At 71.2% G+C, this 41,480-nt stretch carries 41 protein-coding genes and 2 pseudogenes; 17 read left to right on the forward strand and 26 right to left on the reverse strand.

All coding sequences use genetic code 11. The features are described from left to right. Nucleotides 1–274, reverse strand: a pseudogene (locus tag BGO91_RS09185) (COX15/CtaA family protein); the annotation flags it as partial. Nucleotides 275–598: 324 nt separating this feature from the next. On the opposite strand from BGO91_RS09185, the gene sufB reads away from it, so the two are divergent. The 6 genes from sufB to BGO91_RS09215 all read left to right on the forward strand — a co-directional run bounded on the left by sufB (nucleotide 599) and on the right by BGO91_RS09215 (nucleotide 6,345). Further along, nucleotides 599–2,017, forward strand: coding sequence for a Fe-S cluster assembly protein SufB (gene sufB, locus BGO91_RS09190; RefSeq protein WP_290472467.1), 1,419 nt, complete (start codon nucleotides 599–601; stop codon nucleotides 2,015–2,017). A 1-nt stretch (nucleotide 2,018) separates the two neighbouring features. After that, nucleotides 2,019–3,200 carry a Fe-S cluster assembly protein SufD gene (gene sufD, locus BGO91_RS09195; RefSeq protein WP_290472468.1) on the forward strand — a complete coding sequence of 394 codons (1,182 nt, stop codon included), beginning with the start codon at nucleotides 2,019–2,021 and terminating at the stop codon, nucleotides 3,198–3,200. After that, a complete protein-coding gene (locus BGO91_RS09200; protein ID WP_021764440.1) occupies nucleotides 3,200–3,526 on the forward strand; it encodes a non-heme iron oxygenase ferredoxin subunit in 327 nt (108 codons plus the stop codon). Before sufD ends, BGO91_RS09200 begins: the two co-directional genes overlap by 1 nt. 5 nt (nucleotides 3,527–3,531) lie before the next feature. After that, nucleotides 3,532–4,326: a Fe-S cluster assembly ATPase SufC gene (gene sufC, locus BGO91_RS09205; protein ID WP_021764439.1), complete on the forward strand. Its 795-nt coding sequence runs from the start codon at nucleotides 3,532–3,534 to the stop codon at nucleotides 4,324–4,326. Nucleotides 4,327–4,335: 9 nt separating this feature from the next. Continuing rightward, nucleotides 4,336–4,665 carry a metal-sulfur cluster assembly factor gene (locus BGO91_RS09210; RefSeq protein WP_021764438.1) on the forward strand — a complete coding sequence of 110 codons (330 nt, stop codon included), beginning with the start codon at nucleotides 4,336–4,338 and terminating at the stop codon, nucleotides 4,663–4,665. Nucleotides 4,666–4,746: 81 nt separating this feature from the next. Beyond that, nucleotides 4,747–6,345, forward strand: a complete 1,599-nt coding sequence (locus tag BGO91_RS09215) for an ABC-F family ATP-binding cassette domain-containing protein (protein ID WP_290472469.1) — start codon at nucleotides 4,747–4,749, stop codon at nucleotides 6,343–6,345. Between the two features lie 87 nt (nucleotides 6,346–6,432). On the opposite strand, the gene BGO91_RS09220 is transcribed toward BGO91_RS09215, so the two are convergent. From BGO91_RS09220 to BGO91_RS09230, 3 genes are read right to left on the reverse strand one after another with little or no spacing between them, the layout of a single operon-like run. After that, on the reverse strand, nucleotides 6,433–7,299 hold the full coding sequence (locus tag BGO91_RS09220) for an SURF1 family protein (RefSeq protein ID WP_290472470.1): 867 nt from the start codon (nucleotides 7,297–7,299) through the stop codon (nucleotides 6,433–6,435). Further along, a complete protein-coding gene (locus tag BGO91_RS09225; protein ID WP_290472471.1) occupies nucleotides 7,296–7,538 on the reverse strand; it encodes a hypothetical protein in 243 nt (80 codons plus the stop codon). Before BGO91_RS09225 ends, BGO91_RS09220 begins: the two co-directional genes overlap by 4 nt. After that, nucleotides 7,535–7,840, reverse strand: a complete 306-nt coding sequence (locus BGO91_RS09230; RefSeq protein ID WP_290472472.1) for a DUF3099 domain-containing protein — start codon at nucleotides 7,838–7,840, stop codon at nucleotides 7,535–7,537. The genes BGO91_RS09225 and BGO91_RS09230 overlap by 4 nt, the downstream gene beginning before the upstream one ends. Before the next feature lie 64 nt (nucleotides 7,841–7,904). Here BGO91_RS09230 and fabG point away from each other — a divergent pair, with 64 nt between their 5' ends. Beyond that, a complete protein-coding gene (fabG, locus tag BGO91_RS09235; protein WP_290472473.1) occupies nucleotides 7,905–8,615 on the forward strand; it encodes a 3-oxoacyl-ACP reductase FabG in 711 nt (236 codons plus the stop codon). A 117-nt stretch (nucleotides 8,616–8,732) separates the two neighbouring features. On the opposite strand, the gene serB is transcribed toward fabG, so the two are convergent. Both serB and glgC read right to left on the reverse strand, forming a co-directional pair. Continuing rightward, nucleotides 8,733–9,425, reverse strand: a complete 693-nt coding sequence (gene serB, locus BGO91_RS09240) for a phosphoserine phosphatase SerB (protein WP_290472474.1) — start codon at nucleotides 9,423–9,425, stop codon at nucleotides 8,733–8,735. Continuing rightward, nucleotides 9,422–10,666 carry a glucose-1-phosphate adenylyltransferase gene (glgC, locus tag BGO91_RS09245; RefSeq protein WP_290472475.1) on the reverse strand — a complete coding sequence of 415 codons (1,245 nt, stop codon included), beginning with the start codon at nucleotides 10,664–10,666 and terminating at the stop codon, nucleotides 9,422–9,424. The genes serB and glgC overlap by 4 nt, the downstream gene beginning before the upstream one ends. Nucleotides 10,667–10,712: 46 nt before the next feature. Between glgC and glgA the strand changes: the two genes are divergently transcribed. The 3 genes from glgA (at nucleotide 10,713) to BGO91_RS09260 (ending at nucleotide 13,095) form a co-directional block, all read left to right on the forward strand. After that, entirely contained in the window at nucleotides 10,713–11,894 is a 1,182-nt protein-coding gene (glgA, locus tag BGO91_RS09250) for a glycogen synthase (RefSeq protein ID WP_290472476.1), read from the forward strand. Between the two features lie 24 nt (nucleotides 11,895–11,918). Continuing rightward, the gene (locus BGO91_RS09255; RefSeq protein ID WP_179702075.1) at nucleotides 11,919–12,719 is read left to right on the forward strand and encodes an ABC transporter ATP-binding protein; all 801 of its coding nucleotides are present in this window, start codon (nucleotides 11,919–11,921) and stop codon (nucleotides 12,717–12,719) included. Between the two features lie 124 nt (nucleotides 12,720–12,843). Then, complete coding sequence (locus BGO91_RS09260; RefSeq protein WP_021764427.1) at nucleotides 12,844–13,095, forward strand: type B 50S ribosomal protein L31; 252 nt, start codon at nucleotides 12,844–12,846, stop codon at nucleotides 13,093–13,095. An 84-nt stretch (nucleotides 13,096–13,179) separates the two neighbouring features. On the opposite strand, the gene BGO91_RS09265 is transcribed toward BGO91_RS09260, so the two are convergent. From BGO91_RS09265 to treS, 3 genes are all read right to left on the reverse strand, one after another. Further along, a complete protein-coding gene (locus tag BGO91_RS09265; RefSeq protein ID WP_290472477.1) occupies nucleotides 13,180–13,494 on the reverse strand; it encodes a DUF4190 domain-containing protein in 315 nt (104 codons plus the stop codon). Nucleotides 13,495–13,550: 56 nt separating this feature from the next. Next, on the reverse strand, nucleotides 13,551–14,234 hold the full coding sequence (locus BGO91_RS09270; protein ID WP_290472478.1) for a 3'-5' exonuclease: 684 nt from the start codon (nucleotides 14,232–14,234) through the stop codon (nucleotides 13,551–13,553). Between the two features lie 69 nt (nucleotides 14,235–14,303). After that, on the reverse strand, nucleotides 14,304–16,013 hold the full coding sequence (treS, locus tag BGO91_RS09275) for a maltose alpha-D-glucosyltransferase (protein ID WP_290472479.1): 1,710 nt from the start codon (nucleotides 16,011–16,013) through the stop codon (nucleotides 14,304–14,306). A 135-nt stretch (nucleotides 16,014–16,148) separates the two neighbouring features. Between treS and BGO91_RS09280 the strand changes: the two genes are divergently transcribed. After that, a complete protein-coding gene (locus tag BGO91_RS09280) occupies nucleotides 16,149–17,078 on the forward strand; it encodes an alpha/beta hydrolase (protein WP_290472480.1) in 930 nt (309 codons plus the stop codon). Next, nucleotides 17,075–18,175 (forward strand): glycosyltransferase family 1 protein, encoded by a 1,101-nt coding sequence (locus BGO91_RS09285; RefSeq protein WP_290472481.1) that lies wholly within the window; start codon nucleotides 17,075–17,077, stop codon nucleotides 18,173–18,175. Before BGO91_RS09280 ends, BGO91_RS09285 begins: the two co-directional genes overlap by 4 nt. Here the strand turns inward: BGO91_RS09285 and BGO91_RS09290 are convergent. Next, complete coding sequence (locus BGO91_RS09290) at nucleotides 18,156–18,755, reverse strand: histidine phosphatase family protein (protein WP_290472482.1); 600 nt, start codon at nucleotides 18,753–18,755, stop codon at nucleotides 18,156–18,158. The two genes, BGO91_RS09285 and BGO91_RS09290, sit on opposite strands and share 20 nt — an antisense overlap. Before the next feature lie 46 nt (nucleotides 18,756–18,801). Then, the gene (locus BGO91_RS09295) at nucleotides 18,802–19,647 is read right to left on the reverse strand and encodes a Sir2 family NAD-dependent protein deacetylase (RefSeq protein ID WP_290472523.1); all 846 of its coding nucleotides are present in this window, start codon (nucleotides 19,645–19,647) and stop codon (nucleotides 18,802–18,804) included. An 80-nt stretch (nucleotides 19,648–19,727) separates the two neighbouring features. Between BGO91_RS09295 and BGO91_RS09300 the strand changes: the two genes are divergently transcribed. Continuing rightward, nucleotides 19,728–20,552 carry an RNA methyltransferase gene (locus tag BGO91_RS09300; RefSeq protein WP_290472483.1) on the forward strand — a complete coding sequence of 275 codons (825 nt, stop codon included), beginning with the start codon at nucleotides 19,728–19,730 and terminating at the stop codon, nucleotides 20,550–20,552. Between the two features lie 19 nt (nucleotides 20,553–20,571). Continuing rightward, the gene (locus BGO91_RS09305) at nucleotides 20,572–21,828 is read left to right on the forward strand and encodes a D-alanyl-D-alanine carboxypeptidase family protein (protein WP_290472484.1); all 1,257 of its coding nucleotides are present in this window, start codon (nucleotides 20,572–20,574) and stop codon (nucleotides 21,826–21,828) included. Nucleotides 21,829–21,837: 9 nt separating this feature from the next. Here BGO91_RS09305 and BGO91_RS09310 read toward each other — a convergent pair whose 3' ends face one another. From BGO91_RS09310 to BGO91_RS09330, 5 genes are all read right to left on the reverse strand, one after another. Then, the gene (locus tag BGO91_RS09310; protein WP_290472485.1) at nucleotides 21,838–22,359 is read right to left on the reverse strand and encodes a hypothetical protein; all 522 of its coding nucleotides are present in this window, start codon (nucleotides 22,357–22,359) and stop codon (nucleotides 21,838–21,840) included. 24 nt (nucleotides 22,360–22,383) lie between these two features. After that, nucleotides 22,384–22,671, reverse strand: coding sequence for a DUF1206 domain-containing protein (locus BGO91_RS09315; protein WP_290472486.1), 288 nt, complete (start codon nucleotides 22,669–22,671; stop codon nucleotides 22,384–22,386). Further along, the gene (locus BGO91_RS09320) at nucleotides 22,668–23,204 is read right to left on the reverse strand and encodes a hypothetical protein (protein ID WP_290472487.1); all 537 of its coding nucleotides are present in this window, start codon (nucleotides 23,202–23,204) and stop codon (nucleotides 22,668–22,670) included. Before BGO91_RS09320 ends, BGO91_RS09315 begins: the two co-directional genes overlap by 4 nt. Before the next feature lie 131 nt (nucleotides 23,205–23,335). Further along, entirely contained in the window at nucleotides 23,336–25,840 is a 2,505-nt protein-coding gene (locus tag BGO91_RS09325; protein WP_290472488.1) for a tetratricopeptide repeat protein, read from the reverse strand. A gap of 10 nt (nucleotides 25,841–25,850) precedes the next feature. Further along, nucleotides 25,851–26,642, reverse strand: coding sequence for an SGNH/GDSL hydrolase family protein (locus BGO91_RS09330; RefSeq protein WP_290472489.1), 792 nt, complete (start codon nucleotides 26,640–26,642; stop codon nucleotides 25,851–25,853). 139 nt (nucleotides 26,643–26,781) lie between these two features. Between BGO91_RS09330 and BGO91_RS09335 the strand changes: the two genes are divergently transcribed. Continuing rightward, the gene (locus BGO91_RS09335) at nucleotides 26,782–28,563 is read left to right on the forward strand and encodes a DEAD/DEAH box helicase (protein ID WP_290472524.1); all 1,782 of its coding nucleotides are present in this window, start codon (nucleotides 26,782–26,784) and stop codon (nucleotides 28,561–28,563) included. 45 nt (nucleotides 28,564–28,608) lie between these two features. Here the strand turns inward: BGO91_RS09335 and gdhA are convergent, their stop codons facing one another. After that, a complete protein-coding gene (gene gdhA / locus BGO91_RS09340; protein WP_290472490.1) occupies nucleotides 28,609–29,958 on the reverse strand; it encodes an NADP-specific glutamate dehydrogenase in 1,350 nt (449 codons plus the stop codon). Between the two features lie 87 nt (nucleotides 29,959–30,045). On the opposite strand from gdhA, the gene BGO91_RS09345 reads away from it, so the two are divergent. Further along, the gene (locus BGO91_RS09345; protein WP_290472491.1) at nucleotides 30,046–30,771 is read left to right on the forward strand and encodes a VIT family protein; all 726 of its coding nucleotides are present in this window, start codon (nucleotides 30,046–30,048) and stop codon (nucleotides 30,769–30,771) included. A gap of 15 nt (nucleotides 30,772–30,786) precedes the next feature. On the opposite strand, the gene BGO91_RS09350 is transcribed toward BGO91_RS09345, so the two are convergent. From BGO91_RS09350 to BGO91_RS09375, 6 genes are all read right to left on the reverse strand, one after another. Further along, complete coding sequence (locus BGO91_RS09350) at nucleotides 30,787–34,176, reverse strand: error-prone DNA polymerase (protein WP_290472492.1); 3,390 nt, start codon at nucleotides 34,174–34,176, stop codon at nucleotides 30,787–30,789. Next, nucleotides 34,176–35,729, reverse strand: a complete 1,554-nt coding sequence (locus BGO91_RS09355) for a DNA polymerase Y family protein (RefSeq protein ID WP_290472493.1) — start codon at nucleotides 35,727–35,729, stop codon at nucleotides 34,176–34,178. The genes BGO91_RS09350 and BGO91_RS09355 overlap by 1 nt, the downstream gene beginning before the upstream one ends. After that, nucleotides 35,730–36,425: a hypothetical protein gene (locus BGO91_RS09360; protein ID WP_290472494.1), complete on the reverse strand. Its 696-nt coding sequence runs from the start codon at nucleotides 36,423–36,425 to the stop codon at nucleotides 35,730–35,732. Nucleotides 36,426–36,501: 76 nt separating this feature from the next. Further along, on the reverse strand, nucleotides 36,502–37,338 hold the full coding sequence (locus BGO91_RS09365) for a DUF3097 domain-containing protein (protein ID WP_290472525.1): 837 nt from the start codon (nucleotides 37,336–37,338) through the stop codon (nucleotides 36,502–36,504). A 71-nt stretch (nucleotides 37,339–37,409) separates the two neighbouring features. Then, nucleotides 37,410–37,700 (reverse strand): DUF6504 family protein, encoded by a 291-nt coding sequence (locus BGO91_RS09370; protein ID WP_290472495.1) that lies wholly within the window; start codon nucleotides 37,698–37,700, stop codon nucleotides 37,410–37,412. 157 nt (nucleotides 37,701–37,857) lie between these two features. Next, nucleotides 37,858–38,196, reverse strand: coding sequence for a hypothetical protein (locus tag BGO91_RS09375; protein WP_290472496.1), 339 nt, complete (start codon nucleotides 38,194–38,196; stop codon nucleotides 37,858–37,860). Between the two features lie 343 nt (nucleotides 38,197–38,539). Here BGO91_RS09375 and BGO91_RS09380 point away from each other — a divergent pair, with 343 nt between their 5' ends. Further along, the gene (locus tag BGO91_RS09380; RefSeq protein ID WP_290472497.1) at nucleotides 38,540–39,043 is read left to right on the forward strand and encodes a DUF1707 domain-containing protein; all 504 of its coding nucleotides are present in this window, start codon (nucleotides 38,540–38,542) and stop codon (nucleotides 39,041–39,043) included. 25 nt (nucleotides 39,044–39,068) lie between these two features. Here the strand turns inward: BGO91_RS09380 and BGO91_RS09385 are convergent, their stop codons facing one another. The 3 genes and pseudogenes from BGO91_RS09385 to BGO91_RS09395 all read right to left on the reverse strand — a co-directional run. After that, the gene (locus tag BGO91_RS09385) at nucleotides 39,069–40,172 is read right to left on the reverse strand and encodes a VIT1/CCC1 transporter family protein (RefSeq protein WP_290472498.1); all 1,104 of its coding nucleotides are present in this window, start codon (nucleotides 40,170–40,172) and stop codon (nucleotides 39,069–39,071) included. A 10-nt stretch (nucleotides 40,173–40,182) separates the two neighbouring features. Then, entirely contained in the window at nucleotides 40,183–41,145 is a 963-nt protein-coding gene (locus BGO91_RS09390; RefSeq protein ID WP_290472499.1) for a YafY family protein, read from the reverse strand. Between the two features lie 40 nt (nucleotides 41,146–41,185). Continuing rightward, nucleotides 41,186–41,480: pseudogene (locus BGO91_RS09395) on the reverse strand (cation transporter); the annotation flags it as partial.

Here is a 41,480-nt window from a genome sequence, read left to right on the forward strand (position 1 = left end):
GGATCATCAGGAATGCGACGATCGCGATCAGCCCGAGCACCACGCCGAGGAGGCGGTTGCCGAACTCGATGAAGCCGTGGATGCCCATCTCGGGCGTGTTCACCAGTGAGGCATCGGTGCACTTGGGCCAGGTCGGGCAGCCGAGGCCGCTGGAGGTCAGGCGGACCAGGCCGCCGGTGCCCACCAGGACGATCTGCCCGACGAGGTAGACCCAGCCGATCACCTTCAGCCGGGTGTCGACGCGGTCGGGCAGCCAGGCGATGATGCGCTTCATGTCTTCCTTGGGGCTTTCTCAGTGTGAATCGGATACTCGGCCAACGCGCAGGGCGCGTCTCTACTTTTACCGGCCCGCACCTGTAGAATCGATGGGTTCGAGAACGCGCGCTCCCTGTGCGCGTGACCGCACTGCGCCCCTGCCGAGAACGGCAGTCCGACGCAGGGCGGCCGGGGCACAGTCGCCCGTCGTCCTCGATCATTTTAGGTACGCACACCAGCCACCCGCACCATCAGGACGCCCGAACGGCAGGCGCATGCCGTCCGTCCGGGAGGAATGAGCCGGACTGATATCCGGTTACGAGTGGTAGGAAACGAGGTAGATATGTCAGACATCCTGATCGACCGGCCAGAACTCGCCAGCCTGGGGCAGTACGAGTTCGGCTGGGCCGACTCCGACGCGGCGGGCTCGTCCGCGCGTCGCGGCATCTCCCCACAGGTGGTGAAAGACATCTCGGACCTGAAGGGCGAGCCGGAGTGGATGCTCCAGCGCCGCCTGAAGGCGCTCCAGCTCTTCGAGCGCAAGCCGATGCCCACCTGGGGCGCCGACCTGTCGGAGATCGACTTCGACAACATCAAGTACTTCGTCCGCTCGACGGAGAAGCAGGCCCAGAGCTGGGAGGACCTGCCGGAGGACATCCGCAACACGTACGAGAAGCTCGGCATCCCGGAGGCGGAGCGTCAGCGCCTCGTGGCCGGCGTCGCCGCGCAGTACGAGTCCGAGGTGGTGTACCACCAGATCCGCGAGGACCTCGAGCAGCAGGGCGTCATCTTCCTCGACACCGACACCGCGCTCAAGGAGCACCCCGAGATCTTCGAGGAGTACTTCGGCACCGTCATCCCGTCGGGCGACAACAAGTTCGCCGCGCTGAACACCGCCGTGTGGTCGGGCGGCTCCTTCGTGTACGTGCCCAAGGGCGTCCACGTCGAGATCCCGCTCCAGGCCTACTTCCGCATCAACACGGAGAACATGGGCCAGTTCGAGCGCACGCTGATCATCGCCGACGAGGGCAGCTACGTCCACTACATCGAGGGCTGCACCGCCCCGATCTACAAGTCGGACTCGCTCCACTCGGCGGTCGTGGAGATCATCGTCAAGAAGAACGCCCGCGTTCGCTACACGACGATCCAGAACTGGTCGAACAACGTCTACAACCTCGTCACCAAGCGGGCCACCGCGGCCGAGGGCGCGACGATGGAGTGGATCGACGGCAACATCGGCTCCAAGGTGACGATGAAGTACCCGTCGATCTACCTCATGGGCGAGCACGCCAAGGGCGAGACGCTCTCCGTGGCCTTCGCGGGCCCGGGCCAGCACCAGGACGCCGGCGCCAAGATGATCCACATGGCGCCGTACACGCAGTCGTCGATCGTCTCCAAGTCGATCGCGCGAGGCGGCGGCCGCGCCGGCTACCGCGGCGAGGTCCGCGTCGACGCCAACGCGCACCACGCGGCGAACACCGTGCGCTGCGACGCTCTGCTGGTCGACAGCATCTCCCGCTCCGACACCTACCCGGCGATCGACATCCGGGTGGACGACGTGCAGCTCGGCCACGAGGCCACCGTCTCGCGCGTCAGCGAGGAGCAGCTCTTCTACCTGATGTCCCGGGGCATGCCGGAGGACGAGGCGATGGCCATGATCGTCCGCGGCTTCATCGAGCCGATCGCTCGTGAGCTCCCGATGGAATACGCACTCGAACTCAACAAGCTCATCGAGATGGGCATGGAAGGCTCTGTCGGCTGATATGACGTCCAGCACCCCCACGATCGACCAGACGGCGGTCGCGCCCTCCCACATGCGCGCCCCCGTGCCCGTCCAGACCCGTTCCGAGCGCTTCACCTCGACCGACGTCACCGCCTTCCCGGCGGTGACCGGCCGCGAGGTCATGTGGAAGTACACCCCGGTGGCCCGCCTGAGCGAGCTGCTCACGGGTGAGCTCGACGGCTCCGCGTACGCCTACGACACCGTCGAGGCGCCCGGCGTGACCACGTCGTGGATCGCCCGCGACGACGCCCGCATCGGCACCGCCGGCCTCCCCGAGGACCGCGTCTCCGCGAACGCGTGGAGCAGCTTCGAGCAGGCGCTCCTCATCGGCTTCGCCGGAACCGACGGCACCGAGGCGACGATCACCCGTTCCACGCTCGGCAGCGGCCCCCGCGGCGCGCACACCGTGGTCGAGATCGCCCCCGGCGCCCGCGGCACGCTCATCCTGCAGAACCGCGGATCGGCCCACCTCGCCGAGAACGTCGAGTTCCTCGTCGGCGCGAACGCCGACGTGACCGTCGTCTCGGTGCAGGAGTGGGACGACGACGCCATCCACATCGCCGCGCACTTCGCCCGACTCGAGGAGGGCGCGCGCCTCAAGCACGTCGCCGTCACCCTCGGCGGCTCCGTCGTGCGGCTCAACCCGTCGGCGCACCTCGCCGGCGCGCGGTCCGACGCCGAACTGCTCGGCGCCTACTTCGCCGACGCGCACCAGCACCTCGAGCAGCAGGTCTACGTGCACCACGACGGCGCGGAGACCCGCAGCCGCGTCACCTACAAGGGTGCGCTGCAGGGCGAGGGCGCGCGCACGGTGTGGATCGGCGACGTGCTGATCGGCCCGAAGGCCGTCGGCACCGACACCTACGAGCAGAACCGCAACCTCGTCCTCACGGACGGCGCCCGCGCCGACTCCGTCCCGAACCTCGAGATCGAGACCGGCGACATCGTCGGTGCCGGCCACGCCAGCGCCACCGGCCGGTTCGACGACGAGCAGCTCTTCTACCTCCAGTCCCGCGGGATCACCGAGGAGGAGGCGCGCCGACTGGTCGTGCGCGGCTTCCTGTTCGAGATCGTCCAGCAGATCGGCTCGCCCGCCCTGCAGGAGCACCTCCAGACGGCGATCGAGGCGGAGCTGACGGCGTCCGTCGTGGCGGCCGGCTGATGGCCGCGTCGCGCGTGCTCGCCGTGGCGGAGCTGGTGGAGAACCAGGCCTCCCGCGTCGTCGTCGACGGCGTGCCCATCGCGGTGGTCAAGGACTCCGCGGGCGACGTCCATGCGATCGGCGACACCTGCACCCACGGCGAGATCTCGCTGTCCGAGGGCTTCGTCGAGGGGGAGACCCTCGAGTGCTGGGCGCACGGCTCCCAGTTCTCGCTCCTCACCGGCAAGCCCCTCAACCTCCCGGCGTACGAGCCCGTCCCCGTCTACGCGGTCGAGCTGATCGACGGCGACGTCTTCATCGACCCGAACGTTACGAAAGAGATTTGAACACCATGTCTGTCCTCGAGATCCGCGACCTGCACGTCACCGTCGAAACGGACCAGGGAACCAAGCCCATCCTCAACGGCGTCGACCTGACCATCCGCGAGGGCGAGATCCACGCGATCATGGGCCCCAACGGTTCGGGCAAGTCCACCCTGGCCTACACGATCGCCGGCCACCCCAAGTACACCGTCACCGGCGGGAGCATCACGCTCGACGGTGAGGACGTGCTGGCGATGACCGTCGACGAGCGCGCCCGCGCCGGCCTCTTCCTCGCCATGCAGTACCCCGTGGAGATCCCCGGCGTCACCAACACCAACTTCCTCCGCACCGCCAAGACCGCCATCGACGGCCAGGCGCCCGCGATCCGCACCTGGGTCAAGGACGTCCGCGAGAGCATGGCCGCGCTGCGCATGGACTCGTCGTTCGCCGAGCGCAACGTCAACGAGGGCTTCTCGGGCGGTGAGAAGAAGCGCAACGAGATCCTCCAGCTCGAGCTGCTCAAGCCGAAGTTCGCAGTCCTCGACGAGACCGACTCCGGCCTCGACGTCGACGCGCTGAAGATCGTGTCGGAGGGCGTCAACCGCGCCAAGGCCAACACCGGTCTCGGCATCCTGCTCATCACGCACTACACGCGCATCCTCCGCTACATCAAGCCGGACTTCGTGCACGTGTTCGTCGCCGGCCGCGTGGCCGAGCAGGGCGGCCCGGAGCTCGCCGACCGACTCGAGGAAGAGGGCTACGACCGCTACGTCGACGCCCCCGAGTCCGCCAGCGCCACCGCGGGCGACCTGGCCGAGGCGTAGGCTCCCACCATGGTCGCCACGCTCAGCCCGGCCCTCTTCGACCAGGTCGAAGAGGCGCTGAAGAACGTCATGGATCCCGAGCTCGGGATCAACGTCGTCGACCTCGGCCTGATCTACGATCTGGGCTGGGACGACGAGAACGACGCCCTCATCATCTCGATGACGCTGACGAGCGCCGGCTGCCCCCTCACCGATGTGCTGGAGGAGCAGACCGCCGAGTCGCTCGACGGCATCGTCGAGGCGTTCCGCATCAACTGGGTGTGGATGCCGCCGTGGGGGCCGGAGCGGATCACCGACGACGGCCGCGACATGATGCGCGCGCTCGGCTTCGCCATCTGATCCGCACCACACAACAACACCTCCATCCGTCCCGGACCTCGCGGTCCGGGGCGGATGATTTCTGAAAGAGAAGGATTCATCGTGCTCAGCGTCCAGGGCCTCGAACTGCGCGTCGGCGCCCGCCTCCTGATGGAGGATGTCAGCTTCCGCGTCGCCGACGGCGACAAGATCGGCCTCGTCGGCCGCAACGGGGCCGGCAAGACCACCCTGACGAAGGTGCTGGCCGGTGATCTGCTGCCGACGGCGGGCAAGGTCGACCGCAGCGGGGAGCTCGGCTACCTGCCGCAGGACCCGCGCTCGGGCAACCTCGACGACCTGGCGCGCACGCGCATCCTCGACGCCCGCGGCCTCGGGTCGATCGTGCTCGGGATGCAGCAGTCGACCCTCGACATGGCGAGCGACGACGCCGCGGTGTCGGCCGCGGCGATGAAGAAGTACGGCCGGCTCGAAGAGCAGTTCCACATGCTCGGCGGGTATGCGGCCGAGGCCGAGGCGGCGTCCATCGCCAGCAACCTCAACCTCCCGGACCGCATCCTGGACCAGCCGCTCAAGACCCTCTCGGGCGGTCAGCGCCGTCGTATCGAGCTGGCGCGCATCCTGTTCTCGGACGCGCGCACGATGATCCTCGACGAGCCGACCAACCACCTCGATGCCGACTCGGTCGTCTGGCTGCGCGAGTTCCTGAAGGGCTACTCCGGCGGCTTCATCGTGATCTCGCACGACGTCGAGCTCGTGGGGGAGACCGTCAACCGCGTCTTCTACCTGGACGCGAACCGCCAGGTCATCGACATCTACAACATGGGCTGGAAGAACTACCAGCGCCAGCGCGCCGCCGACGAGGAGCGCCGCAAGAAGGAGCGCGCCAACGCCGAGAAGAAGGCCAGCGCGCTGCAGCTCCAGGCCGCGAAGTTCGGGGCCAAGGCCACCAAGGCGGCGGCCGCCCACCAGATGGTGGCGCGCGCCGAGAAGCTGCTGTCGGGACTCGACGAGGTGCGTCAGGTCGACCGCGTGGCGAAGCTGCGCTTCCCGACCCCGGCCGCCTGCGGTCGGACCCCGCTCACGGCCTCCGACCTGTCGAAGAGCTACGGCTCGCTCGAGATTTTCACGGCCGTCGACCTCGCGATCGACCGCGGCGCGAAGGTCGTCGTGCTCGGGCTGAACGGTGCGGGCAAGACCACGCTGCTCCGGATGCTCGCGGGCGTCGACAAGCCGGACACCGGCCAGGTCGAGCCGGGCCACGGGCTCCGCATCGGCTACTACGCGCAGGAGCACGAGACGATCGACGTCGAGCGCTCGGTGCTGCAGAACATGGTGTCGTCGTCGCCGAACCTGACCGAGACCGAGGCCCGGAAGGTGCTCGGTTCGTTCCTGTTCACCGGCGACGATGCGCACAAGCCGGCGGGAGTGCTCTCCGGTGGCGAGAAGACGCGTCTCGCGCTGGCGATGATCGTCGTCTCGGGCGCCAACGTGCTGCTGCTCGACGAGCCGACCAACAACCTCGACCCCGCGAGCCGCGACGAGATCCTCGACGCCCTGGCGCACTACGAGGGCGCGGTCGTGCTGGTGAGCCACGACGAGGGCGCCGTGGAGGCGCTGAACCCCGAGCGCGTCCTCATCCTCCCCGACGGCGTCGAGGACCACTGGAACAAGGACTACCTCGACCTCATCTCGCTGGCCTAGCCCCGCAACGATTTGTGCCAAATGTCGACTCTGAGACGCTCAGAGTCGACATTTGGCACAAATCGCACGGGTGGGTGCGGGGAAGGGTCAGCGCGAGGAGGCGTCGAGGAGCTCGTCCTCGACGTCGGAGTCGGTGCGCTTGAGCGCCCGCTTGCGGTCGCGCTCGGCGGCGCGCGCCTTCTCGGCGGGGTCGTTCTCGTTGAGCTTGCGGTACTCCGTGCGCAGCGCGTAGCCGAGGCCGAAGAAGCCGATGAGCGCGAAGATGATCCACTGGATCATGTACGACCAGTGCAGCCCCTCGTCCTGCGTGGGCGGCTCCGTGACCGTGGGGGTGGGCGCGGATGCCGGGGCGGGCGTTTCGCGGTCCAGGAGGCCGTACGCGCCCGTGTAGACGGCATCCGTGTCCATCTTCTGCTTCACGACGGAGAGCTGGATGGTGCCGACCTGGCGCCCGACGGCCGTGCGCCCGTCGATGGCCGGCTCGCTGGCCTTCAGCCGCGCGACCACGGTGACCGTCCCGGACGGGGGAGCGGGGACGTGGTCGGGGTCGTCGGAGTCGTTGCCGGTCGGCACCCAGCCGCGGTCGACGATGAAGAGCGACCCGTCGGCGGTGCGCAGCGGCGTCAGGACCTCGAAGCCCGGGTTGCCGTTGAACGGGCGGTTGCGCGCGAGGAGCTGCTGGTCGGCCTCGTAGGTGCCGGTCACCGTGACGCGCGTCCACTCCTGGCTCTTCGAGTACGACGTGAGGGTCGGGAGCTCGCTGGTGAGCGGCACCGGCTTCGAGTCGAAGTTCTGGGAGATCAGGGCGTTCGCGGCCGCGGCCTCCTTGCTGCGCGCGAGCTGCCAGTTGGAGAGGAACCCGCAGGCGATCGCGAAGGCGATCGCGAAGGCGAGGTAGCCGAGCCAGCGCTTCGAGAAGGCGAACTTCCAGCCGCCGCCGTTCCCGCCGCTCACGCGGTCGTCCGCTCGCTCGCGGCGGCGCTCGCCTCGTCCACGGGCTTCACGGCCACCGGGAACTCCCGCGCCGCCAGGAACTCCCGCAGGAACTCCTCGTGCTCGTCGCACGCCAGCCAGACCTTCACGCGGTCGGCGGTGTGGATCTTGGGGTTGCGCCATTCGATGCGCCAGGTCGCCGTCTCACGGCATCCCGCGCGCGAGCACGTCAGAGGATCCGGCTCTCCGAGTCCGATCACTGGCCCTCCTGCTTCGGGTCCCCGCCGCCGGCCGGCGGAGGTGTCATGGGAAGGATATTGCCCGGACGCTGGGCTTCTCCTCGACGCGGGTCGGCGTGGACGTTCGCGAGGACCACGGCGATGTACGGGAGGAAGACCGCCGCGATGATCGGCACGGCCGCCCACCAGCCCGGAACCAGCACCGCCACGATCAGGCAGACGACGCGGACGCCCATCGCCACCGAGTATCTGATCATCCGGTGATGCCGTTCCTCGTCGGGCGAGAGGCCGAGGTTCGTGATCGTGGGGCGTGTGGTCTTCATGAGGATTCCCCTCAAGCGTACGTCCATAGACTGGTACCCGTTCGATTCGAGAGGAAATCACCACATGACCACGCAGCGCACCGTGCTCGTCACCGGCGGAAACCGCGGGATCGGCTACGCGATCGCCGAGGAGTTCGTGGCCCAGGGCCACCGCGTCGCCGTCACCGCCCGGTCGGGCGAGGGCCCGGAGGGAGCGCTCACCGTGCGCGCGGATGTGACCGACACCGCGTCGATCGACGCGGCGTTCACCGAGATCGAGGAGAAGCTCGGCCCGGTGGAGGTCGTCGTGGCGAACGCCGGCATCACCAAGGACACCCTCCTGATGCGCATGACGGACGAGGAGTTCGACAGCGTCATCGAGACCAACCTCGGCGGCGCCTTCCGGGTCGTGAAGCGTGCCAACAAGGGCATGCTGAAGGCTCGCTTCGGCCGCATCGTCCTGATCTCGAGCGTCGTCGGCCTGTTCGGCGGCGCCGGCCAGGTCAACTACGCGTCGTCCAAGGCCGGACTGGTGGGCATGGCGCGGTCGATCACGCGCGAGCTGGGCGCCCGCGGCATCACGGCGAACGTCGTCGCGCCCGGCTTCATCGAGACGGACATGACGGCCGCCCTGCCCGAGACGCAGCAGGCCGAGTACAAGAAGAGCATCCCCGCCGGCCGCTTCGCGTCGCCGAGCGAGGTCGCGAAGGTCGTCGCGTGGGTCGCGGGCGACGACGCCGGCTACATCTCCGGCGCGGTCATCCCGGTCGACGGCGGCCTGGGGATGGGGCACTAGCCGCTCGCGCTCGCGACCGGAGCTCCGGTCCCGGACCACGACACGCCGCTCAGATCGCCGTTCGTACGGTGATCCGAGCGGCGTTGTGGGTTCCGACCGGAATCGCCAGCCGCCCGCTCAGCCGCGGAGGGCGAGGAGGGGGAGGACCTGGGAGAGGTCCTGGCGGTCGATGACGAGGTCGGCCTCGGCGCGCACGCGGGGCTTGGCGTTGAAGGCGATGGCGAGGCCGGCCTCCGCCATCATCAGGAGGTCGTTGGCGCCGTCCCCGATCGCGACCGTGCGGCGCAGCGGCACGCCGGCGGCGCGCGCCCACTCGGTGAGGGCCTCGGCCTTGGCCGCGGCGTCGACGATCGGGCCCTCCACCTCGCCGGTGAGCGCGCCGTCGCGCACCGCGAGCCGGTTCGCGCGCCAGTGGTCGAGGCCGAGCCGGGCGCCGAGCGGGTCGAGCAGCTCGTGGAAGCCGCCGGAGACCACGCCGACGCGCCCGCCCACGGCGTGCACCCCGGCGATCAGTTCGGGCACGCCGTCGGTCACGCGGATGCGCGCGCCGACGCGCTCGAACACCGACACCGGCAGCCCGGCGAGGGCGCGGACGCGCTCGCGCAGGCTCTGGGCGAAGTCGAGCTCGCCGCGCATCGCGCGCTCGGTGATCTCGGCGACCTCGGTGCGGGCGCCCGCCTCCTCGGCGAGCAGCTCGATCACCTCGTCGTGGATGAGGGTCGAGTCCGCGTCGAGCACGACGACGAACCGTGGAGGATTCTCAGAAAGCGACTGCTGGGGGGCCGGGTGTTGTGTGCGTGCGGACGTCATGGAACGACGTGGACTCCCTTGCCGACGACGGTGATCCCGGATTCCGTGACGGTGAAGCCGCGTGCGCGGTCCCTGGCCGGGTCCACGCCGATGCTCGCGCCCTCGGCGACCACGACGTCCTTGTCCAGGATGGCGCGGCCGACGAACGCGTTCGGCTCGATGACGGCGCGCTCGAACACGACCGAGTCGACGACCTTGGCGCCGGAGTCGACCTTCGCCCACGGGCCGAGCACGCTGCGCTCCAGGTGGGCGCCCGAGATCACGGAACCGAGCGAGACGATCGAGTCGATCGTGGTGCCCAGGGCGCCGCGCCCGTCGCGCACGATCTTCGCGGGCGGCGAGTTGAGCACCTGGCTGAAGATCGGCCACTCGCGGTTGTAGAGGTTGAAGACGGGGAGCGCGGAGATGAGGTCCTGGTGGGCCTCGAAGAACGAGTCGATCGTCCCGACGTCGCGCCAGTAGTACCGGTCGCGATCCGTCGAGCCGGGGAGGTCGTTGCGGCTGAAGTCGTAGACGGCCGCCTCGCCGCGCGCCACGAAGTCCGGGATGATGTCGCCGCCCATGTCGTGGTTGGAGTCGGGGCGGTCGCCGTCGCGGATCACCGCGTCGATGAGGGCGTCGGCGTCGAAGACGTAGTTGCCCATGGAGGCGAGCACCTCGTCGGGCGAGTCGGGCAGCCCCACCGGGTCGCTCGGCTTCTCGCGGAACGCGGCGATGTGCTCGGGATGCGCGGCATCCACCTCGATCACGCCGAACTGGTCGGCGAGGGAGATCGGCTGGCGGATGGCGGCGACGGTGGCCGCGGCGCCCGAGTCGATGTGCGCCTGGATCATCTGGGCGAAGTCCATCCGGTACACGTGGTCGGCGCCGACCACGACGACGATGTCGGGCTTCTCGTCGCGGAGCAGGTTGAGGCTCTGCAGGATGGCGTCGGCCGAGCCGCTGAACCAGCGCTTGCCCAGGCGCTGCTGCGCGGGCACGGACGCGATGTACGAGTTGAGCATGCCGTCGAGCCGCCAGGTCTGCGACACGTGCCGGTCGAGGCTGTGCGACTTGTACTGGGTGAGCACGACGATCTGGCGCAGCTGGGAGTTGATGAGGTTCGAGAGTGCGAAGTCGATGAGCCGGTACTGTCCGCCGAACGGAACGGCGGGCTTGGCCCGGTCGGCCGTCAACGGCATCAGCCGCTTGCCCTCCCCGCCCGCGAGTACGATGCCGAAGATCTTCCTGCCTGCTGCCATGCCACCACAGTAGAGGCAACCGGAGGGCTGTACTAGCGTTCAGGACATGCGCGTTGATCTTCTGACCCGGGAGTACCCGCCGGACATCTACGGCGGCGCCGGGGTGCACGTGACCGAACTGGTGCGCGCACTGCGCGCGGACATCGAGGTGGTGGTGCGCTGCTTCGGCGAGCCCCGCGATGCCCCGGACACGGTCGCGTACCGTGTGCCGGCCGAGCTGCGGGAGGCCAACGGTGCGCTCGCGACGCTCGGCGTCGACCTGCAGATGGCGCAGGACTGCGGGGGAGCCGACGTGGTGCACTCGCACACCTGGTACGCCAACGCGGGCGGCCACCTCGCCAAGCTGCTGCACGACGTGCCGCACGTCGTCACGGCGCACAGCCTCGAGCCGCTGCGGCCGTGGAAGGCCGAGCAGCTCGGCGGCGGGTACCGCGTGTCGAGCTGGGCCGAGAAGACCGCGTTCGAGTCGGCCGACACGGTCATCGCGGTGAGCGAGGGGATGCGCCGCGACATCCTGAACGCGTACCCGTCGCTCGATCCCGGGCGTGTCACGGTCGTCTACAACGGCATCGATCTCGAGCGCTGGACGCCGATCTCGGACGACGAGCGCGCCCGCGCGCTGGGCATCGACCCGACGCGGCCCGCGGTGGTCTTCGTCGGGCGCATCACGCGCCAGAAGGGCCTCCCGTACCTGCTGCGCGCGGCCCGTCTGCTGCCCGCCAACGTGCAGCTCGTGCTCTGCGCGGGCGCGCCGGACACGCCCGAGATCCTCGCCGAGGTGAGCGGGCTCGTCGAGCGGCTGCAGTCCGAGCGCGACGGCGTGGTGTGGATCGACCGGCTGCTCTCGAACGAGGAGCTGCGGGTGGCGCTGACCGCCTCCACGGTCTTCGTCTGCCCGTCGATCTACGAACCGCTCGGGATCGTGAACCTGGAGGCGATGGCGTGCGGGCTGCCCGTCGTGGGCACCGCGACCGGCGGCATCCCCGAGGTGATCGTGGACGGCGTCACCGGTCGCCTGGTGCCGATCGAGCAGCTGCAGGACGGCACGGGCACGCCGACGGACCCGGAGGCGTTCGTGCGCGATCTCGCGGCGGCGCTGACGGAGGTCGTGAGCGATCCGGAGCGCGCCGCCCGCTGGGGCGAGGCGGGCCGGCAGCGCGCGGAGACGTCGTTCAGCTGGTCGGCCATCGCCGAGCAGACGCGCGACGTCTACCGGTCGGTGAGCTAGCGCCGAGTGGGTAGGCTAGGAGGCATGGCCAGCAGCGTTCTCCAGCTCTCAGACGTGTCCGTGACCCGGGACGGCACCGCCGTCCTCCAAGGCGTCGACTGGACCGTGGAGCCGGACGAGCGCTGGGTGGTGCTCGGCCCGAACGGCGCGGGCAAGACCACGCTGCTGCAGATCGCGGCCGCGGCGCTGCACCCGTCCTCCGGCGAGGCGATCGTGCTCGGCGAGACGCTCGGGCAGAGCGACCTCGCGGAGCTGCGTCCGCTGCTCGGCTTCGCGTCGAGCGCACTCGCCCGCCGCATCCCGCGGAACGAGACCGTGCTCGACGTCGTCATGACCGCCGCCTACGCCGTCACCGGCCGCTGGAACGAGCTCTACGAGGAGATCGACGAGCGCCGCGCCCTGCGCGTGCTTGCCGAGTGGCGCCTCGAGCACCTCGCCAAGCGCACCTTCGGCAGCCTGAGCGACGGCGAGCAGAAGCGCGTGCAGATCGCCCGGTCGGTCATGACCGATCCCGAGATCCTGCTGCTCGACGAGCCGGCCGCGAGCCTCGACCTCGGCGGACGCGAGGAGCTCGTGCAGCTGCTCGGCGGCTACGCCAGCGACGCCAAGTCGCCCGCCATCGTGATGGTCACCCACCACGTGGAGGAGATCCCGCTCGGCTTCAACCGCGCGCTCCTGCTGAAGGACGGCCGGGTCACCGCGCACGGCCCGATCGGCGAGGTGCTGACGAGCGAGAGCCTGAGCGAGACCTTCGGTCTCGACATCGAACTCGTCGAGAGCGACGGCCGCTACACCGCCCGGGCGCGTCAGGCGACCGCGGGCTGAGTCATCTGCTAAACTCGATAGCTGGCTCCCGAGTCATTCTGCCTCGTGGCGGCCGAGAGCTTTCCGCCCGTGCCTCTGGCGTGCGGGCCTGACCGACCGAAACCAACGCAACAAGGAAGTCCTGATGAAGACTGGCATCCACCCCGACTACGCTCCGGTTGTTTTCCGCGACCTGGCCTCGGGTGCGACGTTCCTCACCCGTTCCACCGTCTCGAGCGAGAAGACGATCGAGTGGGAGGACGGCAACAGCTACCCGGTGATCGACGTCGAGATCTCGTCCGAGTCGCACCCGTTCTACACCGGCAAGCAGCGCATCCTCGACTCGGCCGGCCGCGTCGAGAAGTTCAACTCGCGCTACAAGAACTTCGGCAAGTAGTCCGCACGGCTCCGGCCGTCGCGACCGTGAGAGGCCCCCGTCGTACGACGGGGGCCTCTTCGTGTCGATCCGGTGGGATGCGGTTCAGTAGTTGTTGTAGTTGGCGGCGGCGACACCCAGCGACGCGATGATGATGATCGTGAGGATGATGGTGAGCACGACCTCCACGAGGCCGATGATGACGGCGGCGATGGCGAGGCCGCGGCCCTGCTCGCCGGTCCGCTTGATCTGCGACAGGGCGACGAAGCCCAGGATCGCGCCGACGATGCTGACGAAGAACGCGAGGATGAACCCCACGATCGCCATCGTGTTGTAGCCCGGCTGCGCGGGCGGGGCGGCGGCGTACTGCGGCTGCTGCTGCGGCGGGAGAGGCTGCGGGTTCAGGTTGGGATCGCTCATGCCGACGACACTAGCGTCGCCGCCCGCGGGGGAGAACCCCCAGCCTGGGAGGTGCGCTAGCGCAGCGGCCAGTCGCCGGAGGCGGTGAACTCGGGGTCGCGGACGCGCCGCATGTACTCCTGGAAGTCGGCGGCCTGCTCGCGGCACCAGTCGATCTGCTTGAGGTGCAGCTCGGCGGCCTCGATGGCGAGGTGCTCGGCGTGCCGCTGGGCCATCGCCTGTGCGACCCGTCCGGCGGCGATCGCGTCGGCGCCGGCGTCGTGCGCGTCGATCAACGAGACGCCGTAGTGATCCGCGGCGACGGTGAGCGTGCGCTTGCCCGGGCGGAACTTGTCGACGGCGCGGTCGATGACGAGCGGGTCGATGATCGGGCCGGGGGAGTCGAGCGGCTCGACGCCGTGGCGCTTCGCCTCCCGGTCGAGCAGCGTGAAGTCGTAGGGGGCGTTGTACGCCACCACCGGGATTCCGCGGGCGAACAGGCGGCGGAGCTGGTCGACGATGGCGGAGACGCCCGCGGCGGCCGCCATGCCCTTCTCCCGGGCGAGCTCGGTGGTGATGCCGTGCACGGCCGTCGCCTCGGCCGGGATCTCCATCCCGGGGTCGAGCAGCCAGTAGCGGCCGTGGACGACCTCGCCCTGCTCGTTCAGCAGCCCGACGTGCGCGGTGACGATGCGGGCCGTCTCGACGTCGATGCCGGTGGTCTCCAGATCGAAGACGCCGAGCTCGTGATGCCAACCCATGTGTTCAGGGTACGAGGAGGGGCCGACACCGCCCGGTCGCCACACCGGGCGGGTCGTCGACCGGTGCCGTCAGTCGCGCCGCGGCTCGATGTGCAGCCAGTAGAAGTTCTGGGTGCCGAGCGTGAGCGTGAAGCGGCCGTCCTCGGCGACGGTGGGGAACTCCGCGCCGCCGAACATGTCGTAGAGCGTGCGGCCGGCGAACTCGGGGGCATCGAGCGTGACCGAGATCGGGTTGTGAGCGAACGAGAACACGCAGAGCACGTCCTCCGCCTGGTCGCCGAAGTGCGTGCCGCTGCCGGCGTACGACCGCACGAACGCGAGCACGGACTCGTGGTCGGTCTGGAGCACGCGCATGTCGCCGAGGCCGAAGACGGGGTGCGCCTTGCGCACGTGGATGACGTTGCGGACCCAGTGCAGGAGCGAGCGCGACTGCGCGAGCTGCGCCTCCACGTTCACCTGGTTGTAGTGGTAGACCAGCGACTGCACGATCGGCAGGAACAGCTTGCCCGGGTCGGCGGTCGAGAACCCGCCGTTGCGGTCGGGCGTCCACTGCATGGGCGTGCGGGAGCTGTCGCGGTCGGGCAGCCAGATGTTGTCGCCCATCCCGATCTCGTCCCCGTAGTAGAGGAACGGGCTGCCGGCCAGCGAGAAGAGGAGGGCGTGGGCCAGCTCCAGCTCGGCGCGGGAGTTGTCGAGCAGCGGTGCGAGGCGGCGGCGGATGCCGACGTTGGCGCGCATGCGCGGGTCGTACGCGTACCAGCCGTACATCGCCTGGCGGTACTCCTCGCTGACCATCTCGAGCGTGAGCTCGTCGTGGTTGCGCAGGAAGACGCCCCAGGCGGCGCCCTCTGGCGTGTCCGTCGTCTCGGAGAGCACGCGGACCAGCTCGGTCGCCTGCTGCGAGCGCAGCGCGTAGAAGATGCGGGGCATGACGGGGAAGTCGAAGGCCATGTGGCACTCCGGCTCCTCCTCGCTGCCGAAGAAGGCCGCGACCTCGCGGGGCCACTGGTTGGCCTCGGCGATCATCATGCGGCCGGGGTACTCGTGGTCGACCATCGCGCGGAGCTTCTTGATGAATTCGTGCGTCGGGGGCTCGCCCTCGCCGTTGCCCTCGTCGGACTCGTACAGGTAGGGGATGGCGTCGAGCCGGAAGCCGTCGACGCCGAGGTCGAGCCAGAACCGGACGATGTCGTACATCGCGTCGTGCACGGCCGGGTTCTCGAAGTTGAGGTCGGGCTGGTGCGAGAAGAACCGGTGGAAGTAGTACTGGCGCCGCGCCTCGTCGAACGCCCAGTTGGAGTCCTCGGTGTCGACGAAGATGATGCGGATGTCGGGGTACTTGTCGTCGGTCTCGTTCCAGACGTAGAAGTCGCCGTACGGGCCCTCGGGGTCGGAGCGCGACTGCTGGAACCACTCGTGCTGGTCGGAGGTGTGGTTCATCGGCAGGTCGATGATGATGCGCATGTTGCGCTCGTGCGCCTTGGTGACCAGGTCGCGGAACTCGTCGATGGTGCCGAACTCGGGGAGGATCGCCTTGAAGTCCGAGACGTCGTAGCCTCCGTCGCGCAGGGGCGACTGGAAGAACGGCGGGAGCCAGAGCGCGTCGATGCCGAGCCACTGCAGGTAGTCGAGCTTGGAGGTCAGCCCGGCCAGGTCGCCGGACCCGTCTCCGTTGCTGTCGACGAACGAGCGCACCATGACCTCGTAGAACACCGCGCGGCGGTACCACTGGGGGTCGAGGGTGAGCCCGGGCAGCGTGATGGGCGCGGTGAAACTCACGGTTCTCCTTCTGGCGCGAGGCCGTATGCAAGCGGTTACAACCAGTGAAGTCTAGGGGGTCTGCGCAGTGGCCTGTCCAGTCCGCACTGCACATTCACGAAGTGGATGCCCGCGGCTTGCCTAGACTTGACTGCGATGACCACCTCGACGAGGAACACAGCCTCACCATACGCCGACGCGCTCGACCGCATACCCGTGCGCCAGGGCGGGTTCGACCTCCTCGGCGGGACGACCAGGTACTGGGACTACGGCGACCCGGACGCGGCCACGACGGTCGTGGTCGTGCACGGTTTCCGCGGTGACCATCACGGGCTGGAGCCGGTGGTCGCGCAGCTGCCCGGGCTGCGGATGATCTCGCCCGATCTGCCGGGATTCGGCGAGTCGACGGCTTTGACCGAGGCGGCGCACGACATCGAGGGTTACAGCCGTTGGCTGCGCGCGTTCGTCGCGGCGCTCGACCTCCCGGGCCGCCTTGTCCTGCTCGGGCATTCGTTCGGCTCGATCGTGGTGGCGGGCGCGCTGGCGACCCGTCAGCCCGACGATCCGCTGCGGCCGGAGTCGGTCGTGCTGGTGAACCCGATCGGGCAGCCGGCGCTGAAGGGGCCGCGCGGCATCCTCACCCGGCTGGCGATCTTCTACTACTGGCTGGCGTCGGTGCTCCCCGAGCGCCTGGGCTTCGCCCTCCTGCGCAACCGTCTGATCGTCCGTGTCATGAGCGAGGCCATGGCGAAGACGAAGGAGCGCGGGCTGCGGGCCTGGATCCACGACCAGCACCACCGCTACTTCTCCGCCTTCAGCGACCGCCGGGTCGTGCTGGAGGCGTTCCGCGCCTCCGTGTCGCACGACGTGAGCGAGTTCGCCGCGCGCATCCCGGAGCCGACCCTGCTCGTGGCCGCGGTCGACGACGACATCACGCCGATCGAGGCGGAGCGCCGGCTGCAGACGTTGTTCGCGGATGCGCGGCTCGTCGAGATCGCCGGCGTCGGGCACCTGATCCACTACGAGAAGCCGCTCGAAGCCGCCGCGGCGATCCGAGCCTTCCTCGTCGAGGAGGATGTCGCGTGAAGGTCCTCTTCGACTGCCGGTACACGCGCATCGGCCGCCACGATGGCATCAGCCGGTACACCGCCGGTCTGGTGAGCGCGCTCGCGAAGCGTCACGCCGTCACGATGCTCATCAGCGACCGGCGCCAGCTGGAGATGCTCCCGGACCTGCCGTGGGAGCTGATCGGCTCGCCGACGGCCGTGGGCGAGCCGTGGGTCGCGCGTCAGGTCAACCGGCTCGCGCCCGACGTCGTGTTCACCCCGATGCAGACGATGGGCGGCGTCGGCCGCCGCTACCGGCTGGTGCTCACGGTCCACGACCTGATCTACTACCGCCACCCGACGCCGCCGCGCGACCTCCCCGCCTTCGTGCGGGGTCTGTGGCGGCTCTACCACCTCGCGTGGTGGCCGCAACGGCTCCTGCTCAACCGCTCGGACGCCGTGGTGACGGTGTCGAAGACGACGAAGCAGCTCATCGCGGAGCACCGGCTGACGAAGCGCCCGGTGTACGTCGTGCCGAACGCGGCAGACATGCCGGCCATCCCGGAGGCGCGTGCCTCCCGCACGGCGCCCGAGTCGAAGAGCCTCGTCTACATGGGCTCGTTCATGCCGTACAAGAACGTCGACACGCTCGTGCGCGCCGCGGCCCTCCTACCGGAGTACGAGCTGCATCTGATGAGCCGCGTCTCCGACGCCGAGAAGGAGCGTCTCGCCGCGCTCGCTCCGGCCGCCCGACTGGTCTTCCACGACGGGGCGAGCGACGAGGAGTACGCGGAGACGCTCGCGGCCGCGACGGCGCTGGTGACGGCGTCGCGCGACGAGGGGTTCGGCATCCCGCTGGTCGAGTCCATGACGCTCGGGACGCCCGTGGTGGTCAGCGACATCCCGATCTTCCGCGAGATCGGGGGAGAGGCGGCGCTGTTCTTCGAGGCCGACTCCGCCGAGCAGCTCGCCGAGCGGGTGCGCCACCTGGAGCAGGACGGCGTCTGGGCTGCGCGCTCCGTCGCCTCCCGGGCCGAGGCCGCGCGGTTCACGTGGGAGGCGTCGGCGGAGCACCTGCTCACGGTGCTGACCGCGACGGCCGCACGCGCGGACCGGGTCACATCACGGACGCGGTGAGCAGGTCGCGGTCCTCCGGGCCGAGGTTGAATCGGTCGAGGCGCAGGACGCCGTCGTCGTAGACGAACCGGTGGACGGATCCGTTCGGGATGACCTCGCCGGGGCCGGGGAGTGCGTGGTCGGTGACGTGGCGCACGAGCGAGCCGATGACGCCGCCGTGGCTCACGACGATGACGCTCTCGTCGGGGTGGCTCTCGCCCAGCTCCAGCAGGGCGGGGAGCGCCCGCGCCACGACCTCGTCGCGCGACTCGCGGCCGGGGACCGGGGTGCCCTCCGGCCAGCGTTCGAGGATCTCGGCGCCGGTCAGTCCCTCCGCCTCGCCGTAGTTGCGCTCGGCGACCGCGGGGAGCGCGCCCGGCTCGCCCAGCCCGAGGTGGGAAGAGATGATGCGCGCGGTCTCGAACGCGCGGCCCAGCGGGCTCGCGTAGATCGCGTCGAAGCGGCCGCCGGCGAGCGCGCGCCCGGTGGTCTCGGCCTGGGCGCGCCCCGTGTCGTTGAGGGGGATGTCGCTGGAGCCCTGGATGCGCCGGGCGAGGTTCCAATCGGTCTGGCCGTGCCGAACGAGGGAGATGAAGGTCACGCGCGTCCTTTCGCTTCAGGACGCGCCGCGACCGCGGCGCGGAGTGCTACGCCAACCGGCGGGAGAGCTCGACGAGCGTCTCCGTCGTCCCGGCATCCAGCTTAATGGCCGCGCGCAGATCGCCCTTCGTCTCGCCGCGGTTGACGATGACGATCGGGAGGCGGCGGCGCCGGGCCTCCTCCAGCAGCCGGATGCCCGAGTTCACGATGAGGGACGAGCCGGCGATCAGGAGCGCGTCCGACGAGCGGACCATCGCGCTGGCCTCGCGGTACTTCTCGGCGGGGATGAATTCGCCGAAGAAGACGACGTCGGGCTTGAGATGGCCGCCGCAGACCGTGCAGTCCGGCACCACGAAGGAGTCGATGTCGGTGACGATCGCGTCGCCGTCCGGGGCGATCTCGACAGCGCCCTCGGTGTCGATCCAGGGGTTGGCGGCGTCGATGCGGGCGGTGATGGCCTCGCGGGCGAACACCTGGCCGCAGACCAGGCACACCACGCGATCCATCGAGCCGTGCAGGTCGACGACCCGCTGCGAGCCCGCCTGCTTGTGCAGGCCGTCCACGTTCTGCGTGATGACGCCGTTGGCCGCGCCCGCCGCCTCCAGGCGCGCGAGGGCGCGGTGGCCGTCGTTCGGGCGCGCGGCGGCGAACCGCCGGTACCCGAGGTGGCTGCCGGCCCAGTACCGCTTGCGGTAGCGGTCGTCGGCGAGGAACTGCTGGAACGTCATCGGGGTGCGCTTGGGAGCGCCTTCGCCGCGGTAGTCGGGGATGCCGGAGTCGGTCGAGACGCCCGCGCCGGTGAGCACGGCGAAGCGCCGGCCGGAGAGCAGCTCGGCGGTCTCGTCGATCCCGCGCGCGAGCTCGGGCGTCAGCTCCGTCGTCAGCGTGTCCACAGGCACCTCCCGGTCGTCCCCTCCCGAGTCTAAACACCCCAGTTTTCCGAATTGTTTCCGGCGACTGGCAATCTGGACGGGTGCAGATCCATCGTGTGACAGACCTGACGGCCGACGGCCTCGCCGATTACTCCCGCCTGACCGACGTCGCGCTGCGGCGCGTGAGCGAACCGGAGGGCGGCCTCTACATCGCGGAGTCGACCAAGGTCATCACGCGCGCGCTCGCGGCCGGGCACCGCCCGCGGTCCGTGCTGCTGCAGGAGCAGTGGCTGCCCGACGTGGAGCCGTTGCTCGAGCAGTACCCGGACGTGCCCGTGTTCGTCGGCGAGGCCGGGGTGCTCGAGCAGCTCACCGGGTACAACCTGCACCGCGGCGCCCTGGCGGCGATGCACCGGCCCGTGCTGCCCGATCCGCGGGACCTGATCCGCGACGCGCGCCGGGTCGTCGTGCTGGAGGACATCGTCGACCACACGAACGTCGGGGCGATCTTCCGCTCGGTCGCGGGACTCGGGGCCGACGCGGTCCTGGTGAGTCCGCGGTGCGCCGATCCGCTCTACCGCCGGAGCGTGCGGGTCAGCATGGGGACGGTGCTCCAGGTGCCGTGGACGCGCATCCCGGAGTGGGACGAGGCGACCGGGATCCTGCACGACGCGGGCTTCGACATCGCGGCGCTCGCCCTCGCCGACGACGCGGTCACCCTGGACCAGTACGCCGCCGCCCCACCCGAGCGGGTCGCCATGGTGCTCGGCTCGGAGGGGGACGGCCTGTCGCGGCGGGCGCTGGCCTCCGCGGACACGGTGGTCACCATCCCGATGCTGCACGGCGTCGACTCGCTGAACGTGGCGTCGGCGAGCGCCGTGGCGCTGTGGGCGTTGCGGGCGCGTTCTCAGGCGATGCCTGAGTAGTCCCGCTTAGAATTCCAGCGTGTCCCCGCAAGTGCCTGTCGATCCGTCGCGCCGTGTGTCCCGGACGGTGTACCGCCGTCGCCGCTTCGTCGTCTTCGGGATCGGCGGGACCCTCCTGCTGGCCTTCCTCTACCTCGCGGGCTCGCTGCTGACGCCCATCCCGGCGACCGCCGCCGTCGTCACGCACGAGAAGTCGATCGTGCAGCCGGCCGCGCAGCTCGCCTGGCCGGGTTACGGCTCGTCCGCCGTCACCGCCCCCGACTACTCGGGCGCCACGGTCTACCACGGCAGCGATGCCAGTGTGCCGATCGCGAGCGTGACGAAGGTGATCACCGCGCTGCTCGTGCTGGAAGCGAAGCCGCTCAACGGCGACGACCAGGGGCCGACCATCTCGTTCACGCAGAAGGACGTCGACATCTGGAATGAGGTGATCGCCGAGGGCGGCTCGTGGGCCCCCGTGCAGGCGGGCACGTCGATGACGGAGAAGGAGGCGCTCACCGCGATGCTCCTGCCGTCGGCCAACAACTACGCCATCTCGCTCGTCAACTGGGCGTACGGCTCGACCTCGGATTACGTGACGGCGGCGAACAAGTGGCTCGCGGCCAAGGGGTTCACGGGCACCAAGATCGTCACGGCCGACGGCCTCGACCCGGGCAACGTGAGCACGACGAAGGACCTCCTGGGCCTCGGACAGCTGGTGCTCGACTCGCCCACGCTGTCGTCGATCGTCTCGCAGAAGACGGCGACCCTCCCGGGAGCGGGCGCCCAGGACAACACGAACACCCTGCTCGGGTGGGAGGGCATCGACGGCCTCAAGACCGGCAACACCGACGAGGCGGGCAACTGCCTCCTGTTCTCGGCCGACGTGGCCGTGGGCACGGCGAAGGTTCGCGTGCTGGGCGTCGTGCTCGGCGCGCCGACCCACGACGACCTGTGGGCGGGCGTCAAGGCGCTGCTGACCAGCGTGAAGGCGGGCTTCCACCAGGTCTCCGCCTCCACGAAGGGCCAGGTGTTCGGCTCGTACAGCACGCCGTGGAAGGCGAGCTCGGATCTCGTGGCCACGACCGCGACGACGTTCGTCGTGTGGTCCGATCAGCCGGTCGAGGTGGCGCTGGAGACGCGTCCGGTGCAGTCCGGTTTCGCCGGCGACGTCGTCGGCAAGGTGACGTTCACGTCCAACGGCAAGAGCCAGTCCGCCGAACTCGCGCTCGCGAAGGACGTGCCCGATCCCGGCTTCGGCTGGCGGCTCGCGCATCCCGGCGGCCTCGGGACCTGATCGCGCCGATCAGGCTGCACCATACGTCGCTGCGACCGCCCAGAACTGCTCCGACGGCTGGATGACGCGGTAGTCCGCCCACGAGCCGTCGGCGAACGTGAACCGGACGACCCGTGCGCCGCCCTGCGCCTTCGCGCCGGTGTCGACGATCGACGTGACCTGGGTGCGCGGCACACGCTGGGTCAGCTCGGGCGGAACGGAGGCCGCCGTCATCCCGAAGTCCCACCAGGTCAGGTCGGTCTCGCCGAGGGAGAGCACGGCGAGGTCGGCGTCGCGGCGGAGCTGGTGGGCGGTCGAACCGGCCTCGCCGCCCAGGTGCTTCGAGCCGGATGCGGTGTTCTGCATGGCCGAGAGGGCGGCGTTGAGCAGTCTGCCGTCGAGCGACACGCCCCCGCCACCGCCGCGCGTGTAGGCGCTGGGCATCACCCTGGCCGTGGCGAGGGAGGCGTCGCCGCCGGCCGAGACGATCTCGGCCGCGTGGTCGACGGCGGGGCCGGAGAAGGCCGAGGCGAACTTGTCGAAGAGTCCCATGGGGGTGTTCCTTTCGAGGGATGACTATGAGTGACGGCGCATCGCACGAACGGCGGCGACGATCGAGACCAGGGCGAAGACGGCGGCAACGGCCGCGACCGTGAACGGGCCGAGGGTGTCGAGCAGCCGGGAGAACCAGGCACGGCGGCCGGCGGCATCCGTGACCTCGTCCCAGACGGGCGTGAAGCAGAGCACGGCGATGGCGATGGCGATCGCCGCGCTTCCGAACCAGCCCCAGGGCGTCTCCGGATGCTCGGGCTCGACCGGCTCTACCGTGGCGGCGGAACGGGGATCGGGTCCGGTCGTCGTCACGGCTTCCACACCGTTCCGCCATCGTTGACGTCACCGCTGCCGACGTAGACGCCGACGACCTCCTTGCCGTCGGCGGAGGCGACGGGGACGCAGACCGAGACCGTCTCGCCGGCGGACAGGTCGGCGAGCCAGTCGGTGGCGCGCTCGGGGTTGCCGGTGCACTCCGGCAACCCGGTGAAGGTGGCGCTCGCGAAGGATCCGTCGTCCAGGGCTGCATACACGTTGCCGTAGACGGGCGGGAGCTTCGTCCCCTTCTCCCCGGTGAAGGTGAAGTCGACGTTCGCGAAATAGATGGTGTCGTCGCCCGCGAAGCCGTCCTGGACATCGGCGGGAGCCTTTTCGAACGAGGTGACGGTCACGGCGAACGGGAGGGTCTTCCCGCTGTAGACGACGTCGACGTCCGCCGCGTCGCCGACGGACGCGCTCGGTGCTCCCGAGCAGCCGGCGAGCACGAGCAGGGCGGCGGCACCGGAGAGCAGAGCAGCGGTGATGCGGGAGGGCGGAGGGAGCGTGCTGTGCGCGCGGGTAGGCATCGGAACCTTTCGGAGAGCGGGATTCGGTGTGCGCCTCTCGGCGCACGGAGGTCCATGCTCCCCGGTCGGGGACGACGCTCCGAACGGTCCGAACGGATCCGAACGGCTCAGGGGAACCCGAGGATCCGGCCTCAGGAGACGAGGGCCGGGAAAGCGGAGACGAGGCGTCCCGCCCGCTCGTGCCCCATGCGGCGGAGAATGCGGACGGAGTCGCGCAGATGACGGCGGGCGCGTTCGTCGTCGCCGGCCGCGATCGCCGCACGCCCGAGGATCTCGTGGGCTCGGGCCACCTCGTTGACATCGCCCAACCGCTCTGCTGCGGCGAGGGCCTCGGTGGCGAGGCTCGCGGCGTCGTCGGTCCGCCCACGATCGAGGGCGACGAGCGCCAGCGTGCCCAGTGCGTCGGGCACGGGGAGGTCGAATCCGGTCCCGTCGATCGCCTCGAGTGCCGCCCGGGCGTCGCGTTCTGCCTCATCGAGCCGACCGACCGCCTGCAAGGCCTGCGCCCGGAGCGCACGGATCTCGGGCAGGACGTCGAACCCCTCGGCGCCGTCGCTCATCCGCTGCCCGTGTTCGAGCGCGGCCACGGCTTCGGCCGGGCGACCGTCGGCGAGCAGGACGGTGGCGAGAGTGACGGTGTGATAAGCCGGCGACATCCCGGGCGGGTCCTCGGCGAGCAGCGCCCGGCTCTCGGCCTCGGCGTCGGCGAAGCGGCCGAGGGCGGCGTGCAGGAAGGTGCGGTTGCTGCGCAGGATGGTCCGGTTGCCGGCGTCGCCCGCCACCGCCGTGATCGCCCACGCCGCGTCGAAGAGCTGGCACGCCTCGGCCAGGTCGCCGCGCAACCGCGCGAGGTTGGCCTCGTTGCCCACGGCGCGGCCCTCCGTGATCCTGTTTCCCGCCTCCCGGGCCACCGCGGCCGCGCGACGGTAGGCGGCCTGGGCTTCTGCCCAGCGGCCGAGGCTGCGATGGAGGTTGCCGATGATGTTCCAGAGCCGGCCCGGCATCCTCTCGTCGCCGAGTCGCTGCGCCCGGTGGAGGCTCGCGAGCGAGTCGTCGGTGCGGCCCAGCTTCTCGTAAGAGCGGGCCATCAGCTCGGCGAGCGCGCCGCGGTGCTGCGGACCGGCGACCGCGTCGGCATGCTCGAGGACCGAGACGATCTCGGCCCAGTGACCGTCCTCCTCGAGACGCTCGCCGGCCGCGACGGCCAGCGCCACCAACTCGTCGTCCGCGCTGTGCTCGTGGGCGAGGACCGCCGCGGCGTGGAGTTCCACAGCCTGGGCGCGGTCGACCCTGCCGCCGGTCTCGAGCCGGGCGCGCGAGGCCTCGGCGAACGCCCGGGCGAAGGAGCGTCGCCTCGACAGCGGGTCCTCGTCGAGGGCGCGCTCGCGGGCGTGCGCGCGCACCGCGTCGTGCAGCGTGAGGTGTGGGCCCGCATCGACGAGATGCAGGGAGCGGAGCCGCGGCACCGCCGATGCTGTCTCGGGCGACGCCCGTCGGAGCGTGCCGACGTGTACCGGCGCTGCGAACAACGAGAGCCTCCGGAGCGCTGCCGCATCGTTCGCATCGAGGGACTGGTAGACGGCATCGAGCAGCGGATGGATGGGGGAGCCGGCGGACGGGACGTCGAAGCGCTCCGCCACGTCGTCGGGTGTCCAGTCCGGGTGGTCGCGGATGAACCGCACGATCAGGTCGATGGCGAGACGGATGCCGCCGCTGGCACGGCCGAGGCGGTCGAGCGCCGCAGGTGGGAGCGTGCGGCCGTCCAGACCCGCGGCGATCGCGGCGGCCGCCTCGTCGACCGGGAGGGGGACGAGTTCGCGGCGCGCGACCGGCTGGCGCAGCGCGCGGGCGGCGGCCAGCTCTTCGAAGCCGTGGAGCGTGGAACGGCTGGTGACGATCGAGCGAACACCGCGCGGGAGGAGGGGGACGATGTCCTCCGCGGAGCGGGCATCCTCGAAGACCAGCACCGCACGGCGGTCGGCGAGCGCCTTCTCGATACCGTCGCGAAGGAGGTTGGGCGCCGCGGACGAACCGCCGCGCGCGCCGACCGCACGAGCGAGCGCGCGCAGCGCCTCGACCGGTTCGGCCGGTGCGAGGACCGCGTGATAGCCGCGCAGTTCGATCACGAGGGCGATGTCCGCGGTGCCCGCGGCGAACTCGGTGCGCACGAGCGTTCTGGCGAGCGTGCTCTTGCCGACGCCGGGGAGGCCGGTGACGATCGTGACGGCGCCGTCCGTGGGATCGGTGACACTGCTCACAGGAGTGGAGGGGGCGCTCATGGTCGTGACGACGACATGCGCGCCCAGGCGGGCGCCGTTCAGGGTCTGGGCGAGATGGCGCCACGCGTCCGCCCTCCGAGCGTCGTCGGTGAGCGCGAGCACGATGTCGTGGACGAGGTCGATGTCGAGACGCTGGCGGTTGGGACGGAAGCAGTCGTAGACCGTGACCTTGGCTGGTGGGCCGCCGCGGCCGGCCTCAGCGCGGCCGCGGCCGATCCGCCGGGCGATCTCCTCGTACGAGGGCAGTCCGCCGTCCCGGCGCAGTGCACCGAGCGCGCGGGCGAACGCCTCGAACGTGTCGACGTCGTCGGGCAGGAGCGAGCGATCGTCGCCGGCCGCAGGGTCGGTGCGGGGCATTCGGCGTCGCTCAGTCCTCGGTGCGGATGACGAAGGGCCCGGCTTCCGGCCGCTTCGGCAGCACGTGGTCGCCGGACGACTGGTGGCGGATGCGCCGCACCACCCAGGGCACGAGGTACTCCCGGGCCCAGGAGAGGTCCTCCGAGCGCGCCTGCCGCCAGGTGCGGGCGGGCAGCGGCTCCGGGTCGAGCGGCTGGAGGTCGTTCTCCACGTTGAGGGCGGCGAGCACCATGCGGGCGACGGTGTGGTGGCCGAGCGGCGCGAGGTGCAGTCGGTCGGGGGCCCACATCCGCTGGTCCTGGATCTCGGTCAGCGCCCACTGGTCGGCGACGATGCAGTCGTACTTCGCGGCGACGGCGCGGACGTTCTCGTTGTAGATGGCGACTTTGCCGCGGATGCCGCGGAACACGGGGGAGAAGCCGACGTCCACCCCGGTGAACACCACGATGGTGGCGCCGTCGCGGCTGAGGCGGGACACCGCCTGGTCGAAGAGGGCGGCGATCTGATCGGGGTCGGTGCCCGGGCGGATGACGTCGTTGCCGCCGGCGGAGATGGTGATCAGGTCGGGGCGGAGGGCGAGCGCCGGCTCGACCTGGTCGTCCAGGATCTGCTTGATGAGTTTGCCGCGCACCGCGAGGTTGGCGTAGGCGAAGTCGTCGGTCTGGCTGCTCAGCACCTCGGCGACGCGGTCGGCCCAGCCGCGGTGCCCGCCGGGGCTGGCGGGCTCGGGATCGCCGATGCCCTCCGTGAAGGAGTCGCCCAGGGCGACGTAGCGGGACCAGGGATGCTGCGCTTCGACCATTCCTCCATTCTGCATCCGGTGGACCGTCCGTCCAGGCGGATGTCGGAGGGAACGGGTAGATTTGATCCACGTGGAAACGACAGCTGCACCCCTCCCCGGGTTCGAACCGGACGCCGAATCCGGTGACGAGCCGGATGTCATCGGGGTACACGCGGGCAGTTTCGCGGCCGAGCATCTCTCGCCCTCGTTCCCCGAGCGCGCCGCCTGGGGCACCGCCGGAAAGCTGCGCGCGTGGCAGGCGGAGGCGCTCGACACGTACTTCCGCGACGAGCCCCGTGACTTCCTCGCCGCCGCGACGCCGGGCGCAGGCAAGACGACCTTCGCCCTCCGGCTCGCGACCGAACTGCTGGCCCGCCGCACGATCGAGCGCGTGACCGTCGTCGCGCCGACGGAGCACCTCAAGCGACAGTGGGCCGAGGCCGCCTCCCGGGTCGGTCTCAACCTCGACCCGGACTTCAAGAACGCCGACGGCCGGTACGCCCGCCACTACAAGGGCGTCGCGGTCACCTACGCGCAGGTCGCCATGCGGCCGAGCCTCCACAAGGACATCACCGAGGCCAGCCGCACTCTGGTCATCCTCGACGAGGTGCACCACGGCGGCGACGCGCTCAGCTGGGGCGACGGCATCCGGGACGCGTTCGAGCGCGCCACGCGCCGGCTCTCGCTCACGGGGACGCCGTTCCGCTCCGACACGGCGCCGATCCCGTTCGTCACCTACCTGCCGGACAAGCAGGGCATCCGCACGTCGCTCACCGACTACAACTACGGCTACGGGCGCGCCCTCTCCGACGGCGTCGTGCGCCCCGTCATCTTCATGGTCTACGCCGGGCACATGCGCTGGCGCACCAAGACCGGCGACGAGATGGAGGCGCGGCTCGGCGAGGGCAACACCAAGGACATCACCTCGCAGGCGTGGCGGACCGCGCTCGACCCGAAGGGCGAATGGATCCCGGCCGTGCTCAGCGCGGCCGACCGCCGCCTGACCGAGGTGCGCGGCGCCATCCCGGACGCCGGCGGCCTGGTGATCGCGACCGACCACTACACGGCCCGCGCGTACGCGGACATCCTGCAGCAGATCACCGGTGAGTCGGTCACCGTCGTCCTCTCGGACGAGAAGGAGGCGAGCGACCGGATCGAGGAGTTCTCGAAGGGCACCTCGCGCTGGATGGTCGCCGTGCGCATGGTGTCGGAGGGCGTGGACGTGCCGCGCCTCGCCGTCGGCGTGTACGCGACCAGCGCCTCCACCCCGCTCTTCTTCGCGCAGGCGATCGGCCGCTTCGTGCGCGCGCGGCGCCGCGGTGAGACCGCGTCCGTGTTCCTGCCGAACGTCCCGATGCTGATGGCGCTCGCCAACGCGCTGGAACTGGAGCGCGACCACGCGCTCGACCGGCCGACCGACGAGAACGCCGAGGGCGACCTGTGGAACCCCGAGGACGCGATGATGGCCGAGGCCAACCGCGAGGAGCGGGCCTCGGAGGCGCTGACCGAGGAGTTCGCGTTCGAAGCGCTCGGCTCGGAGGCGAACTTCGACCGGGTCGTGTTCGACGGCAAGGAGTTCGGCAGCTACGCCGTGCCCGGCACGGACGAGGAGCACGACTTCATCGGCCTCCCCGGCATCCTGGAGCCCGACCAGGTGCACGAGCTGCTGCTCCAGCGGCAGCAGCGGCAGTCGCGGCGGTCGTCGGCGCGTCCCGCTGCGGCCGAGGGACACCCTCCCGCGCCGCTGCACCGCACCCTGAAGGAGCAGCGGCAGCTGCTCAACAGCCTGGTCGGCCTGTACTCGAAGAACTCGGGAGAGCCGCACGGCCTCATCCACGCCGAGCTGCGCCGGGTGTGCGGCGGACCGGCCGTCGCGCAGGCGAGCGTCTCGCAGCTGCAGGCGCGCATCGAGTACCTGCGCAAACGGCTCGGCCGGCACTGAGCCGACCGAGCCGCTGGTCCGCGCGAACGCGGCAGAGCCTGAACGCTAGATGACGCCCAGAGCGAGCATGGCGTCGGCCACGCGGACGAAGCCGGCGACGTTGGCGCCGAGCGCGTAGTCGCCCGGCTCGCCGTACTCGGCCGCGGTCTCGGCGCAGCTGTCGTGGATGTTCGTCATGATGTCGGAGAGGCGCTGCTCGGCGTACTCGAACGTCCAGGCATCCCGCGAGGCGTTCTGCTGCATCTCGAGCGCGGAGGTGGCGACACCGCCCGCGTTCGCGGCCTTGCCGGGCGCGAACAGCACGCCCGCAGCGCGGAGCACGGTGACGGCTTCCGGCGTGCAGGGCATGTTGGCGCCCTCGACCACCGCGGCGACGCCGTGGGTGGCGAGCGTGGTCGCCGCCGTCGCGTCGAGCTCGTTCTGCGTCGCGCAGGGCATCGCGACGTCGACGTGCGTCGTGGCGGCGAGCGCCCAGATGTCGCCGTTCGGGAGGTACTCGGCGCCACCGCGGCGGGCCGCGTAGTCGCTGAGGCGGCCGCGCTCCACCTCCTTGATCTGCCGGAGCAGGTCGAGGTCGATGCCGGCCGGGTCGTGGACGACGCCGGACGAGTCGGAGCAGGCGATCACCGTGCCGCCGAGCTGGTGCACCTTCTCGATCGCGTAGATCGCGACGTTGCCGGAGCCCGAGACGAGCACGCGAGCGCCGTCGAGGTCGCGGCCGCGGGTCGCGAGCATCCGCTGGGCGAAGAAGACCGCACCGTAGCCGGTCGCCTCGGTGCGGACGAGCGAGCCGCCCCAGCCGACGCCCTTGCCCGTGAGCACGCCCGACTCGTAGCGGTTCGTGATGCGCTTGTACTGGCCGAACAGGTAGCCGATCTCGCGGCCGCCCACGCCGATGTCACCGGCGGGGACATCCGTGTGCTCGCCCAGGTGGCGGTACAGCTCCGTCATGAACGACTGGCAGAACCGCATCACCTCGGCGTCGGACTTGCCCTTGGGATCGAAGTCGCTGCCGCCCTTGCCGCCGCCGATCGGGAGGCCGGTGAGCGCGTTCTTGAAGATCTGCTCGAACCCGAGGAACTTCACGGTGCCGAGCGTCACGCTCGGGTGGAAGCGCAGTCCGCCCTTGTACGGCCCGAGCGCGGAGTTGAACTCCACACGGAATCCGCGGTTGACGCGCACCCGACCCTGGTCGTCCGTCCACGGCACCCGGAAGATGAGCTGCCGCTCGGGCTCGGTGAGTCGTTCCAGCACCGCGGCCTCGGCGTAGCGGGGGTGGCGGTCGATGACCGGCCCGAGGGAGCCGAACACCTCCCGTGCCGCCTGGTGGAACTCCGGCTCTCCGGCGTTGCGCCGGAGGACGTCGTCGAGCAGGGAGATGAGAGCCGTGGTCAAACGCGTACCTTCTTTCGCACAAGGTTTCTGAGTCTACTCTCACGTTTCCGGCGCGTGACGGCGCCGCCGCTCCCTAGGCTGGATGCCATGGCGGAGACGACGAACCCGAGACAGCATCCCGGCGAGCCGCATCGCGAGGGGCTCGCCCAGCGCTTGAACTGGCTGCGGGCCGGGGTCCTGGGCGCGAACGACGGCATCGTCTCGGTGGCCGCGGTCGTGGTCGGCGTGGCGGGGGCCACACCGGCGACACCGGCCATCCTGACGGCGGGCGTCGCGGCACTGGTCGGCGGCGCGATCTCGATGGCGCTGGGGGAGTACGTCTCGGTCAGCAGCCAGCGCGACAGCGAACACGCCCTGATCGCGAAGGAACGTCGGGAGCTGGCCGAGATGCCGGAGGCGGAGCTGGAGGAGCTCACCGGGTTGTACGAGGCGAAGGGCCTGCGCCCCGAGACGGCGCGGCAGGTGGCGCTGGAGCTCACCGCGCAGGATGCGCTCTCCGCCCACCTGTCGGTCGAGCTGGGCATCGACCAGGACGACGTGGTCAGCCCGTGGCACGCCGCGCTCGCCTCCGCCGTCGCGTTCACGATCGGCGGCCTCCTCCCGCTGCTGACGATCCTGCTGCCGGAGGCGGTGCGCATCCCGGTGACGTTCGTCGTCGTGCTGCTGGCGCTGGCGATCACGGGCTACGTCGCCGCGTGGATCGGCGGCAGCCCGCGCGGCAAGGCGATGCTGCGCGTCGTCGTCGGCGGGGCGATCGCCCTGGCCGTGACGTTCGCGATCGGTGCGCTGCTCGGCACGTCCGGGGTGGTCTGAGCCGGGCCGCCGGGCTCAGCGGAAGTCGCGGGAGGCCGTGCGGATGCCGGTCTGCAGCGGCTCCAGCCGGTCGGCGATCACGTTGACCACGCCCTCCTCGCTGCGCTCCAGGATGCCGCGCACGATCATCGCGGGCGCCTGCCGGGCGACCCGCCGGTAGCGGTTCCACACCCCGACCGGGCAGACCACGTTCACCAGCCCGGTCTCGTCCTCCAGGTTGAGGAAGGTCACGCCGGCCGCGGTCGCCGGCCGCTGCCGGTGGGTGACCACCCCGCCCACCTCGATGCGGCGCCCCGACTCCGAGGTCGCGAGCATCGCCGCCGTGCGCACCCCGCGGGACGCGAGAGCCGGCCGCAGGAAGCGGATCGGGTGGTCGTCGGTCGAGATGCCCGTCGCCCACAGGTCGCTCGCCAGCTGCTCCGCCGGGCTCAGCAGCGGCAGCAGGGGCGGCTGCACGGTGATCGCGGTCCCGGCGAGGTACTCCGGCCGCTCCTGGGCCGCGTTGCCGGCCTCCCAGATCGCCTGCCGCCGGTCGAGGCCGAAGCCCTCGAACGCGCCGGCCGCGGCGAGCGCCTCCAGCTGCGCGATGGTCAGCCCGACCCGGCGCGAGAGGTCGGAGAGGTCGCGGTAGGCGCCGTGGGCCTCCCGCTCGGCGACGATGCGCTCGGCGAGCTTCTCGCCGATGGAGGTCACCCCCGCCAGCCCCAGCCGCACGGCGTGGCCGGCGTCGCGACGGTGAGCGGCGTAGTCCAGCGGCACCCGCTGGTCGTAGGGGGCGATGGGAGGCTGCTCCTCGGCCAGGCACGGGTCGATGCCGGTCGGGCCGGGGCGGGCGTCGTCGAGCGGCTCGAGCAGCGGGAACACGCCGGAGCGCTGGATGTCGGGACGGTGCACCACCACGCCGTGCCGCCGGGCGTCGGCGGTGAGCGTGCGCGGCGAGTAGAACCCCATCGGCTGCGCGCGCAGCAGGGCGGCGAGGAACGCGCCGGGGTAGTGCAGCTTCATCCACGAGCTCACGTAGACCAGCAGCGCGAAGCTGATCGCGTGGCTCTCGGCGAAGCCGAAGTTCGCGAACGCCTCGATCTTCGCGTAGATCGCGTCGGCGTCGTCCCCGGTGATGCCGTTGCCCGCCATGCCCGTGTAGAGCTTCTCGCGCAGGGCGCCGATCTTCTCCACCCCGCGCTTGGAGCCCATCGCCCGGCGCAGCAGGTCGGCGTCCTCCGCGGTGCAGTCGCCCACCGCGACCGCCATCTGCATCAGCTGCTCCTGGAAGAGGGGGACGCCCAGCGTGCGCTTCAGCACCGGCTCCAGCGCCGGGTGCAGGTAGGTGACCTCCTCCTGGCCCAGCTTGCGCCGGATGTACGGGTGCACGGCGCCGCCCTGGATCGGACCGGGGCGGATCAGGGCGATCTCGATCACGAGGTCGTAGAACGAGCGGGGGCGCAGCCGGGGGAGCGTGCCGATCTGCGCTCGGCTCTCCACCTGGAACACGCCGATCGAGTCGGCGCGGCAGAGCATGTCGTACACGCCCTGCTCCTCCTTCGGGATGGTCTCCAGCGTCCACTGCTCGCCCAGCGCCGACGCGATCGCGCGCATCGAGTAGTCGAGCGCGCTCAGCATCCCGAGCCCGAGCAGGTCGAACTTGACCAGGCCCATCCACGCGCAGTCGTCCTTGTCCCACTGCAGCACCGTGCGCCCCTCCATGCGGGCGTGCTCGATCGGGCACACCTCGCCGACGGGCCGATCGGTGAGCACCATGCCGCCCGAGTGGATGCCGAGGTGCCGCGGGAACTTCAGCACCTGCTGCGCCAGCTCCACCACCTCGTCCGGGATGTCGTGGTCGTCGGTGGTCTGGACGTGCGACCACGAGTCGATCTGCTTGCTCCAGGCGTCCTGCTGGCCGGTGGAGTGGCCGAGCGCCTTCGCCATGTCGCGCACCGCGTTCTTGGGCCGATAGGTGATGACGTTGGCGACCTGTGCCGCGTTGTGCCGCCCGTACTTGCGGTAGACGTACTGGATGACCTCCTCGCGGCGGTCGGAGTCGAAATCGACGTCGATGTCGGGCTCCTCCTCGCGCATGCTGGAGAGGAAGCGCTCGAACGGCAGGTCGTACTTGATCGAGTCGACCGCGGTGATCCCGAGCAGATAGACGACCGCGGAGTTCGCCGCCGACCCGCGGCCCTGGCAGAGGATGCCCTGGCTGCGGGCGAACTGCACGATGTCGTGCACGATCAGGAAGTAGCCGGGGAAGTCCTTGGCCTCGATCACGTCGAGCTCGCGCTCGATGCGCTCCCGCTTCGCCGGGTTCTCGTCGAGGTCGTGGTAGCGCTCGGCCGCGCCGCGCCAGGTGAGCTCGCGCAGCCAGCTCATCGGGGTGTGCCCCTCCGGGACCTCCTGCTTGGGCAGCCGCGGGCGGGCGCTGCGCAGCCGGAAGGAGAGGTCGTCGGCGACCTCCACGGTCCGCTCCACCGCGCCGGGGTAGCGGGCGAACCGTTTGGCCATCTCGGCGCCGCTGCGCAGGTGGGCGGAGGCGGAGGCGGGCAGCCAGCCGTCCATCTCGTCCAGGCTGCGCCGGGCGCGCACGGCCGACACCGCGGTCGCCAGCGGGTACTGCGCGGGCGACGCGTAGTGGACGTTGTTGGTCGCCACGACGGGCAGGCCCAGCCGGTCGGCGATCCGGGCGAGCGCGTCGTTGTCGGTGGTGTCGTGCGGGTTGCCCTGGTCGATCAGCTCGACGAGCACGTTGTCGTGGCCGAACAGCTCCGCCAGGCGCGCCACCTCGTGCTCGGCTGCGCGCTCGCCCTGCTCGGCCAGCGCCAGGCGCACGTCGCCTTTGCGGCAGCCGGTCAGCACCATCCACTCGCCGCCGGCCTGCTCGGCCAGTTCGGGCAGCCGGTAGACCGGGCGCCCCTTCTCGCCGCCCGCCAGCTGCCCGGCGGTGATCGCGGCGGCGAGCCGGTGGTACCCCTCCTGCCGGCGGGCGAGCACGACGAGGTGGCTGCCCTCCGGATCGGCCTCGCCGTTCTGCGGGCGGCTGAGCGCCAGGGAGAGCTCGGCACCGAACACCGTCTTCACCCGCTCGTACGCCTCGGCGGCCTCGGCCAGGTGGACGACGCCGTAGAGTCCGTCGTGATCGGTGAGGGCGAGGCCGTGCAGGCGCAGCCGGGTCGCCTCCTCCAGCAGCTCCTCGGGCGAGCTCGCCCCGTCGAGGAAGCTGAAGTTGCTGTGCGCGTGCAGCTCCGCGTACGCGACGTGCCCGGTCTCCGGCTCCTCCGGGATGGGCTGCGGAACGTACTTCTGCCGCTTGCGGGAGGAGGGGCGCTCGACGGCCTGCTCGCCGGTGCGGCGGCCGGAGAGCCGGCGCTCGAACTCGGCCCACGGGATCGGCGGGTTGTCCCAGCCCATCAGTCGTACCTCGCCTCGGCGAACCAGCCGCCGGACGCCAGGCGCAGCAGCCAGGCCGTCCCGTCGGCGTCGACCAGCTGGAAGCGGTGCATCGCGCGGGCGAGCGTGGCGTCCCACCAGCGTTCGCGCACCGGCCACGGCCCCGCCCATGAGCCCACCTCGCGGGCGTCGTGCGGGCGGCCGGTGGGGGAGAAGAACGCGATCGGCGCGGTGAGGTCGCCGCGGTCGGTCACCTCGACGGTGTCGCCCTCGACGGTCAGCACCGCCACCGGCCGCGGCACCTCGAAGACGGTGGAGGGTGCGGGCGCGGGCAGCGACCCCGGCCACGGCTGCTCGGCACGGGAGGCGCCGACCGGCCGGTCGCCCCACGGCACCAGCACCTGCCGCTCGGTGAGCCCGCGGCCGCCGCCGATCGTGGCGGTGAGCACGGCCTCGTGCCCCAGCATGCTCTGCACGCGGGTGAGGCCGTGGTGGATGCGCTCGTCGGCTCCGCCGCCCCACAGGCCGTCCTCGTGGTGGCCGATGTCGTCCACCGCCTCGGGCACCAGGCCCACCCGCACGATCGGCGAGGCGAGCCCGGGGTCGAGGGCGCCGGAGCCCTGCAGCTGCCAGCGCACCCGGTCGACGACATCCCCCGCCGTGAACAGCCGCGGGTGCAGCCAGCTGCGCTCGCTGATGCGGCCGGCCTCGTCGGTCACCTCCACCCGGAGCGTGGTGCAGACCAGCCCGGCCTTCGTCAGGCCGCCGACGAACTGCTCGGCCGTGCCGCGCACCGCGAAGGTGACCTGGTCGACGCGGTCGAGGGGAGGCTCGAACTCGATGGTGCGGTCCAGCTGCTTCGGCGGGGTGCGCGGCACGACCGCGGCGCCGTCGAGGCCCCCGGCCAGGTCGTGCGCGTGCTCGCCGCGCTCCCCGAACCGCTCGCGCACGTCGAGCCGGTCGAGGGCGGCGAGGTCGCCGAGGGTGTGCAGGCCCAGGCGGCGCAGCAGCGGGGTCAGCTCGGTCAGCCCGAGCTGGGCGATCGGCAGCGGGGCGAGGAAGGCGGCCGACCCGCCCGCCGGGATGACGCGCACGCGGGCGGCGCCGGTGGAGCGGGCGGCCTGCCCGGCGGCGAACGGCCCGTCGGCGATGCCGGCGCGCGCATCCGGCAGCCCCAGCCCCTCCAGGCAGCGCAGCAGCTCGGCCGCGGCCTGCTCCTCGCCGCCGTAGTAGCGGGCGGGCCCGCGCGCCCGCAGAAGGAAGGTGCCGGGGCGCAGCGGCTGCACGCCGGGCGCGAGCTCCTCGATGGCCGCCAGCACCGGCTCGAACGCGCGCTCGTCGAGCACCGGGTCGTAGGGGAGCACCTCCAGCTGCGGGCAGCGGGACTGCGCCTCGCGCATCCGCAGACCGCGCCGCACACCGTCGGCGCGGGCCGTCGCCGAGCAGGCGAAGACCACGCCCTTCTCCATCAGGGCGATCGGGGTGTCCTCGGCCAGGCCCGGGTCCGCCCGGCAGGCGGCGATCACGGGCCAGTCCGGGCACCAGAGCACGATCGCGCGGGTGACCTCGCGCATCTAGCCCACCGCCTCCAGGCGCGTCGGGCCGGACGGGCGGAAGCTCTCGTCGGGCGCCGGCAGCCACAGCTCCGCGCGCCGGCGCGGTCCCGATCCGCCGCGCGGGGCGGACTCCACGGTCACCCGCCGGGACGAGAGGTAGCCCGCTCCGGTGCCGAGGCCGTCCCAGCCGCTGCGCGCCACCGAGAGCGTCGCCTCGGCCTGCGGCCAGTCGCCCGCGACGATCAGCGTCGACTCCCGCTGCCGCAGCCGGGCGCCCAGCCGGGCGACGTCCCCGTCTTTCGCGCGGGTCGGCGGGGCGACCGCCACGACCGCGAGCACGTCGACCACGGCCGCCGTCACGGTCAGCCACTGGTCGCCGGGATGCGGCACGAGCACCAGCCGCTCCAGGTCGATCCCGAACCGGCCGGCCGCCTCGGCGCCGAAGTCGGGCATGCCGATCACCCCGCACCACGCGCCCGCCGCACTGGGGCCCGCGAGCAACGCCATCAGCAGGGTGGTGGAGCCGTGGACCGCATAGGCGGCGCCGGCCTTGAGCGCCCCGCCCGGCAGCAGCGGCCCGAGCGCGGGATGCGTCTCGAACGTGCGGCTCTCGAGTTTCGTCGCCTGCATCTGCCGGATGCGCGACTGCAGCTCGTGCACCTGCGCCCGGTCGACGACCGGGTCGGCGAAGGCGGGTGCGGATGCCGGGGACATGCATCCATTTTCGAACACATGTTCGAACAGTGCAAATGCATTTTGGGGTACAAACGCCGTGCCCGGTGGATGGACCCTACGCCGGTTCCGTCACGAAGTCGATCAGGTGCTCCACCCGGCCGAGCAGCTCGGGCTCCAGGTCGGCGAACGTGCGCACCTGGCTCAGGATGCGCTTCCAGGCGCGCGCGATGTCGGCCTGGCTCTCGTGGGGGAGACCCAGTGCTGCGCAGATGCCGCGCTTCCACTCGATCGAGCGCGGGATGGCCGGCCACGCCTCCAGGCCGACCCGGGCGGGCTTGACCGCCTGCCAGATGTCGATGAAGGGATGCCCGACCACCAGCACGTGCGCGCCGTACGGGCCGCGCGCGACCGTCTCGGCGATCCGGCTCTCCTTGGAGCCGGGGACCAGGTGGTCGACCAGCACTCCGATCCGGCGTTCCCGGGTGGGGGCGAACTCGCGGACGATCGCGTCGAGGTCGTCCACGCCCTCCAGGTACTCGACGACGACGCCCTCGACGCGCAAGTCGTCGCCCCACACGCGCTCGACGAGCTCGGCGTCGTGGCGGCCCTCGACGAAGATGCGGCTCGCGCGGGCGATGCGCGCCTTCTGCTCGCCGACCGCGAACGAACCGGACGCCGTGCGTCCCGGGCCTCCCGCCGTGCGCTTCGGCACAACGAGGCGCACCGGCTCGCCGTCGATCAGGAACGCCGAGCCGAGAGGGAAGACGCGCTTCTTGCCGAAGTAGTCCTCCAGCTCGACGGTCTGCGCCTCCAGGCGGGTGATCGCCCCGCAGAAGCCGGTGGCGGACTCCTCCACCACCAGGTCGCGCACCGCCTCGACGTCGGGCACGGGTTTGCGCCCGGCCGTCTTCCATCCCGGTGCCAGCACATCGGATCCGTAGCGGTCGTCCATCACCCCAGGAGGCTATGCGAAACCCCAGGAGGTCCGGGGGAGGCACGCCCCGGCGGCCGGGAGACCGCCGCTCAGTCGAAGACGCGCACCAGGCGCCAGGTGCGGTCGACGGCGTCGTGCCGCACGTCGAACACGTGGGCGTCGCCGGTGTCGCTGGTCGCCTGGAACCGCCAGCCGCCGATCTCGCGCGGCAGCGCGCCGACGTCGTAGCGGTGCTCGCCGAACGGACGCCACCAGACCGGGGCGTCCGCCCACACGGTCGGCATGTCGCTCACGCGGTAGCGCGTCGACCGCCAGACCAGCCGCAGCGGGATGCCCTCCTCGGTCGTCCACACGGCGACCGCTTCGTCGACCTCGGTCATCGCCGTCACCTCCTCGATTCGAACGGATGTTCGAATGCGAGTGTAGACCGACCCGGGGACGTTTTCTGTCTCAGGACATCGGTTGCACATCAGCCTCAGGACATCGGTGACACGTCGGCCCTGTCGGGTGGTGACACTTCTCCTGAGGATGCGGCCCTCACCATGTGGCGGGGTGCACGAAATCTGCCGCCGGCCTGCCCAGCCATTGCGTCAGCCGCATGGCGAGTTCCATGTCCGCAAGGCGGGCGGTGCGGAGGTTCGTCAAGCGGCTCGGAGTGCATCCCAGCCGTTCAGCCAGGATCCCCCAGGTGAGTTCGCGATCGCGTCGCTGATCGTTCACGGCGGCATACAGCTCGGGAAGATCCCAACGGAGGCGCACGTCGGTCCCGATAGCAGGCAGACGTGTTTCTCCCACCGCTCGACTTCGCCCGAACAGGAACTCCTCAGGAGAACGGTCCAGCCATTGCAGCAGCATGAGCGCGTACTGGCAGGACATGGAGCCGCGTCTCACCGTCCGAACGAGCGCACCCGAGCACACTGCATGATCGTTCAGTGCGGCCCTCAGTCCGGCCGACTGTTCTGTGAGCTCCTCCGCCAAAGCCGGCCACCCCAGGCCCAACCGGACTCGGCGGGAGTCGAGTTCAGAGACCAACGCGGCCCCGTCGAATATTGGAGCAATCGGCATACGTGAAGTGAAGCACCAGCGACAGATTCCGGGAAGAGCCGAAGCGTGCGCAGGCGGTGTCCAGCAGCGTAACGGCGACCCCGAGGGCTCGCTGCCCGCGCACACCCCCCCCGATGCCCTGCGGCAGAACTCCTGCCCCTGCCATACTGTCCGCATGACCGACCTCAACGACCCTTCCGGCGCGTCGCTGCGCCTCAGCACGGACGAGCGCGAGCGCGCGGTCGCGGCCCTCCAAGCGCACGCGAACGCCGGGAGGCTCGACGGAGCGGAACTGCAGTCGCGCGTCGCGTCGGCGCGATCGGCGGTCACGCGGGGCGACCTCGCGCCTCTCTTCGCGGATCTGCCCGGTGGCGTGCAACTCGACGACCACGCGGGGCAGCCCGCGCAGCCCGTTCCTCCCGCGCAGCCGGTGCCGCCTGCCGCGGCGTACGCGCCCGGTCCCGCTGCGGCTCCGCCCGGCGACCCGTACGCCGGCCAGGGCTATCGGCCGAACAACCGCTGGGGCCTCCTGGTCGTGTCGATCATGCCGTTCATCGCGGTGATCCTGTTCTTCGTCACCAGCGGCGTCTGGGGCTACCAGTACAGCTGGCTGTGGTTCCTGCTGATCCCGCTCTCGGGCGCACTCGTCTACGGCATCGACGGGCCGCGCCGCCGCTAGCGAGAGCGAGCCACCCGAGCGCGGGCTAGCCCAGTGCGGTCCCGAACAGCAGGCCGAGCACGTAGGTCGCCGCGGCGGCGCCGTAGCCGATCGCGAGCTGGCGCAGCGCGCGCTTGAGGGGCGAGCCTCCCGAGAGCAGGCCCACGATGGCGCCCGTGGCGAGCAGGACGATGCCGACGAGCCCGGCGGAGACGAGCACGGCCGCCGTGCCGCCGAGACCGAACAGGTAGGGGAGGATCGGCACGAGCGCACCCGAGGCGAAGAAGCAGAAGCTCGACACGGCGGCACTCCAGCCGTTGCCGACCGCCTCGTGCTCGTCCTCGGCAGGAGCCGTGGCGGCACCGGGCGTCGCGACGGGGATCTCGCTGGTGTACGCCTCCAGGGTCCGCAGCGTCTCGGAGGCGCGGGCCTGGGCATCCGCGGGCGACATGCCGCGCGCGCGGTAGACGAGGGTCAGCTCGTTGGCGTCCACGTCCAGGTGCGGGAGGGCGGAGCGCGTCGCGGGATTGGGGCTGGAGGCCTCCAGCAGCTCCCGTTGCGACCGCACCGACACGTACTCGCCCGCGCCCATCGACAGCGCGCCCGCGAGGAGCCCGGAGACGCCGGTGAGGAGCACGACGTGCGTCGCCACTCCGCTCGCGCTCACGCCGAGCACGAGGGCGAGGTTGCTCACCAGGCCGTCGTTGGCGCCGAAGACCGCGGCGCGGAACGTGCCCGAGAGGCGCTGCCGCCCCCGTGCCGCGAGGGCGCGGACGACCTCCTCGTGCACCTGTTCGTCGGCGGCCATCTGCGGCGTCGCGTCGGCGTCGGTCGCGTACGGGGAGCGGGCCTCGGCGCGCTGCGCCAGCGCGAGGACGAAGACGGAGCCGAAGCGGCGGGCGAGGAAGCCGAGCATGCGCGTGCGGACGTCGCCGCGGAGCGGCTTGCCGACCTGATCGCCGAGCAGGTCGAGCCAGTGCTGCTCGTGCCGTCCTTCGGCGTCGGCGAGGGCGAGGAGGATCTCCTTCTCCTCGCCGGTGCGGCGCTGCGCGAGATCGCGATAGACCGAGGCCTCGGCGCGCTCGTCGGCCAGGTAGCGCCGCCACCGCCGGATGTCGGCGGGGGTGGGGGTGCGCTCGGTGCTCGTCATCGCGAGAAGTCTAGGCGACCCCCGTCGCGGCGTCGCGGAAGCGGTCCGCCCAGACGGCGGCGAGTTCGCGCACCGCGTCGGGGCCCTCGATCACGAACGGGGCGCCCGCCGCCGCGAGGCCGAAGAGCGCCCACTCGGGGCTCTCCACCGTCAGCCGGACGCGGGAGGTCGCGTCGTCGGCGGCGGAGACGGTCGCCCAGCGGCCGATGGCCTCCTCCACCCGGTCGTAGGGCGCGCTGACGACGGCATCGACGACCAGCGGAGCGGCCGTGGGGGAGAGGGAGGCGCGGACGTACTCGGCCGCGTCCTCGGCGGGCAGCTCGCGGGGCCGGAATCGCGCGCCGGTCGCGCGCGGCTCGGTCAGGCGGTCGAGCCGGAAGCTGCGCCAGTCGAACCGGGTCAGGTCGTAGGCCACCAGGTACCAGCGCCGGCCGACGGACACGAGCCGGTGCGGCTCGACGGTGCGCCGCGTCTCCTCGCCGCCGCGGGCGACGTAGGTGAACTCGAGCCGTTCCTCGTCCCGGCAGGCCTGGGCGACCGTCGTCAGGGTCGTCGCATCGGCGACGGGGCCGCCGCGCATCGCCGTCGCGAGGGTCGCCACCCGCAGGGCGTCGACCCGCCGCTTGAGGCGCGGAGGCATGACCTGCACCACTTTGGCGAGCGCCCGCACCGACGCCTCCTCGACCCCGGCGATCCCGCTCTGTGCGGCGGTGCGCAGCCCGACGGCGAGCGCCACCGCCTCCTCGTCGTCCACCACGAGCGGGGGCAGGGAGGCGCCGGCGGCGAGCTGGTAACCTCCCGCGACCCCGCGGGTGGCGTCGACGGGATAGCCGAGGTCGCGCAGCCGGTCCACGTCGCGGCGCAGCGTGCGCGGGGAGACGCCGAGCCGGTCCGCCAGCTCGTTGCCCGGCCAGTAGCGGTGGGTCTGCAGCAGCGACAGCAGCTGGAGGGTGCGCGATCCGGTGCTTGCCATGCTCCCCAGTGTGCACCGGGATGCGGACGGATCGTGACCGCTATTGCGCCGCGTCCGGGAGGAGAGCCTCCGCTCCCGGCCGGGACAGGGTGAGGACCACCTCCGTGATGTGCTCGTCCCGCTCGAGATCGGCCTCGACGGCGGCGAGGTCCGCAGCGACGGCGGATTCCCGGTCGTCGCCTGCCAGGTCGATCGCGGCGACGACGAACAGTCGCTCGGGGCCGACGAACTCGAGGTGCAGGAAGGTGACCTTCTCGACCTCGGGATGCGCGAGGATGCCGGCGAGGAGGGCCTGCCTGGCCCGCTCCGGTGCCTGCTCGCCGAGCAGGAACCGG

Origin of the sequence: Leifsonia sp. 71-9, from assembly GCF_001898805.1 — a bacterium.
Classification (GTDB): domain Bacteria; phylum Actinomycetota; class Actinomycetes; order Actinomycetales; family Microbacteriaceae; genus Leifsonia.

What these genes read in the sequence shown, in the direction of transcription:
- sufB (WP_290472467.1), top strand. Translation starts at nt 599, where the DNA reads ATGTCAGACATCCTGATCGACCGGCCAGAACTCGCCAGCCTGGGGCAG.
- sufD (WP_290472468.1), top strand. Translation starts at nt 2,019, where the DNA reads ATGACGTCCAGCACCCCCACGATCGACCAGACGGCGGTCGCGCCCTCC.
- BGO91_RS09200 (WP_021764440.1), top strand. Translation starts at nt 3,200, where the DNA reads ATGGCCGCGTCGCGCGTGCTCGCCGTGGCGGAGCTGGTGGAGAACCAG.
- sufC (WP_021764439.1), top strand. Translation starts at nt 3,532, where the DNA reads ATGTCTGTCCTCGAGATCCGCGACCTGCACGTCACCGTCGAAACGGAC.
- BGO91_RS09210 (WP_021764438.1), top strand. Translation starts at nt 4,336, where the DNA reads ATGGTCGCCACGCTCAGCCCGGCCCTCTTCGACCAGGTCGAAGAGGCG.
- BGO91_RS09230 (WP_290472472.1), bottom strand. Translation starts at nt 7,840, where the DNA reads ATGAAGACCACACGCCCCACGATCACGAACCTCGGCCTCTCGCCCGAC.
- fabG (WP_290472473.1), top strand. Translation starts at nt 7,905, where the DNA reads ATGACCACGCAGCGCACCGTGCTCGTCACCGGCGGAAACCGCGGGATC.
- serB (WP_290472474.1), bottom strand. Translation starts at nt 9,425, where the DNA reads ATGACGTCCGCACGCACACAACACCCGGCCCCCCAGCAGTCGCTTTCT.
- glgC (WP_290472475.1), bottom strand. Translation starts at nt 10,666, where the DNA reads ATGGCAGCAGGCAGGAAGATCTTCGGCATCGTACTCGCGGGCGGGGAG.
- glgA (WP_290472476.1), top strand. Translation starts at nt 10,713, where the DNA reads ATGCGCGTTGATCTTCTGACCCGGGAGTACCCGCCGGACATCTACGGC.
- BGO91_RS09255 (WP_179702075.1), top strand. Translation starts at nt 11,919, where the DNA reads ATGGCCAGCAGCGTTCTCCAGCTCTCAGACGTGTCCGTGACCCGGGAC.
- BGO91_RS09260 (WP_021764427.1), top strand. Translation starts at nt 12,844, where the DNA reads ATGAAGACTGGCATCCACCCCGACTACGCTCCGGTTGTTTTCCGCGAC.
- BGO91_RS09265 (WP_290472477.1), bottom strand. Translation starts at nt 13,494, where the DNA reads ATGAGCGATCCCAACCTGAACCCGCAGCCTCTCCCGCCGCAGCAGCAG.
- BGO91_RS09270 (WP_290472478.1), bottom strand. Translation starts at nt 14,234, where the DNA reads ATGGGTTGGCATCACGAGCTCGGCGTCTTCGATCTGGAGACCACCGGC.
- BGO91_RS09280 (WP_290472480.1), top strand. Translation starts at nt 16,149, where the DNA reads ATGACCACCTCGACGAGGAACACAGCCTCACCATACGCCGACGCGCTC.
- BGO91_RS09310 (WP_290472485.1), bottom strand. Translation starts at nt 22,359, where the DNA reads ATGGGACTCTTCGACAAGTTCGCCTCGGCCTTCTCCGGCCCCGCCGTC.
- BGO91_RS09320 (WP_290472487.1), bottom strand. Translation starts at nt 23,204, where the DNA reads ATGCCTACCCGCGCGCACAGCACGCTCCCTCCGCCCTCCCGCATCACC.
- BGO91_RS09325 (WP_290472488.1), bottom strand. Translation starts at nt 25,840, where the DNA reads ATGCCCCGCACCGACCCTGCGGCCGGCGACGATCGCTCGCTCCTGCCC.
- BGO91_RS09330 (WP_290472489.1), bottom strand. Translation starts at nt 26,642, where the DNA reads ATGGTCGAAGCGCAGCATCCCTGGTCCCGCTACGTCGCCCTGGGCGAC.
- BGO91_RS09345 (WP_290472491.1), top strand. Translation starts at nt 30,046, where the DNA reads ATGGCGGAGACGACGAACCCGAGACAGCATCCCGGCGAGCCGCATCGC.
- BGO91_RS09350 (WP_290472492.1), bottom strand. Translation starts at nt 34,176, where the DNA reads ATGGGCTGGGACAACCCGCCGATCCCGTGGGCCGAGTTCGAGCGCCGG.
- BGO91_RS09355 (WP_290472493.1), bottom strand. Translation starts at nt 35,729, where the DNA reads ATGCGCGAGGTCACCCGCGCGATCGTGCTCTGGTGCCCGGACTGGCCC.
- BGO91_RS09360 (WP_290472494.1), bottom strand. Translation starts at nt 36,425, where the DNA reads ATGTCCCCGGCATCCGCACCCGCCTTCGCCGACCCGGTCGTCGACCGG.
- BGO91_RS09365 (WP_290472525.1), bottom strand. Translation starts at nt 37,338, where the DNA reads ATGGACGACCGCTACGGATCCGATGTGCTGGCACCGGGATGGAAGACG.
- BGO91_RS09370 (WP_290472495.1), bottom strand. Translation starts at nt 37,700, where the DNA reads ATGACCGAGGTCGACGAAGCGGTCGCCGTGTGGACGACCGAGGAGGGC.
- BGO91_RS09375 (WP_290472496.1), bottom strand. Translation starts at nt 38,196, where the DNA reads ATGTCCTGCCAGTACGCGCTCATGCTGCTGCAATGGCTGGACCGTTCT.
- BGO91_RS09380 (WP_290472497.1), top strand. Translation starts at nt 38,540, where the DNA reads ATGACCGACCTCAACGACCCTTCCGGCGCGTCGCTGCGCCTCAGCACG.
- BGO91_RS09385 (WP_290472498.1), bottom strand. Translation starts at nt 40,172, where the DNA reads ATGACGAGCACCGAGCGCACCCCCACCCCCGCCGACATCCGGCGGTGG.
- BGO91_RS09390 (WP_290472499.1), bottom strand. Translation starts at nt 41,145, where the DNA reads ATGGCAAGCACCGGATCGCGCACCCTCCAGCTGCTGTCGCTGCTGCAG.